We start from the raw sequence: 57,671 nt of genomic DNA on the forward strand, positions 1-57,671 counted from the left end.
GGTCAATTAGAAAAAGGACAAGTATTAGAAGGTGTTGTTAAAAACATTACTTCTTACGGTGTGTTCATTGACTTAGGAGGTGTAGACGGATTAATCCACATCACTGACTTATCTTGGTCAAGAATCAACCACCCATCTGAAGTTCTTGAATTAGACCAGAAATTAAACGTTGTAATCCTTGATTTCGATGATGAGAAAACAAGAATTCAATTAGGTTTAAAACAATTAAACGCTCACCCTTGGGATGCTTTAGATTCTAAATTAAACGTTGGTGACAAAGTGAAAGGTAAAGTAGTAGTTCTTGCTGACTACGGTGCTTTCATCGAAGTTGCTGAAGGTGTTGAAGGTTTAATCCACGTTTCTGAAATGTCTTGGTCTACGCACTTGCGTTCTGCTCAGGATTTCGTAAAAGTTGGAGATGTTGTTGAGGCAGTTATCTTAACTTTAGACAGAGACGAAAGAAAAATGTCTTTAGGTATCAAACAATTAACGCAAGATCCTTGGACTGATATTACAGCTAAATACCCAGTAGGTTCTAAACACACTGGAATCGTTAGAAACTTTACTAACTTCGGAATTTTCGTTGAGTTAGAAGAAGGAATTGACGGTTTAGTTTACATCTCTGACTTGTCTTGGACTAAGAAAATCAAACACCCATCTGAATTCGTTAACGTTGGCGACAAATTAGATGTTGTGGTATTAGAATTAGACGTAGACGGACGTAAATTGTCTTTAGGTCACAAACAAACTACTGCTAACCCTTGGGATAAATACGAAGATGCTTTCGCTGTTGGAACTGTTCACAACGGAACTATCGCTGAAATCGTTGACAAAGGTGCTACTGTAGAATTTGGTGATGATATCGTTGCTTTCATTCCTACACGTCACTTAGAAAAAGAAGACGGTAAGAAATTGAAAAAAGGTGATACTGCTGATTTCAAAGTGATTGAGTTCAACAAAGAATTCAAAAGAGTAGTTGCTTCTCACACTGCTATCTTCCGTGAAGAAGAAGAGAAAAACGTGAAAGCTGCTGAGTCTAACACTGTTGCTTCATCTAGCAATGTAGAAAAATCTACTTTAGGTGATATCGACGCTTTAGCAGAATTAAAAGCTAAAATGGAAAAAGGAGGAGAGTAATCTTTTTCTTGACTAAATAAGCAAAGCCTCACAGAAATGTGGGGCTTTTTTTTATCTTTGTCGTGCTAATTTTTTGAAAATGAAGAAATTTTACTTTTTAGTTTTATTAATGTTTGGTTTTATATTGAATGCACAAATTGTCAATATTCCCGATGCAAACCTAAAAGAAACTTTATTGTTGGCAAATACATCTAATAATTTATGGGCATCTGTTGAATCACCTGTCCCAAATGTTGGTGATAATACTTGGTGGACTGTATCTTCTCATAATGTAATTGATACTAATGGAGATGGAGAAATTCAGGTTTCTGAAGCTCAGGCAATAAAATGGTTAGATATACCATTCGGGTTTAATGATTTAACAGGATTAGAGGCGTTTACCAATTTAGAATTTTTGAACTGCTCATCTGGTTTTTTATACAATCTAGATTTGTCTGGAGGTTATACAAACTTGAAAGTTTTGTTATGTGAAGGTAATTCTATGTCTAGTCTAAATGTTTCAGGATTGACTAATTTATTAGAATTATATTGTGATTGGAATGAGATTCAGAGTTTAAACCTTTTAGGTTGTACCAATTTAAAAAAGTTAAGACTTCATCAAAATCAACTTACTAATTTAAATTTATCAGGATTTGAAAACTTAGAACTTTTGGATTGTTCACAGAATTCATTGCAGAGTTTAAATATTTCCGGTTGTACCAATTTACAAAGCTTAAATTGTGAATATAATCAATTAAGTAGTTTGGATGTTTCAGATTGTGTAAACTTGAACACATTAAGTTGTTCCGATAACGATTCAATAGAGTTTTTGAATATTAAAAATGGATCGATTTTAACATTTTTTAGTGTCTTTGCGCCTGATATACAGTATATATGTGCTGATGATGAAGAAGTTGTGCAAATTCAAAATCTCATTAACTCTCAAGGAGCGACAAATTGTAATGTAAATAGCTATTGTAATTTTATTCCGGGAGGAAATTTTCACACTATTCACGGTATCACTAAATATGATGTTGATAATGATGGTTGCGATGTTTCAGATTTAGCTTATTCAAATCTAAGGTTTGATATTACTAATGGGATTGAGTCAGGGCACCAAATTTCAAATTCATTAGGGAATTGTTTTTTTCACGTTGAACAAGGAGTTTATACAGTAACACCAGTTGTTGAAAGCACGGCTTATTTTACTGTTTCACCTTCAAGTATTGTTGTAGATTTCCCAACTCAATCATCTCCATTCACTCAGAATTTCTGCGTTACAACCAACGGTACCCATCCTGACTTAGAAGTTGTATTAGTATCTACCGAACCAGCAAGACCAGGCTTCGATACCGATTATAAATTGATATTCAAAAACAAAGGAACTCATACACAATCCGGAACCTTAAATTTAAATTTTGATGATACAGTTTTGGATTTAGTTTCAACGCTACCGATTGCAACCAACCAAACTACAAATAACCTGTCTTGGGATTTTGTCAACTTGCAACCTTTCGAAACCAGAGAAATCGCTTTAACGCTAAACGTGAATTCCCCAATGGAAACTCCGGCGGTAAATGGTGGCGATATTTTAAACTTTACGGCAACTATTACTTCTGCTGCAGTGGAAGAAACTCCAGAGGACAACACATTTATCTTAGATCAAACCGTTGTTAACTCCTACGACCCCAACGACAAAACCTGTTTAGAAGGCGATATTATCGCACCAAGCGAAGTAGGGAAGTACGTTCATTATGTAATCCGTTTTGAAAACACCGGAACATATCCTGCAGAAAACATCGTTGTAAAAGACATGATTGATACGGCAAAGTTTGATGTGAATTCAATCGTTCCAATCAAAGGAAGCCATGATTTTTACACCAGAATCAACGGGAACAAAGTAGAATTCATCTTTGAAAATATCAATTTACCTTTTGATGATGCGAACAACGATGGTTATGTAGCTTTTAAAATCAAAACGAAACCAACTTTGGTTGTTGGAAACACGTTCAGTAATTCGGCAAGTATCTATTTCGATTACAATTTCCCGATTATAACCAACACAGCTACAACGACGGTACAAACTTTGGGAACGCAGGATTTTGATTTCAACACTTATTTTGCACTATATCCAAACCCGGTAAGTAATGCGTTGCATATTGAAACCAAACAATCAATTGAAGTTTCATCCATCAGTATTTACAATCAATTAGGACAATTAGTAGTTGTAGTTCCAACTGCACAAAACGTAAAAACGGTTGATGTTTCGAATCTGTCTTCTGGTAGTTATTTCGTGAAGATTAATTCGGATAAAGGAACTTCTAATTCGAAGTTTATAAAGCAATAATTTTACGAATTGAATAATAAGAATCCCAATCAGTAACGGTTGGGATTTTTTGTTTACCAGTTGTGGCAAATTTTTTGTAGCAAAAAATCCGCCACAGTTTTTTTGCCACAATTGTGTGGCATTTTTCAATTTTAAAATAATTGCAACAAGCCCTGTTTTTTTATAGTTAAAAAATTTTCATCATTATGTATAACTTTTAAAACCAAAGATGGAGTTCTTTCGTAAATGACATTATGAACACTAAAAAAACAGTTATGAAAACTTTAAAAATTTTATCGATTGCTCTAGTTGTATTTTCAATGCTAACGGGAACTGTAAGTTTTGCCCAAAAAGAAAAAACATTGATGGTTGGTGGAGCAGCAATGTATCCTTCCAAAAACATTGTAGAAAATGCTGTTAATTCTAAAGATCACACCACTTTAGTTGCTGCGGTAAAAGCTGCTGGCCTGGTTGAAACATTACAATCTGCAGGTCCTTTCACCGTTTTTGCTCCAACAAATGATGCTTTTGCCAAATTGCCTTCCGGTACTGTGGAAACTTTGTTAAAACCTGAAAATTTGAAAATGTTGCAAACTATTTTGACGTATCATGTGATTGCAGGGAAAATGAATGCTAAAGACATTGACAAAGCAATAAAAATGGGAGGAGGAAAAGCTACATTAAAGACGGTTAGTGGTGGAACTTTGACGGCTTGGATGAAAGGAAAAGAGTTGTACATCACAGACGAAAACGGAACCAATTCAAAAGTAACTATTGCAGATGTAAACCAGTCGAACGGAGTTATTCATGTTGTGGATACAGTGGTTTTGCCAAAATCGTAATAGTAATGAATCTTAAGTTTTAAAGTATTGTTTAGTACTTTTTTTAATTACATTTTTGCAAAAAAAGTCCCGTATAATTGACGGGACTTTTTAATTGCTATTTTGAGAACTGGTTTATCTTAAAGTAGCTCCAACTTCTTTTTCAAAATTCTGCTGCAGTTTGCTCATGATTTTGTCAATCTGCGCATCGGTTAGGGTTTTAGAGCTGTCCTGTAGCGTGAAACTCACCGCATACGACTTCTTGCCTTCCGGAAGATTTTTTCCTTCGTAAACGTCAAATAAATTCACGTCTTTCAATAAGGATTTCTCGGTTTGTTTGGCAATGGTATAGATTTGCTCAAATTCTACTGTAGAATCCAATAACAACGCTAAATCTCTGCGTACTTCAGGATATTTCGGAATGTCTGTAAATTTAATTTTTGTCGAGATAGATTTCAAAACCACATCCCAGTTAAAATCGGCAAACAAAACTTCCTGTTTGATATCGAAATGTTTTAAGATGTTCTTTTTGACAGTTCCGAATTCCACTAAAGTTTCGGTTCCTACATTCAGACGCATTCCTTCAGCAAATACATCACTTTCAACCGGTTTGGTAATGGTTTTGGCAATACCTAATCGGGAAAGAATGGTATCGATATACCCTTTAAATAAGAAGAAATCGGATGCTTTTTCAGGAGTTGTCCAAGATTCCATCAAACGGTTTCCGGTAACGGTTAACGTTAAATGTTTATGTTCTTCGTGACCCGCTAAGAATTTATGATACGTTTTTCCGAATTCAAACAATTTTAAATCAGAATTTCGTCGGTTTACATTATATGAAACTGCTTCCATCGCACTGAATAACAACGACTGACGCATCGCCGACAAATCATTACTCAACGGATTTAACATCACTACATTATGTTCTTCTTTAAGCTTTTCAGAAAGCACAACATAGTCTGGCGTGGTTAATGAATTCGCCATCATTTCGTTGAAACCAAGCGAAGTCAACTGATTGGCAACAATATTCTGAACTTTGTAATCTTCTGTTCTCGAAGAATTAGAAATTGACGCATTCAGTTTTGTGGTGAATCCGATGTTGTTATACCCGTAAACACGCAATATTTCTTCAATAACATCAATTTCACGCTGAACATCAACGCGATAGGCAGGAATTACCAATCCTAATCCGGCATCAGAAACACTATTTACTTTAATATCTAAGGAAACCAAAATCTTCTTAATCGTTTCTTTTGGAATTTCCTGACCGATGATTTTATTTACATTGTTGAAGTTTAGCAATACGGAGAAATCTTCAATCTTCTTCGGATACAAATCAATCAAATCAGACGTGATTTCACCACCGGCTACTTCCTGAATCAATAAAGCAGCACGTTTTAAAGCGTATTCTGTAATCGTTGGATCAATTCCTCTCTCAAAACGGAAAGAAGCATCCGTACTCAACGTATGGCGTTTCGCTGTTTTACGAACCGAAACCGGATTGAAATAAGCACTTTCTAAGAAAATATCAGTAGTGTTTTCAGTAACTCCAGAGTTTTTTCCACCGAAAACACCAGCAATACACATTGGCCCACTTTCGTCACAAATCATCAAATCTTCTTCGTGCAAAGTACGTTCTACTTCATCAAGGGTAACGAATTTTGTTCCGGCCGGAAGTGTTTTTACAATTACTTTGTGCCCTTTTATTTTTGCGGCATCAAACGCGTGTAACGGTTGTCCTAATTCATGTAAAACGTAATTGGTTACGTCTACAATGTTGTTTTTTGGAGTTAATCCGATAGCTTTTAAACGGTTTTGCAACCAACTAGGAGATGGTTTAACCGTGATGCCAGAAATAGTTACGCCGCAATATCTTGGCGCCAATTTATTATCTTCAACTTTTACGTCGATTTTTAAGGTACGTTTTTCAACTTTGAATTTGCTTACGGATGGAGTAACCAATTCCGAATGGTTAATTCCTTTCTGAATCAATCCGGCACGTAAATCTCTCGCAACACCCCAATGACTCATGGCATCAGCACGGTTTGGCGTTAATCCGATTTCGAAAACTTCGTCCGTTTCAATATTGAATACTTTGGAAGCAGGCGTTCCAGAGACTAACTTCTCATCTAAAATCATGATACCGTCGTGACCTTCGCCTAAACCTAATTCGTCTTCGGCACAAATCATTCCGTGACTTTCTTCACCGCGAATTTTCCCCTTCTTGATTTCGAATGCGTTTCCTTCTTTGTCATACAATTTTGTACCGATAGTCGCTACAGGAACTTTTTGTCCAACAGCCACATTCGGTGCACCACAAACAATCTGAACAGGTGAACCGGTACCGATGTCTACAGTTGTGACTCTTAATTTATCAGCGTTAGAATGTTGCACGCAAGTAAGCACGTGTCCAACGACAACACCTTCTAAACCACCTTTTAGACTTTCGTACTTGTCTACACCTTCTACTTCAAGACCTAAATCTGTCAGTAAAGAAGAAGTTTCTTCCGAATTCCAATCTATTTTTATGAATTGTTTTAACCAATTGTAGGATATGCGCATTTGTCAATCTTTTTATAAGTGTGCAAAGATAGTTATTTTGGTTCTTTTTGTCTTTTAAATTTGGTAAAAAATCAGTTGATTTTTAAAGAATTTCGGCAACGTGTTTTTTGATGTTTTCCGATATTTTTTTCGTTGGTAAATCGTTTTCATCATTGCCAAACGGATCTTCGATTTCTTCCGCAATCAGCTCCAAACTGGCCAATACATAAAAGATGAAAACCACAACAGGAACCACATAATACCCTAAGGTAAAAGCGTATCCGAAAGGTAATGTTATCACATAGAAGAAAATAAACTTCTTGATAAAAGCACTGTATGAGTAGGGAATAGGTGTGTTTTTGATGCGCTCACAAGCACCGCAAATATCGGTAAATGATTGTAATTCAGCATTTAAAACGATTAGCTGATCTCCTGTAATTTTACCCGACGCATACAAATCGTTGATTTTTTCATACATCATTTTCGCCACCTGATTTGGACGGTGTTTTTCATGGTCGATTTTTAAATCCAAACCATCGAAAAGCATTAAGCCCGTTTCTTCGTTCTTCAGGTGTTTGTTCAGGATAGAAGCATAGCTCGCAATCATTTTACGGAAATAAGCTCTGTCGTGTTCATCTTTCAGCATCGCCGATAGTTTAATGGCTAAATTTCTACTGTTGTTAACCAAACTTCCCCATAATTTTCGACCTTCCCACCAGCGGTCGTAAGCCGTATTGGTTCGGAATACTAGCAATAAGGAAATCACAAAACCTAACATACCGTGCATAGTTCCGATGTTGCGTACATAACTGTTTTCCGGAAGTTCTAAGATTTCAACTTCCATATAACCAACTATTCCTGAGTAAAGCCCAATAAAAAACATTAAAGGTAATAATTGTCGAAACGTATCGGATTTATGAAATCGGAAAATGAAGGTAATCCAGTCTTTGGTGTTGTATTGTACCATTTTTAAGTTATGAATTATGAATGTTTAATGATTAAATTATGCTAACTAATATAATTCCAAATATTTTGTTTCTTACCGAGTTCGATGAAAACACGGCGTAAAGTCTGATGCTCCGGTTTTTCCATGGAACCGTCATCTTTTAAAAGTTTTATCGCTTGATGTCTGGCATATTGCAGAATTTCTCTGTCTTTTACTAAATCAGCGATTTGTAAATTCAAAACACCACTTTGCTGCGTTCCCATAATGTCACCAGGACCACGAAGTTTTAAATCGACTTCGGCTATTTCAAAACCGTCGTTAGTAGAACACATCGTTTCAATTCGGGTTTTGGTGTCGTTACTGAGTTTGTGACTGGTCATTAAAATACAATAGCTTTGTTCGGCACCACGACCAACTCGTCCGCGTAATTGGTGTAATTGCGATAAACCAAAACGTTCGGCACTTTCGATTATCATCACACTGGCATTGGGAACGTTTACACCGACTTCAATAACCGTTGTGGCGACCATAATATTGGTTTTGCCTTCAGAAAAGCGTCGCATTTCTTCCTCTTTTTCCGCAGCTTTCATTTGTCCGTGAACGATGGAAACCGAATATTGTGGCAACGGAAAATCTCTGGTAATACCGTGATAGCCATCCATTAAATCTTTATAATCCATTTTTTCAGATTCCTGAATTAGCGGATAGACAATATAAATCTGTCGTCCTTTTGCAATTTCGTCCCGAATGAATTTCCACACTTTCAAACGATTGTTGTCGTATCGATGAACGGTCGTAATCGGTTTTCTTCCCGGTGGCAATTCATCAATCACCGAAACATCCAAATCGCCATACAAACTCATCGCCAAAGTACGTGGAATAGGAGTAGCTGTCATCACCAAAACATGAGGCGGAACTTCGTTTTTCTTCCACAATTTGCTGCGTTGTTCAACACCAAAACGATGTTGTTCGTCAATAATTGCTAACCCTAAATTTTGGAATTGTACTTTATCTTCCAATAAAGCATGTGTGCCGATTAAGATGTGTAAACTGCCATTTTCGAGTTCTTCATGAATGATTTTTCGATCTGCAGTTTTAGTTGAACCAGTTAGTAGTTTTATATTGAGGTTTAGCGGTTTAGCTAATTCAGTAATTCCGTTGAAATGTTGTGTTGCCAGAATTTCGGTTGGTGCCATTAGACAGGATTGGAAACCGTTGTCTAAAGCCAAAAGCATACTCATTAATCCGACGATGGTTTTTCCTGAGCCTACATCACCTTGCAGTAATCGGTTCATTTGGGCGTTGCTTCCTAAATCGTTTCGGATTTCTTTCAGTACTTTTTTCTGCGCATTGGTCAAATCAAAAGGCAAATGATTGTTATAAAAACTTGAAAAATAATCGCCCACTTTATCGAAGGAATGCCCTTTGATTTTATGCTTTCTAATGAGGTTTTTGGTAATGAGTTGCAACTGAATAAAGAACAATTCTTCAAACTTCAATCGGAACTGTGCTTTCGCCAAAAACTCCTGACTTTTAGGAAAATGAATGTTGAATAACGCCGCATTTTTCGGAATCATTTTCGCTTCTTCCAATAAATAAGCGGGTAAGGTTTCTGTGAACAGCGATTGCGTTTCAATAAACAATTGCTGCATCATTTTATTGATGACTTTATTGGAAATTCCCTTATTAGCCAATTTTTCGGTACTCGGATAAACAGGTTGCATTGCTGAACGCAGACTGGCTTTGTGTTCTTCTAACAATTCCAATTCCGGATGCGCCATATTGAAAACGCCGTTAAACGCCGTTGTTTTTCCGAAAATCACATAAGGAACATTGATTTTGATGCTTTCGCGAATCCATTTAATCCCTTGAAACCAAACGAGTTCCATTTGACCGGTGTCGTCTACAAAAGTGGCAACTAAACGTTTTCCTTTTTTCTGTTCAACGGTTTTAATATGGATGATTTTCCCAACAATCTGAACTTCTGAATTACTGTTCTGTAATTCATTGATTTTGTAGTAACGGGTGCGGTCAATATATCGGTTCGGATATAAATTGAGCAAATCGCCGTACCGATGAATGTTGAGTTCCTTGCGCAACAATTCTCCACGTTGTGGTCCAACGCCTTTTAGGTATTCAATAGGAGTATCGAGAAGGTTATTCATTTCGGCTTATAAAACTGTAACGAATATAAAACAAATTTTAAAAAGTAGCTTATTTAGGAAGCAAATCGCAATACCAGAAACCAAAATCGAATGCGGTTGTATCATCAGTATCGCAAGCTGTGTTTGAAGAATTTGTTTTTGGTTTTTCATATTTTCGATAGACGATTTCGCCAATTTCAAAATCTATGGGTTTGGAGAAAATCGGTCCGTCAAACGTAAAAGTGTGAAATTCACCGTTTTCACCACAAACGTCTACATCTTCGGGTAAATCTTTAATGAATTGTTCGTCTATTACCCTGCCTACAAAGCTTTTATCGAGATTGCGTTCGTTCACGCAGGTTACAATGGTTTTAAAACCTAAATTGATGAATTCCTGAATTAAATCCTTCGTATCAATCTTCCAAAGTGGAAAGATGCCTTTTAGTTGCATTTCGGCTAGTTTATCTTCACGGTATTTTCGCAAATCTTCCAGAAAAATATCTCCGAAGATGGAATGCGTAACGCCTTTGTCCGTGAATTGTTTTAAGGTTTTCTTCATCACATCTTCATAAACTTCCATCGTTGGCATTTCCGGAATTTCCATTTTATGAAGTGGTAAACCGATGCTTGCAGCTTGTTGTTCCAATAATTCCGCTCGAACACCGTGCATGGAAATACGATTGAATTGCTTGTTCACACTGGTTAAAAGCGAAACGATTTCAATTTCAGGATTCTGAAGGGTTTTGTATAAAGCCAGCGCTGAATCTTTGCCGCTGCTCCAGTTAAAAATAGCTTTGGTTTTCACGAACGTTAATTTGAGCGTAAACTTACTAAAAAGTCTGAAAAACCTTTGTATTTTTGGGTTTCTGATTTTTGAAATATGAAATATTTAGTACTGTTTATATCCTCATTTCTTTTTGCGCAACAAACCAAGAAGGTTGATTTTATTTCAATGCAAGCTAATTTAACACCGAATGCTGTAGAAAAATCCATCAGCGGAAAAGTGGTTTATGATTTTGTGGTAAAGTCAAAGATTGATACCATTAAAATTGACGCAGTTAGAATGGCTTTTTCTGATGTGAAAATAAACGGTAAAGAAGTGAATTTTAGTAATTCCGGAAAGACATTGAATTTGTTTCAGGGTTTTAAAAAAGGGAAGAATAAAGTGGAGTTTTCCTATTCCGCAAATCCGAAGCAAACGATGTATTTTGTTGACCCTTCGACAGGCTCAGGGCAAGTATGGACACAAGGACAAGGGAAATATACATCACATTGGTTGCCGAGTTTTGATGATGTGAATGAGAAAGTGGTTTTTAATTTGAGTATAAGTTATGATGATAAATACGAAGTGCTTTCAAACGGAACTTTAGATTACGTAGATATTTATCAACCATTATCAACAAATTCAAGAGTTTGGTCTTATCAAATGCAAAAACCAATGTCGTCTTATTTAGTTATGCTCGCCATAGGAAAATTTGCCAAACAAACCCAAACCACCAATTCAGGGACGCCGTTAGAGTTATATCTTAAAGAAGAAGACAAAGCCAAATTCGCGACAACATATAAATATTCTAAAGAAATCTTCGACTTTTTTGAACGCGAAATCGGGGTGAATTATCCTTGGGAAGTATACCGCCAAGTTCCGGTGATGGATTTCTTATACGCTGGAATGGAAAATACGACGGCCACCATTTTTGCGCAGGATTTTGTGGTGGATGAAATCGGTTTTAATGACAGAACCTACACCAATGTAAACGCGCACGAGTTGGCGCATCAGTGGTTTGGCGATATGGTTACGGCGCAATCGGGGAAACATCATTGGCTGCAGGAAGGTTTTGCGACTTATTATGCGTTGTTGGCAGAAAGAGAATTGTTTGGAGAAGATCATTTCAATTACGAATTGTACCAAACGGCCGAAACTTTACAACGAGCTTCCAAAAGTGATACAATTCCACTCATGAATGAAAAAGCGAGTTCCTTGACGTTTTATCAGAAAGGCGCTTGGGCTTTGCATTATCTGCGTGAAAATATTGGAGCCGAGAACTTCCGAAAAGCGGTTAAATCCTATTTAAAGAAATATGGTTTCCAAAATGTGAACACTGATAATTTCCTTGATGAGGTTAAGAAAGTTTCCAAATTCGACACCGAAAAGTTTAAGAAAACGTGGTTGGAAAAATCCGGGTTTGAAATTCAAGAGGCTTTAACTATTCTGAAAAAGAACAAATTCGTTTCGGATTATCTGGCTTTAACCGCACAATTTGAAAAACCATTGGTTGAGAAGAAATTACTGCTTGAAACAATTTTGAAATCGGGTGCTTATTTTCCGTTGAAGGAAGAAGTGATTTATCAGTTGCAGGAAATTCCATTTGAAGAAAAGAAAGAGTTACTTCAATTAGCAATGAATACGAAACAATTGAAAGTAAGACAAGCAGTTGCTGCAACCTTAAAAGAAATTCCGACAGCATTCAAAAGCAAATACGAAACGCTATTAAATGACGATTCTTATATCACCAAAGAAATTGTATTGAAAAGCTTATGGCAACAGTTTCCGGAAGAACGCTTCGAATTATTAGATAAAACGAATACATGGATTGGCTTTAACGACAAAAATTTAAGAATCACTTGGTTGTCATTGGCTTTAGCAACAAAAGACTATAATACCGAAGATAAACCGAAATTTTATGATGAACTTTTAGCGTATTCCACTTCTGAATTTGAAGCGAATACAAGGCAATACGCAATCGTTAATCTTTTATATCTGAATAAAATGGATAGAAATGTGTATCCAAATCTGATTAATGGCTTGGTGCATCACAAATGGCAGTTCGTAAAATTCGCCAAAGACAAGATTCGGGAACTGATGAAACAGGAAATTTTCAAACTTTATTTTCAAGAAATGTTATCCAAAGTTCCTGAAGATGAGAAAGTTCAGCTGGAACGCTTATTTTAACTGGAAATTTTACGCAACCAAAATAGTTTTCTTACATCTTTATAATGTAAGGGAAGAATAAAAAAGCCCTGAATTAACAGGGCTTTTAATTTATCCGATAATTTCAGTGATTTCGTTCTTTATAAAACTTAAAGCTAAAACGGTTGGTGATTGTTTTTCCACCATTTCGTTTAGAATTTGTTCGCGCATTTTATCTGCATTTTCGGCAGAAACAGCGTTTTTACGAATGGTTTGAATGATCGTGTTTTTCGCAGTAAGAATTACGTTCCAACATTCATTGGTTACGTAAACCTGTTGGGTTAAATTGTGTTCAAATTCCTGCTCGATATGTTGAATCAGTAAAGCTTCATAATCTTTGGATTCCGAAGTAACCGGAGCGATACGAACCAATAGTTTTGAGAGATTGATACGTTCTAAAAATAAAGCCATACGCTCATAAGCGTGTAAGCGAAGTGGTAAAGCATTTTTTTGAGCGTCTTTGTGTAACAGGAAACGTCTTCTGCTTTTTTCGTTTTTAATAAATCCTTCGAAAAAGTAGTAAGCAACACCGCCAGTTACTAATGAAGGAATGGTATAAGCCGCAATATCAATAAGTTTAGAATAATCCATTTTGAATAAAGTTTATGCAAAAATAAAATTTTATTAGAATTATGGTAATAAAGGACTTGATGATTTTTTGTAAATTTGTTATAACAGTAAAACTATCACTATGAGTAGATTTTTACTTTTCTTTTTCGTCTTTTTTCAGCTATCAGTTTTAGCTCAAAATAAAGAAATTACCGTTGTTTTGAAGGATTATGAAACGAACCTTCCGGTAAGTGATGCGACCATTACAGTATTGTCCACTGGGCAAGGATTGGTCAGTAATGAAGAGGGTGTTTTTAAACTTTCTTTAGAAAAACCTTCTAAAATTGAAATTATTCATGCTTCGTATAAAAAAGTTACGGTAAACTCTTCAGCTTTAAAGCTTCAGGAGAATATTATCTACTTGGATTCCAATACCAAAACTTTAGAGGAAATCATTGTAACGAAAAATCATCCGCAGGAGATCTTAAAGAAATTGATAGAGAATTCATCCAAACGATTGACAACGCCTATAAATTTAAAAATTTACATGCGCGAGTTTTTCAAAAGCAACGATAAATATTCTTCTTTTAATGATGGATTGCTCAATTTCTACATTCACGGAAAACCAGGAAGTATCAAAGCCGATATTCTTGTTGAGCAGAATCGTTTTTACGGATTAATCAATGATGTCGTTCATGAGAGTACTTTGGGCTATAACTTAAATGATATCATTTCTAATTACTACGATTTCAAATATCTGAACAAAGTACAAGAAGCCTACAGCAAGAAAAAATACGAATACGAAATCAAAACCTATCCGGGTAATGAAGATTACTACCTGATGAACATTCGTCCAATACCAACAATTGAAGAATATTTGCCAGATTACTTCGTAGTTTACGATTATAAAAAGAACCTGATTATTGAAATCAATTCGTCTGTATTGACCGAACGTTACGAATTTAAAGGTGTAACCGATTTTGTTGTGGTTAAAGGAAAAGTATTCAATTCTGAATTCAATGCAACCTATAAAGACGATGGAAAAGATTATTTCCTGACCAAGTCTAAAGAAGAAATTGGTTTTATAATCACCAATAAAAAGAAAGCGGAAGAAAGAATCGAGGTGAAAAATTATTTAGTTACCACAAACCACAGCAGCAAGCCAGTTCCTTACGATAAGGAAGATGTGTATCGCGATAAATCATTGTTCAACAAGCGCAATAGTATTTTGACCAACTACTGGGAATTCGACTCCGGATTAACTCCAACCGAAGAAGAAAAGAAAATCATTGAAGCTTTAGCAGGAAGATTGTAATAAGTATTGTAAATTATAATTATTTCCTTTTATTTGTAAGAAAAATTACAAATGAGAAACTATTTTCTGCTATTGCTGATTTCCCTGTATTCCGCATTGCTTTGCGCTCAGGAAAAAAACATCACAGTAACACTACAAAATGCCAAAACAAAAGAAGTTATTGCCGGTGCTTCTGTAAGTACTGATGGTTCGAATGTTGGTGCGGTAAGTAATGACGATGGCGTTTTCAAGATTACAGTTCCGAAATCGTCCAATCTGAAAATTACACATTTGTCTTTTAAACCTATTGCTGTTTCTGTTTCGGATTTGAAGGAAGAAAATCCGGTGCTTTTTATGGAAGAAAATGATTTTACTTTAGAAGAAGTGATCATTTCTAAAACGCCTATTTACCAACTGTTAGCGGGATTGATTGAAAATTCCAGAGCGAAGTTGTCTAATCCGATTCACCTGAATACCTATTGTAGAGAATTCATTAAAAACCACGGGAAATATACCCGTTTTACTGATGGTTTAGTCGATTTACACATCAAAGGAAAACCTAAAAATATTGATGTGGATGCCATTGCTTTACAAAATCGTTCCTACGGATTAAACGAAGAAGATGAAGCTTCTGATATGTTGATCGGTTTTAGTCTGGAAGATATCATTGAAAAAACGTATGAATTCGGGATTATAAAAAAGTTAGGTACAAAAAGCGGTTCTGAAAATTACGACTACGAAATCAAAAGTAATCCATCCGATGAAAATATGTACATCATTCATCTTACGCCTAAAAGCGACGTCGAAGAATTGCTGTATAATGTGAAAATAGCTTATAATATCAATGCAAAAGTTATCCTTTCCATCGAATATAAAATCGCCGATTCACATCTGAAATATTCCAAAGAGCGAAACTTTCTAATCGCTAGAGCTTTGATTAAGAAGAACAATTTTAAAGCCAATTTTAAATTTGATAAGGGTAAATATTTGTTGTCAAGTACGTTGGTAGATATGGCTTTTAAAATCTGGAACAAACGAAAAATAAACTTCGATATGGAAGCTAAAAACGCTTTGATTGTGACTGATTTTAAAGAGGAAACATTCAGTTACGATAAAAAAGCAGTCATTAAGAAAGGGAAGTTGGTTAAAAACGGAAACAATGTTAAAACCAATTATTGGGAATTCAATTCCGGACTGACACCAACTGCCGAAGAGCAAGCGGTTATCGAAAGCCTTAAGAACAAACAATAGTTTTCAACAAAAGACATTCCTGATTTGAATGTCTTTTTTTTATGGTTATTTTTGTAGCTTACTATTCAAAAACATAGCCACTCAGTTACTTAGTAACTCAGTCACTTAGATATAATGCAGCAGATAATCAACCAGCTTAACGAGGCACAACGCGCTCCGGTTTTACAGAAAGACGGACCAATGATTGTAATCGCGGGAGCCGGCTCCGGGAAAACCCGAGTACTTACCGTTCGTATTGCCAATTTAATTCATCAGAATGTAGATGCCTTCAACATTTTGGCGTTAACCTTTACCAATAAGGCAGCGCGCGAAATGAAGAAACGTATCACCGATATTGTTGGTCCCGAAGCCAAAAACCTTTGGATGGGAACTTTTCACTCGGTATTTGCTAAGATTTTGCGAATTGAAGCCGATAAATTAGGTTATCCAAGCAATTTTACGATTTATGATGCTCAGGATTCCGTGCGGTTGATTGGACAGATTATCAAGGAAATGCAGTTGGATAAGGATATTTACAAACCGAAACAGGTTTTCAGTAGGATTTCCTCGTACAAAAACAGTCTGATTACGGTAAAAGCCTATTTCAACAATCCAGAGTTAATCGAAGCCGATGCGATGAGCAAAAAGCCACGTATGGGCGAAATTTATCAGAATTATGTAGAGCGTTGTTTCAAATCCGGTGCTATGGATTTTGACGATTTACTGTTGAAAACCAATGAATTATTAAACCGTTTTCCGGATGTTTTAGCGAAATACCAAGACCGTTTTCGTTATATTTTGGTAGATGAGTACCAGGATACGAACCATTCGCAATATTTGATTGTTCGTGCTTTATCCGACAGGTTTCAAAACATTTGTGTAGTAGGAGATGATGCGCAGAGTATTTATGCCTTCCGTGGAGCGAACATCAACAATATTCTGAATTTCCAGAAAGATTACGACAATGTTCAAACGTATCGACTGGAGCAAAATTACCGTTCTACTAAAAACATTGTAGAAGCTGCTAATACCATTATTGATAAGAATAAAACGAAGTTGGATAAAGTAGTTTGGACAGCTAATGACTTCGGTCCGAAAATTAAAATCCACCGTAGTTTAACTGATGGGGAAGAAGGCCGATTTGTAGCCTCAACCATTTTCGAAGAAAAGATGCAACACCAAATGCACAACGGTCAGTTTGCGATTTTGTACCGAACTAATGCGCAATCTCGTGCGATGGAAGATGCTTTGCGTAAACGTGATATTCCATATCGAATTTATGGTGGATTGTCATTCTATCAGCGTAAGGAAATCAAAGACGTTTTGTGTTATTTGCGTTTGGTTGTCAATCCAAAGGATGAAGAAGCTTTGGTTCGCGTTATTAATTATCCAGCGCGTGGAATTGGCGATACTACGGTAGAAAAACTAACCGTTGCCGCGAATCATTACAAACGTTCCATTTTTGAAGTGATGGAACATATTGATAAAATCGACTTGAAACTGAATTCCGGAACGAAAAACAAATTGCAGGATTTCGTAACGATGGTTAAGAGTTTTCAGATTATCAACGAAAATCAGGATGCTTTTGTTTTAACCGATCATGTTACCAAGAAAACCGGTTTAATTCAAGAGTTAAAGAAAGACGGAACTCCGGAAGGAATCGCCAGACTTGAAAATATAGAAGAGCTATTAAACGGTATTAAAGATTTCACCGAAGGGCAGAAGGAAGTCGATGGTGCAAGAGGCGCATTAGCTGAATATTTGGAAGATGTCGCTTTAGCCACAGATTTAGATAACGACACAGGAGACGACGATAGAGTAGCACTAATGACAATTCACTTAGCTAAAGGGCTTGAGTTTCCAACTGTATTTATTGTTGGGATGGAAGAAGATTTGTTTCCAAGCGCGATGAGTTTAAACACCCGAAGCGAATTAGAAGAAGAGCGTCGTTTGTTCTACGTAGCCTTAACTCGTGCCGAACATCAAGCGTATCTCACGTATGCACAATCGCGTTACCGTTGGGGAAAACTGGTCGATAGTGAACCGTCGCGTTTTATCGAAGAAATCGATGATCAATACTTGGAATATTTAACACCGGTTGAAACTAATTATCGTTACAAACCGATGATTAATGCAGATATTTTCGGAGATGTGGATAAGTCAAAGTTGAGGTTAATTAAGCCGATTGCGGGAACACCACCGAAATATATTACGGATAATGAGCCAAAACCTAACTTAAATATTCGTAAATTGAAGCCAGTATCAGGTTCAGCTTCAGGAAATAAAACGAATTTGTTCGACGGAAATCTAGCGGTAGGCAATATTGTGATGCACGAACGCTTCGGAAAAGGACAAATTTTAAATTTAGAAGGAGCCGGAGCCGATAAAAAAGCCGAAATCAAATTTGACGTAGGCGGCATTAAAAAATTGTTATTGCGTTTTGCGAAATTAGAAGTGATTGGATAAGAAATACGTAAAGACTTATTATGGCTCAATTCATTAAATTATATCCTGAAAATCCGAACGAGAAGGAAATTGCGAAAGTAATTCGAGTGCTTCGTGACGGTGGTTTAATCATTTATCCAACCGATACCGTTTATGGATTAGGTTGTGATATTACCAACACGAAAGCTTTAGAGCGTATTGCAAAAATCAAAGGTATTAAGCTGGAAAAAGCTAACTTTTCTTTTGTTTGCCACGATTTAAGCAATATTTCCGATTATGTGAAGCAGATTGACACTTCAACGTTTAAAATCCTTAAAAGAGCTTTGCCTGGACCTTATACGTTTATTCTTCCGGGAAACAATAATCTTCCGAAGGAATTTAAGAAGAAAACGACCGTCGGTATTCGTGTACCCGATAATAATATTGCTTTGGAAATCGTCCGTCAGTTAGGAAACCCGATTGTTTCGACTTCCATTCACGATGAGGATGAGGTTTTAGAATATTCCACCGATCCGGAATTAATCTTTGAAAAATGGCAAAATCTAGTCGATTTGGTTATTGATGGTGGTTATGGAGACAACGAAGCGTCAACTATCATTGATTTATCCAACGGCGAACCGGAAGTAATTCGTGAAGGAAAAGGTAGTTTGGATGTTTTGTAGTATTCAGTATTCAGTATTCAGTGTTCAGGAAGTATTATTATATAAAAAAAGGATTCAACATTTGAATCCTTTTTATTTTCTAGATAAAGTTTGTCACTGCTAACTGAACACTGCTAACTGTGACTGCAAACTATTATTTGCTCAAATTCTTCATTTCTTTCTCTAACATATCATAGAACTGATCAATCTTAGGCATGATGATGATTCTTGTTCTTCTGTTTTTAGCTCTGTTAGCAGGCGTGTCGTTATCAACTAACGGAATGTAGAAGCTTCTTCCAGCTGGAATTAACTGTTTCGGATTCACTCCTAAATCTTTCTGTAAAACACGTACAATCGAAGTCGAACGCTTTACCGATAAATCCCAGTTATCTAATAATACTGCGTTTTTAATCGGCACATTATCCGTGTGACCTTCCACCATACATTCGAAATCCGGCTTACTGTTGATTACTTTGGCAACTTTTCCTAAAACACCTTTAGCTTTGTCGCTTACTTCGTAACTTCCCGATTTGAACAACAAATTATCCGCAATCGAAATCATTACCACACCTTTTTCAACGTTGATGTTAATGTCCGGATCGTCGATTCCCACTTCACGTTTTAAACTGGTCACTAATGCTAAAGTAACGCTGTCTTTCTTCGTTAAAGCATCCTGTAAACGCGAGATTTTCAAATCTTTCTCTTTTAAACTTTCCAAAGATTTTTCAAGATTTTCAGCGCCTTTTGTGGTTAAAACAGTCATTTCTTTAGAACTGTTAATCAAATCGGAGTTGTTCTTTTTCAGATACTCATTCTGACTTGACAAGGCTTCTTTTTCCGTTAAACAGGTATTCAGTTTTACGGTACAAGTGTTCAGTAAATCCTGAATTTCTTTGTTTTTGGCTTCTAATTCGGCTATTTTCTTCTTACTTCCGCACGAAGTTAAAGTTAATGCCACGACAGATAAGGCGATAAATAATCTTCTCATAATTAATTTTTTTAATAATGAATTACAAAGTTAGTAAGTTCTATAAGGCTTACACAAGTTTAAAACGATAAACTAATGTTAAAAATTAACATCAAAAATCTTACCGCTTTTTACGAAGTAACGATAAACAATCGATTTTATTTTGAAGTAGTTTTGCTTCTGAATCGCGTCTCTTTTAGCTAAAAACCTGAAAATGTGGCGATAAAAAGAAAAATGAGATTCTAAAACTGCCCACAAATGTTTGAATTTTCCTTGTGTTAAAAAACGAATTCCGGCAATTCCGTCTAAAGATAAGCGGATGAAAATGGTGGTAAAAAGTTGTCCTTTCGGAAGATTTTTAAGCAACATCCAAAGCGAATTTCTGAAATTCAGATACGTTTTCTTCGGATTTCCGGTATCTAAAGTAGCACCGCCAACGTGATAAACGGTTGAGGTTCCACAGTATTTGGCAATGTAGCCTTTGTTGAAAGCACGCCAACACAAATCAATTTCTTCCTGATGTGCAAAAAAGTCGGAGTCGAAGCCTTTCAGTTCATGAAAAACTTCTTTTCGGATGAAAAAACAAGCTCCGGAAGCCCAGAAAATAGGAGTGATGTCGTTGTATTGACCGTTGTCTTTTTCTAAGGTTTCAAAAATGCGACCGCGACAAAATGGAAAACCATATTTATCGATAAAACCTCCGGCAGCACCAGCATATTCAAAATAAGCCTTGTTCTTGAAATCGAGTATTTTGGGTTGGATAATTGCCGTTTCAGCTTCCGTTTCAAATAAATCTAAAATAGGTTTCAGCCAGTTTTCGGTTACTTCAATATCGGAGTTCACTAAAGCGTAAATAGGTTCTTCCACATACTGCAATGCTTCGTTGTAACCTTTAGCATAACCGTAATTTCCAGTGTTTTGAATGATTTTTACAGCAGGAAAATGCTCTTTTACATAAGCAACTGATTCATCCGTTGAGGCATTATCGGCTACATAAATTTCCGCTTCTTCAGAATGTTGAATCACGGAAGGCAGAAATTGCTCCAACAGCTTTACGCCGTTCCAGTTTAAGATGACTACTGCTATTTTTTTCAATTGACTTTGGTTATTCGGTTGTGAAATCTGGAAGATCGCGCAGAAACTGATATTGTTCTTTCTGAAAATCCATTTGGCAAAAATAATGATTTAAGCCATTGCTTACCATTAAATGTTTGGCTTCCAAAACCATATTGTAACGGGCAATCTGATCGAAAGTGTTTTGACTGATTGGAACTTCGGGCGCTTTGCATTCTACCAAAAGAAATATTTTTCCATTTGGTTCAAAAACAACTAAATCGTAGCGTTTACTTAAACAATTGATTTTAATAGTTTTTTCTACATTGATATAGGATTTTGGATAGTTTTTCTCTTGTAAAAGTAACTGAATTACGTGCTGACGCACCCATTCTTCCGGAGTGAGTACCACAAATTTTTTCCGGATTTCATCAAAAATCAAGACTTTATTTTCGCTATTTTTGAACCGAAACGAATAAGCAGGGAAATTCAGTTTTTGCATAAACAAAAATAAGTATTTCGAATAAACTGCCAACTGTTACCGAACACTGAATACTGAAAATGGACGAAGTACTAAGAATCATAAAAGACATACAAGCCGGAAACATCAAACCGATTTACTTTCTGATGGGCGAAGAGCCGTATTACATCGACAAATTATCGGAATACATTGAAGACAATATTCTTCAGGAACACGAACGCGACTTTAACCAAACGGTTCTGTACGGACGCGACGTTTCGATTGAAGATGTTATCGGAAATGCCAAACGTTATCCGATGATGGCGGACCGTCAAGTAGTGATTGTGAAAGAAGCGCAGGAATTGTCCAGAAACATTGAAAAACTGGAATTCTATGCTGAAAATCCGCAGCCAACGACGGTTTTGGTTTTCTGTTACAAATACAAAACCCTTGATAAACGTAAAAAAGTTACTAAGGTTTTAGAAAAGAACGGTTTGGTTTTCGAAAGTAAGAAGATGTACGAAAATCAGGTTGGAACTTGGCTTACAAGAGTTTTACAAGGTAAAAAGTTGAGTATTGAGCCAAAAGCTGCAGCCATGTTTGTTGATTTCCTCGGAACCGATTTAAGCCGAATCGCCAATGAAGTAGATAAATTAGCCATCATTTTAAAACCCGGCGACACTATTACACCGGCAATTATTGAAGAAAACATCGGTTTCAGTAAAGATTTCAATCCGTTTGAGTTGCGAAAAGCGATAGGAGAGAAGAACCAATTAAAAGCGTATCAAATCGCCGATCATTTTGCTAAGAATCCGAAGGATAATCCAATTGTAGTTACGATTGGTTTGGTTTTCAGCTTCTTTTCACAATTGTTACAGTACCATGGTTTGAAAGATAAAAGTCAGTCCAATGTAGCGAAGCAACTGAAAGTGAATCCATTTTTTGTAAAGGATTATGAGTTGGCCGCACGAAACTTCCCTATGAAGAAAGTCAGTGGTATAGTAGGCTCGTTAAGAACTATCGATGTAAAAAGCAAAGGAGTTGGTGCTAACAATTTAGACGAATCGGATTTATTGAAAGAGATGTTAGTTAAAATTTTTAATTAAATTAGTAGCACTAACCAAAAACAAATTCTATGAATCCAGTTCTTAAAAACATTCTGGCTTTTATTGTGGGAGCCATTGTTGGAAGTATTGTAAACGGCGCTTTAATTTCAATCAGCGGAAGTGTTATTCCGCCACCAGAAGGAGTCGATGTAAACAACCCTGAAAGTATTAAAGCTTCCATCCATCTTTATGAGAGCAAACATTTTATTTTTCCGTTTTTAGCACATGCACTAGGAACGTTTGTTGGTGCTGTTACGGCTTATTTGCTAGCTGCAACCGCTAAAATGAAAATTGCTATTGGAATTGGTGTTCTGTTTTTATTAGGGGGAATTGCAGCATGTTTCATGATTCCTGCACCAACTTGGTTTATTGCCCTTGATTTGATTGTAGCTTACATTCCAATGGGGTATTTAGGCGGAAAAGTAGGCGGAATGCTAAAAAAGTAGCCTTTTTTTAATACCGATTAATTTCCCGATATTTGCAACGAAAACTAAAGATGACTATAAAATGATGAATAAGAATACCGTATTGGGCTGGGCAACACTAATTATGATTCTAATGGGAATTTTAATCGTAGGATTAGCCATTTACCGTTATGACGATGTTGCCGGTTGGGGATTTGGTGCTGTCGGTATCGGGTTCTTCGCTATTGCCTGGGTTTTTAATGCGTTGAAAGGAAGGGTTTAAAAATAAACTTCTTATAATAAAAGAACCGAATCTGATGATTCGGTTTTTTTATAGACAACATTTTGATAAATGATTTAGAAATCATTTGATGTTCGATACTGTTTCATTGCGTGTGAAGGTTCAATTGAAATATGATTTTTCCAAATTTCCGGATCGTATTGGTTTAGTTTGATGAAATCAAAATCAGTTTCTTTAAAATTGGTAAAATCGGTATCTGAAATTTCTTCTTTTGTAATGGTAAGCAGTTCTGTTTTTGTGACTGTATTTCCTTCAACTTTAATATCTAATGCAACTACGTCCTTTTCCTCTTTTGTCAATTCGATAAATTTTAGAGGACGATTTACATAAAAATATTGGCCGCTTTCTTCATAGGCATATTGCAGATTGTAATTTTTGTTCAATCGGTCTTTCTTGAATAGAAGTGTTCCCTTGCTGATATTTTCGGAAGCTTTTACACCTAAGAGAAATTTTAAATTGAAACCGCTAACTTTTTTTCCTTCTGCTAATTCATAATTACACTTAATTACAGCATAATCTGATTCGTTTATATAAAGGGTTCCTTGGTAAATAGCCTTGCTTTTTCGTGGTGAAAATGAAATGACGTAAATAATATCATTCTCAGTATCATCGTATATGGTTTCCTGAAGTATATAGGAATACAAATTTGTTTCTGTAATAAAATTTAATTTGTGTTTATTAAAATATTGTTTCGCTAAAAATGTCTGAATTTTAAATTTGTTGCTAACTACTTTAGAAACAGCTTTCTTTTTGTCTTTTGAGTTGTATTCTTTATTTAAAGTCACAGTATCTCTAGAGCCAAATAATCCGCTTTTTACACGATAAAATTTTGTTGTATCCAAATGCTTTAGTAATAAATTTGTTCCGTTTTCTTCAATATCATCGAACGAAGCTGCACTCATGTTTCCTTTAATATTTGTGGCTTTTATGACATCAAGCTTCGACAGGAAAAAGGTTTTATCATCTTTAGTTTTTACTTTACCGGAATAATAATTACCGAGAATGTCTTTGTATTCCTGAGCTGGATTAGAAATGAATTTATTGGTAAAGTTTTTCAAATCAGCATTAACTTCTTTTAACTGACTCTTGCTAAATCCAGTTGATTTAGTAATATCTAAATTGAGTTTAGAAGGTTTGAAAATATCAGATTCTCTAAAAAATAATTTCCGCTTAGTACTTGATTCTAAAGATGTGTAATTTTTAGGAAGTCTGTTTTTGGCTTCAGTAATAATTTGTAGTGGATCAGGTTTTTTATTGCTAATCGTAATGTTCTCGAGTTCAAAACTGGCAGGCAATAAGGTGATAATTAAATGTTGGCTTTTTAATTCCGCTAATGTAAGTTGTTGAGAAACATATCCGATAAAGGAAACTTTTATCGAACTGGAAGATGAAATTTGATTTTCATTAAAGCTAAAATAACCTTCGTTGTTGGAGATTAATTCTGCTTGATTTTCAATTTTTACAGTTGCAAAAGGTAAAGGTTCGTTATTTCCGTTAAGGATTCGTGCTGTCAGATTCTGAGAATTACTCGTGATAGTAACAAGCAGCATTAAAACAGAAGATAAAAAGAACTGTTTCATACGATTAAAAAGATATGTTGCTGAAAAATAGAATTAGTCTTACATTTCTGCAAACATATCAATAATTTCGTACTTATTATATTGTCGTCGTCTTTTTAACTGAATTTAACTTTTCGGCTAAAATTATAATCAGCCCGCCAGCAGTATAAGCTACTAAATCCAACCATTCAAACGAACTTCCCAAAACAATTTTAGCAATTTTTGATTCTTCCAAACCTAATAAATGCACAAAGTTGAAATATTGTAACAACTCAATGAGGTAAGAGAAGAGCAAAACACAAACCACAAACCACTGCAGTAACAGTTTTTACTTTTACAAATGATTTTAAAAAGCAATAGAGTAAAATTACTACCAATACATCGCCCAAATAAGGTCTAATGAAGTTGTCACGAATGCAGACTGCAATTAAAACTTCTGTAATGAATAATAATAGTGTCCAAATTGCATATTTAACGTTGAATTCAAATTTCATAGAACACTTTTCTTAAGAACCGCTCCAAGGCATTCCAAAAATTCCAACTGCTAAATCAATCCAAAGAATAACCAAAGCTAATGCAATTGCAATGCAAATTAGAATTCTGTTTTTGCGGTTTGGTATTTTTCTTATCGCTAGATCAATCAGGAAGCCAGTTCCAAAAAGCAATGCTCCGGCAATTACAAAATCGCCAACAGACCAATTTACTTCCGGTGTGAATTGCATTGCAACAAACGGAATTACTAACAGAATACTTGTTATTAACGCAACAACAGTCAAATTTTTAGTTTTCATATTTTGCTGATTTTTAGATTATTAGACAAATGTAAAAATAAACTTTGAAATACAAAGTACTTTTAAATAAAATTTATTTTTTACTTTTGTGAAGATAAAATTCACATCATGAATTACTTTGTAAAAGAAACGTCAATTGTAAGAAAGATATGGGGAAAGAGCGATACCATTCTTTTTATCTTCGCCGGAGCTTCCGCAGAATTTGCTTTAAATAAGGCGGTGGATTGGTTGTATTATACCGGAAAATTACCTTCAGATCCATTGGGAAGATTATTCTCTACTGTTGAATACGCCCGAAAAATTGTTTTTGCATCAGAAGAAAATGCTTTGAAAGCAATTGACATGATGCGTCAGATTCATTCCGCAGTGGAAAAATCTCGAGGAGCTTCCATTCCGGATTGGGCGTATCGCGATGTGTTATTCATGCTGATTCATTATTCGATTTCCGCTTATGAAGTACTCGAAAGCAAACTGTCTGAAGAGGAAAAAGAAGAAGTGTACAACGTATTTTATCGAGTAGGAATAAGAATGGGCTTGAAAGAACTTCCGTCAAATTATATGGATTGGTTGCCGGTTCGGGAACAACATCTGAAAGAGAATCTTCAAAAAAGTAATTTCACAGAAGATTTATTCAAACAATACCGAAAATATTTAGGATTGTTCCGTTACAGATTGTTGTTGGAAGCTCAGAAATTAGTTGTTCCATCGGTTGTAAGTCGACTGTTGAATTTTTCCGGCATTAAACTGTTGCCACCAGTTCTAATTCTTTATAAAATTTGCAAAAAGATTAAAATTGACTCTTTTCTGAAGAATCTTCTTTTACCTAAAAATTATAAAAAACAAATCGCCGAACTTGATATTGTTCATTAAGTTAATGTTATGATTTTATTGTAATTGAATTTTTTTAACAGTAATTAACGCAAACCACTTGTTTGTGTGCAGTAACTTTATGTAGCTTTGCACTATAATGAAGAAATTTTTGTACAGCTACTTTTTGCTTTTGGCTCTATTCCTGTTCGGCGGGAATACCAATGTATTGGCAAATGCGGTACATCAGAAAGAAACAACTAAAGTTTCAGTTCAGCATCAGGATTTATCAAAACTTTTTCTGCATCTTGAAGATGTTGAAACAACTAATTTAGTTTCCGTTTTATTTGATGACGACGATGATTTAGACTTCTTCACCCTAGAAAAAGAAGGCGAAGAAGAAAGTCTTGATTCTTATAAAAAATACTTCATTGGTGGGAATTGCTTTTTTTCCCTTTATTACCAGTCTTTACCCGAAGTTCCATATACCAAATTAAAGGAAACCCTTCTTTTCAGTAAAGAATTATTCAGTCTTTCAGCAACCAAAAGGTATGTTGTCTTTCGAGTATTTCGAATATGATTTCACGCCTGTTGGATAGTACTTTTTCCAACACTTTACTTAAGCTTTTGTCCCGTTTTAATTGATTGGGACGCACTAATTTATTTCAAATTTAAGTTCAGTATTATTTATGAAAAAAGCATTTATGCTATTAGGATTGTGTGGCTTATTGTCAATGGTAAGCTGCAAACATGAAGGAGAAGAAGAGAAAGAATCAAACGAATTCTTAACGACTTCACCACTGCAAAAAGATACTTTAATTACTAAGGATTATGTTTCTCAGATTCAATCCATTAGACATATCGAATTGCGTGCTCAGGAGCGCGGTTATTTAGAAAAAATTTATGTAGACGAAGGACAATTTGTTCACAAAGGACAAGTTTTATTTCAGGTTATGCCGAAGCTGTACGAAGCTGAAATGCAACGTGCCAAAGCCGAAGCCAATTTTGCTCAAATCGAATACCAAAACACCAAACGTTTAGCAGATGGAAACGTTGTAGCTCCAAACGAATTAGCCATGGCAAAAGCTAAGTTAGATAAAGCAAAAGCCGAATTACAGTTAGCACAAACACATTTAGATTTAACCCAAATCAGAGCGCCATTTGACGGTATCGTTGACCGATTTGTGGTTCGTTTAGGAAGTTTGGTTGAAGAAGGCGATTTGCTTACCAATCTTTCAGACAATAGTAAAATGTGGGTTTATTACAATGTTCCGGAAGCGGAATATTTAGATTTCAAAGCCAATTCAAACGGTTCAGTGAAAGAGAAAGTGAATCTTGTAATGGCAAACAATAAGTTTTTCGACTATCCGGGAATGGTTGAAACAGTTGAAGCAGACTTCAATAACGAAACCGGAAACATTCCTTTCAGAGCGACTTTCCCAAATCCGAAAGGGTTGTTGCGTCATGGCGAAACCGGAAACATTCAGGTTACTTTACCATTGAAAAACGCTTTATTGATTCCACAGAAAGCCACATTTGAAGTTTTGGACAAAAAGTATGTTTTTGTAATCGACAAGAACAGCGAAGTAAAATCCAGAGAAATTAAAATTGTTGCAGAACTACCTCATTTGTATGCTGTTAGCGGTATATCGGTAAACGACAAAATACTACTTGAAGGATTACGTCAGGTAAAAGAGAACGAGAAGATTCACGCCAAATTCCACCAGCCGGAACAAGTGATTTCGAATCTTGAACTATACGCTGAGTAACCGATTGTTAATCCTAAAAGTTTAGTAAAATGTTTAGTAGATTTATACATCGACCTGTATTTGCTATTGTCATTTCGGTCGTAATTCTATTTGTCGGTTCCTTGGCTATCAAGCAATTACCGATTTCGCAGTTTCCACAAATTGCGCCTACAACTGTTAATATTTTCATCGCGTATCCAGGTTCGAGTGCCGATGTTTTGGTGAAATCCACATTAATTACCTTAGAAAACTCTTTGAATGGCGTACAGGATATGCGTTATATCGCTACCGATGCCACCAGTGCCGGTGAAGCAACCTTGCGTATTATTTTTGAACCGGGAACTGATCCGAGTGAAGCCGTAATTCGGGTGAAAACCAGGGTCGATCAGGTGATGCCGCTTCTGCCGGAATTAGTTCAGCGTGAAGGAGTTATTATTACACCGATTCAGCCGAGTATGTTGATGTACGTAAACCTCTATGCTAAAGACAAAAGCATGGACGAGAAGTTTTTGTACAACTACGCCAGTGTGAAAATGATTCCTGAAATCAACCGTATTAAAGGAGTTGCCCGTTCTCAGATTTTAGGAAGCAGAACGTATGCGATGCGTGTTTGGTTGAAACTGGACAGAATGCGTGCGTACAACATTTCCGTAGAAGAAGTAATGGATGCTTTGAAAGAACAGAGTATCATCGGAAGACCGGGTAGGATAGGACAAAGTTCGGGTATTTCCGCGCAATCGTTAGAATATGTTTTAACGTACAAAGGACAATACAACAAGCCAGAACAATACGATAAAATCGTTGTACGAGCCAATTCCAAAGGGGAAAGCATCCACTTAAAAGATATCGCCACGACAGAGTTAGGAAGTGAATTCTTCGATATTTATTCCAATTTGGACGGACATCCATCAGCAGCAATCGTGTTGAAGCAAAACTACGGAAGTAACGCCAGTGATGTAATTGCAGAAGTAAAAGCCCGTCTTGAGGAAATGAAAGCTACGTTTCCACCAGGCATGGATTATAAAATCAGTTATGACGTTTCGCAATTCCTTGACGCTTCGATTGAGCAAGTGATTCATACGCTTCGAGATGCGTTTATTTTGGTTGCCCTTGTGGTGTTTGTATTTTTAGGAGATTGGCGTTCGACCTTGATTCCTATTTTGGCGGTGCCGGTTTCCTTAATCGGAGCCTTCTTTGTGATTCAGTTCTTCGGATTGTCGATTAACCTCGTAACCCTTTTTGCCCTTGTACTGGCCATCGGAATTGTAGTCGATGATGCGATTGTCGTCGTCGAAGCCGTTCACGCCAAGTTTGATGAAGAACCGAATATCACGCCGTATAAAGCAGTTAAGAAAGTATTGGGAGAAATCAGTGGAGCAATTATCGCGATTACTGCGGTAATGGTTTCCGTTTTCTTACCGATTTCCTTCATGTCCGGACCGGTAGGAACTTTCTACCGACAGTTTTCCATCACCATGGCGAGTTCGATTGTAATTTCGGCTATTATCGCATTAACCTTAACTCCGGTTTTGTGTGCGATGTTATTAAAGAATCATCACGGACATCCGAAGAAAAGCAATATTGTAACAAAAGCTTTAGACGCCTTCAACAGAGGCTTTGATAAACTTACCGGAAAATATGTAACGATTTTAAAATCCATTGTAAACCGAAGATGGCTAACTTTTGGAATTCTCTTAGTTTTCTGTGGAGCCATCTTTGTCGAAAACCAAATTTTACCTTCTGGATTTATTCCGAGTGAAGATCAAGGAACGATTTATGCCATAGTTCAAACACCACCGGGTTCCACTTTAGAGCGTACCAATCAGGTTTCTCAGAAATTGCAGAAAATCTGTGAATCTGTAGATGGAATTGAATCGGTTTCATCTTTGGCGGGCTATGAAATCATGACTGAAGGACGTGGTTCGAATGCCGGAACGTGTCTTATCAACTTAAAAGAATGGTCTGACCGTGATAAAAACGTAAAAGAAATCATGGAAGAACTGGAAGAAAAAACCAGAGGCTTAGGAGCGGTTATTGAGTTCTTTGAGCCACCGGCCATTCCGGGATTTGGTTCTTCAGGAGGTTTCTCGATGCGTTTGTTGGATAAAAATACCGATACTGATTACCATGAGTTCGACCGTGTGAACAAAGAATTCATGAACAATTTGAGTAAGCGAAAAGAGCTAACAGGTTTGTTTACATTCTTCGCAGCTAATTATCCGCAGTTTGAATTGGAAGTGGACAATGATTTGGCGATGCAGAAAGGTGTTTCCATCGGGAAAGCTATGGAAAATCTGAACATTTTGATTGGTAGTACGTACGAGCAAGGATTTATCAAATTCGGACGTTTCTTCAAAGTGTATGTACAATCCGATCCGAAATACAGAAGATTACCGTCAGACATCCTGGATTTGTATGTGAAAAATGATCAGGGCGAAATGGTACCGTATTCGGCTTTCATGAAATTGGTTAAATCACAAGGACCGAATGAGATTACACGTTACAATATGTATAATTCATCAGCTATTCAAGGTTTACCGGCTAAAGGATATACAACGGCAGATGCAATTGATGCAATCAAAATAGTAGCTAAAGAAACATTACCAAACGGATACGACATCGCTTGGGAAGGACTTTCGTATGATGAAGCACTTCGCGGAAACGAATCGTTGTATGTTTTCTTAGTGGTTTTGGTATTCGTGTATTTAGTTTTAGCCGCTCAATATGAAAGTTTTATAATTCCGTTGGCGGTAATTTTCTCGTTACCGGTTGGAGTTTTTGGTTCGTTCTTATTACTGCAATTAATGGGCTTACAGAACGATATTTATGCCCAAATCGGATTGATTATGCTCGTCGGTTTACTCGGTAAAAACGCAGTATTGATAGTCGAATTTGCTATTCAGAAACATCAGGAAGGTTTAACGGTTTTAGAAGCCGCTATTGAAGGTTCAAAAGTACGTTTCAGACCTATCTTGATGACATCGTTCGCTTTCATCGCAGGGTTGATTCCGTTGATTATCGCAAGTGGAGCAGGAGCCATCGGTAATAAAACCATTGGTGCCTCGGCATTGGGCGGAATGTTATTCGGAACGCTTTTCGGAGTAATTATTGTTCCGGGCTTGTATTACATCTTCGGAACCTTGGCCGATGGCAGAAAACTTATTAAAAACGAAGACGAAAGTACATTGTCCGCAGACTTTGTACAGCTTATTGATAATTTCAAAGAAGAAGAAGATGACGATCAGCTTGAAGAAAATCAGAAAAATGAAAAAAAATAGTATGATGAAATACTTAGCAATTGCAGCAATTGTTTTAAGTGTAGTAAGTTGTAAAACTCCAAGTACAGCTGAAAGGCAATCGAATCTTAAACTACCAGAACAATATTCGACGTCTAGCGATACTGTAAATACGGCAAAAGAAAAATGGAGTGCGTATTTTTCGGATACCAATTTGAAAACCCTAATTGAAACTGCATTGGCAAACAATCAGGAGTTAAATATTGCCATGCAGGAAATCGAAATTGCCCGTAACGAAGTGAAAACCCGAAAAGGAGAATATTTACCATTCGTAGGATTGCGCGGCGGAGCAGGAGTGGATAAAGTTGGTCGTTATACCAGTAAAGGGGCCAATGATGCTACGACCGAAATCAAACCCGGAGTGGAAACACCAGAACCGCTTCAGGATTACATGGTTGGTGCTTATGCGACATGGGAAGTAGATGTTTGGGGAAAATTGCGCAATGCTAAAAAATCGGCTATAAGTCGTTATTTGGCTTCTGTAGAAGGCAGAAATTTTATGGTAACGAATCTTATTTCGGAGATTGCAGATTCGTATTATGAATTAATTGCGCTAGACAATCAGTTGGAAATTGTAAATCAGAATATTGCCATTCAGAATAATGCTTTTGAAGTAGTAAAATTACAGAAAGAAGCCGCACGAGTTAATGAATTGGCAGTTCGCAGGTTTCAGGCTCAAGTGTTGGATACGAAAAGTCTGCAATTCAATATCCTTCAGAAGATAACCGAAACCGAAAACCGAATTAACTTTTTGGTAGGCCGATTTCCTCAGCATGTTGATAGAGATGCATCAACGTTCTTTGCTTTTAATCCGAAAGAAGTTCACATAGGTATTCCGGCTCAACTGTTGGAAAACCGACCAGATATCAAACAGGCTGAATTGGAACTTCAGGCAACAAAATTTGATGTAAAATCTGCAAAGGCACGTTTTTATCCATCATTGGGAATTTCGGCAGGAGTTGGTTTTCAGGCGTTCAAACCTTCGTATTTGTTTACAACTCCGGAATCGTTGCTTTACAATGTTGTAGGTGATTTAGCAGCTCCGTTATTGAACCGAAATGCAATTAAAGCAAGTTTCAACACAGCCAATGCCAAACAGATTCAGGCGGTTTACGAATACGAAAAAGTACTTTTAAATGCGTATGTTGAAGTAAGCAATCTGCAGAATAAAATTGAAAATTCCAGAAAAGCTTTTGAGTTGAAAGCACAACAGGTTGAAGCGATGAATCAATCGGTTACTATTGCAAACGATTTGTTCAAATCAACCCGAGCTGATTATATGGAAGTTTTGTTAACACAACGCGATGCTTTGGAATCCAAATTCGATCTTGTAGAAACTAAAATGCAGCAAATCAACGCGATGATTGCTGTGTATCGCGCTTTAGGAGGCGGCTGGAAGTAATTTTTCGAAGTCTCAATTATTTAAAAAGCCATCTTGCAGATTGTAAGATGGCTTTTGTTTTATAGCTGATTTTGAGAATGATTTTTATTTCATGGAATGTAGTCCAATTGTATTTCCTTCGGTGTCCATAATTATGGAGCAGAAACCATAATCTCCGATTGCCATTTTAGGTTGGCAAACTTTTCCACCGGCATTTTCCACCCGATTTTCTTCCATTGAGCAATCTTCACAAGCGAAATAAACTAATGTTCCACCAGCACCGGCTGTCATGTCATCCATTTTTACCAAAGCTCCGCTAATGTTTCTTTCACCTTCAGCCCAAGGAAAGCTTAGCATTTGCATGTTATCCATTCCGTCAGGCATCGGGAGTGATGTCATTTGAATATCCAGAACAGTTTCATAAAATTTTTGAGCTCTGTTCATATCATTTACATAGATCTCAACCCATGTAAACGGATTTTTTGATTGATTTGCCATGATTTTCAAGTTTTTTTGTTGAGTATTATAAAGATACCAAGATTTTTTTGAGAAAATAACAAGTAATTCGTCTTATTATGGACAGAGCTAGTTATGGTTTTAAACCGCTTTTAGCAAATGTTATTTGTTTTTTTCTTTGCGTAATTCGTATTCTTGAATTTCTGCTGAAATTTTTTCAATATCTTGTTTTAATTGTCTTCCTTCAATTGTTGAAATTTTTTCCAAAACAACCCTTGTCCCTATATTTGTGTGAGTTGTTAAGGATACAAAATATTCGCGTCCATTTTTGAAATCTATTTCGACATCACCATTTCTGGTAAATGAAGTTGCATTAATCTTGAGTAAACCTTCTTTTTTTATTTTTTTAGTGATAACACTGTATTCTGATATTTTAAAGTTTTCATCATTATAGGATAAAGTATATTTTCCACCAACTAATCCTGCTTTCATATAAGTCCAACCGCTAGGATTTTCACCTTTGCAAATAAAATGAATTAAAGCATAATCCGCATTTTCATCAAAAGTGTTATTGCTTTTACCCCATAATTCATCCATGCTTGAAGAATTGTTATAGAAAATACGTGCTTTTAATCTATAACAAGAACTTCCAAAGCTCGGCTCTTTTAATTCGTCTATCAGAATAATATTTGAATTGTTAGCTTTTGCAGCATTTTTTGCATCATTTAGAACCTCTTCTTTTGAGCATTTTGTTGAAAAACCAGAATCACCGATTTTTATATCACCGATTTTCTTAGATTCTTTTGGAAGTTTACTTTCATTATAAACAATAAAAACCTCCTCGTTGTTAAGTTTTTCCCTTTGAAAGTTATTAGTTAAGTTGGTCTTCAATGAAGTTCCACAAGATGTAAAAAGTACACCTGTAAATAAAATTGCTAAAATTTTAATTCTCATTTTTTATCTAATATTTGCTAACGTTTCTGCGGCTTGAAACCGTTGCGGCAATTTACGATTTAATTTCTTATGAAATGCGGTTTTGGAAAATCCGATGGATTTTCAACTGAAAGCTAAAACCAGCAATGGTTTTAAACCGCTGTTAACTGTTGTTCTTTTTTTCTTTTCTTTAATTTGGTTGTTCCGATTTTTCTTTTAAATTTGTAACCATTGTGTAAGGTTAAACAATTTGGTTATGAGTGAGTATTTAACACTTTCGGAAACTGCTGAGTATATTGGTAAAAGTAAAGAAACTTTAAGGCGTTGGGATAAAGAAGGAAAATTGACTGCAGTTCGTGAACCTATGAGTAATTATAGGGTTTACAGAAAATCTGAAGTTGATACTTTATTTGCTGATTTTTTAGAAGATAATGTTAAAGAAACTGTTTCAAACTATGTTGAACCAAAGAATGAATATACTGTTTTGGAACTTTTTGCTGGAGCTGGTGGTTTAGCTGTTGGTATGGAAAAAGTTGGTTTGAAATGTGTAGCTTTAAATGAAATTGATAAATGGGCTTGCCAAACATTAAGAAAAAATCGTCCAAATTGGAATGTCTTAGAAGGAGATATTAAATCTTTTAGTTTTACTGAATATGAAAACAAAGTTGATATTGTAACTGGTGGATTTCCTTGTCAGGCATTTAGTTATGCTGGAAAAAAATTAGGTTTAGCCGACGCAAGAGGAACTTTGTTTTATGAATTTGCTAGAGTTGTTAAGGAAGTAAATCCTCCGATTTGTATTGGTGAAAATGTTCGTGGCTTGCTGAGTCACGAAAATGGTAAAACGCTTCAAGGAATGATTTCTATTTTGGATGAAATTGGATATAATGTTGTTCCTGTTCAAGTTTTAAAAGCAATAAATTTTAATGTTCCGCAAAAACGTGAACGATTAATTTTAGTTGGAATTAGAAAAGATATTGATTTAAAATATGAATATCCAAAACCTTATAAGAGAGTTTATAATTTAAAAGATGCTTTGAAAAAAGGTGAATTATTCGATTGTGATGTTCCAAAATCAGAAGGTTCAAAATACCCAAAAAGCAAAATTGATGTTTTGAAATTAGTACCACAAAAAGGTTATTGGAGAGATTTACCTTTAGATATTCAAAAAGAATTTATGGGAGGAAGTTTCCATCTTGGTGGTGGAAAAACTGGGATTGCAAGAAGAATAGGTTGGGATGAACCTTGTTTAACATTGACTTGTAGTCCTGCACAAAAGCAAACAGAAAGATGTCATCCCGAAGAAACTCGACCGTTTACGGTTCGAGAATATGCGAGAATTCAAACTTTTCCAGACGATTGGAAATTTGAAGGCTCTATAGCTCAACAATATAAACAAATAGGAAATGCTGTTCCTGTAAATTTGGGTAAAGAAGTTGGGTATTCGATTGTCAAATTTTTAAATCAATATTATGCTAAATTAAAAATGGAATAAAGGTGAGTTTTTAATTTCTTCAGCTAGTTCATCACATCCTATTTTTATAAAATCTTTTGTGTCAAGATTATTTATCGTTTCATGTAATGCAGAAACAAGTCCATCATAGAAATTTGGATATCCTGTTATTCTGTGCCAAAATTCTTTTCCAACTATAACTGGATGAAATTTGTCAATTTCTTTATAATGCATACTTAGTTCAGAAGTTTCTCCATAAAGCACACCCACAATGAAATCTGTATTGTTTACATCTTTTAACGCTCTGTTAGTTCTCGCTAACTGAATTGTGTTTGTGAACTTTTTGATTAATGGTTTTACATCCTCTGAATTTATAGTGTTTGGACCAGATTTTAATTGGCACCATTTTTTTCTATTATCGATTTTGTCATGAAATTCAATATCCATTCCAGGTATTAATGAACCATCAGCAATTTGGAGTTCAACAAACATATTTTGAATTCTTGTTCCAAATGAAGTATTTATTGAAGTTCCTAAAACTCGTGGATAATAAAGAGCTTTTGCTACACCTTCCGGACTATAATTACCTTCTAAAACTTTTGACAAATATTTTACTACAATAGGATTAATATTATAAGATTTGAGTTTTGAATGAACTTTTAGTGCAGCGTTGATATGATTTTCAAAAATATAAGTATCGAAATACGCAACTATTTCAATTAAAAGTTCTTTTTCTGTTCTACTATTTGCCATTTGATAATAATAATTTATTTCTAATGGCTAAAAATAACACTTTTTGTTTAAGTTCTATAGTTTAGAGCTAATTTCTATCTAGTGAGGTAGAATAACAGTTAACGTTTACCGGCTTTGAGCAGGTGGGGATTTTTGTTACTGTTGCTTACAAATATACCGAAAAGATTGAAAGAGTAAACCTTACTTCGGAGAAGAAAGTGCAAACACTGGCTCTTCCTATTATAGACCGAACCCCACTTGCACAAAACCGCTGTTATAAGCCGTTTTTATTTATACTGATAAAATGCAATTCTTCCCTTGTTTTCTGGCTTGTCAACTCGGATTAATTTTTCTGTTTGGTAAACATTTAAAATTTTTAGAGTGTCTTGACCATCTATAATTTGATTTAGTTTTTCATCTAGTTTGATCATAAATCCTATTCCAATTTTTTCTCTATCAATAGTGTCCAACTCTATTTGGTATTTAGGGTATAAATTGTATTCACCATATTTATATTCATGTATTTTCTCTAGAGTTCCTTCAGGATATATTATAAACGAGTATTCTAAATCATGAAATTCTTTATCCACAACGAAAGGATGAGTAATTTCATTACCGTTAGTTATTTCTTTTACATTGTTAAAATCTTCAATAGTTCTCTTACTAATGTCATGATTAAAAACAATGTATTTTGCAGTAATCTTTGAGTTTTTAGGAAGTTTTGATTGATTGCAACTTACTATTGATATCAATAGTAGTAATAACGTAAATGTTTTAAATGAAGGTTTCGTTTTCATAAAATGGCTTATAACGTCCCGCCGGCTTTGAGCTGGCGAGGAGTTTTATTGCTGATGCTTACAAATATACCGAAAAGATTGGAAGAAAAATTTTCAAACGAAAGAGAAAGTGCAAAGACTGTCTTTTCCTATTATAAACCAAAGCCTCGCTCGCTCAAAACCGCTGTTAGCCGTTCGTACTTCTTTCTATTTAGATTTGTTTTTCGATTTCACTCGAATTTATTTTCATTACTTTTTCAATTTGCTCTTTCCAAGTTTCTCTTTTATTCACAACAAATTCTTCCGTAACGTTGTCTTTTGTCTTAATATATATTCCATTATTTATTAAGCCCATAGTTTTTCTAAAATCAGTTTTGTCAATTTCGTTCAGTTCAATTATTTTCTGGTGTCTTTTCGCAAAATTAATTGCATTTGTTTGAAAAATAATTTTATTCTCGAGTAAATACAAAGTACCACCAACTGAAATATTGTCTTTAAAGTGATTTGCTAATCCTGAATAAACTATTGATTTTTTGTCTATTTTTTCAAACTCTTCACTAAAATCAATTTTTGAAAACAGTTTGAAATATGAAACAATACTAAAAGTTAAGAAGCAAAAAACTGATGCCACAATTGCAATTTCTTTTTTGCCGGTAGCATAACAATATATTCCAACTATAATTCCAAAAACTAATCCCGATAAAAGTGAATATTTTAGTTTTTTCATTAATTTTTATTTGTTTACAGTGTTTTACGTTCTGTTTTTTTAGTATGACGGCTAACGTTTTGAGGCTTAAAACCTGTTGCGGCAATTTACGAATTATTTGTTATGAAATGCGGCGCTTGAAAATCCGCAGGATTTTCATTTGAAGTTAAAACCGAGCAATGGTTTTAAACCGCTGTTAGCGGCAGTTCTACCAATTATATCCATATTGTTTGCAGCTATTATGTATTTCTTTAATCGCATTTAATACTTCGTCCAAATCCAGTAATTCACCGCGAAATATTAAAGTGTTATTAAATGAATTATATCCACGATCAATTCTTTCGTGACTTTTTCCGAGAAGATCTGGATTCATCGCCAAGTCAATATAAGAACCTTGACCATCATACCATTCCTCAATTCGACTATCATAATGTTCGAAATGATTTCGAAATCTACGTTCGGAAATAGGGTTGTCGTCTTTGATTTGAAGTATTTGTCTTAATTTTTCACCACGCTTTGCATGTCTGTTGTATGTTGGCCAAAGAATCTTTGAAACGTTTCCAGCAGCTACAAGAATGGATTGAATTGAGCCCCACACTTCAATGTTATCTAAATTGTCATTTGCAGTTTGTAAGCGTTCACCTGCTCTTTGTGCAATTTTTGATTGTAACACAATTTCACTAACAAAACTCATCTCTTGAAGTCTGTTCATTTTATAGGCTAATTATTCACTATTGTTGTTTAAGAATTGCCGCTAACGTGTTGCAGCTTGGTAAAGTTGCGGAATTTTATTACTGTTGCTCACAAATATACCGAAAAGGTTTGAAAGAAAATACGTCTTTCGGAGAAAGAATGCAAAACAGAAGTTTCTTGGTAAAGACTGAACCAGCAATTTTGCCAAACTGTTGTTAGCGACTGTTTTTCTAATCAATTTTTCCAGAACACATCCGTTAAATAAAAAACAGTGTCAATAAAGTAAAGAATTTCATTTTGAGTTAACACATTTTCATCATGTAGATCTTCCAAAATTATCCCTAGTTCTCGATTGATATAATCATTATTTCGATTGTTTTCGAAACCATTTAAAGTTAAAAAAGTTTTTACCTTTGAAAGGTCAGTATTTGAAGTAATTGAAACGTAATTTTGTTTTACAACTGCATAAAGCGTTTCATTATCTTTAGTAAAACCAAGTAATTCGTATGCTGTGTCGGAGAAAAAGTAGTTGTGTAATAGCAAATTATAAAAGTAATCTTTCCAAGAACTGTAATAAATCGCGTCATTAAGCTTTAAAACATGTTCACTATCATTTAGATATACTTTTTGTTCGGCTCCTTCACTTACATATTGTGTAAAATCAATATTGTGAATCCAAAGGTTTTCTTTAGAAATATAATTTTCTAACCTCGTTGTTTCTTGACTTTTGAAATGCTTGTCGATTTCAATAATTGAGCTTGTTTTCTCGCCATCATTAAGGTAACAGGCGATTGCTTGGATAATTGCTCCAAACCTAACTTCGCTCTTTCCTGAAAGGATATTGTGTAATTCATTTTTTAACTCATTTTGCATTTACAAATATAATTAAAATTTTCAAGATTTCGCGTGGCCCAAAATAGTCGCTAACGTCCCGCCGGCTTTATAAAGTTGGGGATTTTTTTCCCGAACCATTCCATTAAGACTGAAGTCAAATGTACGAAAAGATCATTCCATTAAACACTCAAGCCCCAATTTTATAAAACCGCTGTTAGCGGTAGTTATCTTTTTTGTATATATATTCAACCGTAACATTAGAATTTTTATCAGACGATAAAATTTTGAATTCTCTTTCATTGTTTTCAACAACATCGTTGTAAATAGTATCTACATTTTGTTCATTCAAGTGTTCAATTTTTATATCGCTTTTGATTCCATTAAATTTTGGTCTTCTATTAAATAAAATGTATTTACATTCAGAAATCCATTTTATTTTATGCTTAACAGTTCCGTATTTACTACTAACTATTTCTTTTTTCTCTGTTCGCTTTACAATAAACTCAACTTCTTTAATTTTTATTGTAAACACTCCAGTTTTCAAATTTTTACAACTTTGAGCGTTCAAAATATTGCAAAAAAAGAATGTTAATATAATTAGATATCTCATTTTAAAACTGTCGCTTAAATAATTACCGCTAACGTGTTGCGGCTTGAAACCGTTGTGGCAATTTACGAATTATTTGTTATGAAATGCGGTTTTGGAAAATCCGAAGGATTTTCAACAAATATCTAAAACCAACAATGGTTTTAAACCGCTGTTAGCAGCTGTTATTTTTTATTTAACTCCTTACAATTATTAATCATTTCTAAATCTTTCGCGGAAATTTGCCTTATAGATTTGTCAAAGCAATCAATTATTGAATAAAAAGTAGCAACTTGAAAATCTGTTCGCTTTGATTCTGTTATATGAAAACTTCCATCAATAATTTCGAATTTAAAATTAATTCTTTCACCTTTTATTCCAGATATATATGAGATTAGGAAATTTAAACAATTAATTACTTCATTTAAGTAAATCGTTGGTAGTTGATTTTCATTCAAATTGTTAATTAATTGATGAGAATGTAAGTCTTTACTTTTTGATATTTTTATTTCAATATGACCATAATGTCCAGTATATTTTTGGTAAAAACCAACACCGTTGATTTCGGAATAATCCCAATCTTTTATTCTCGAATTAATATTGTATAACTCGGTTGAATTTGGAAAATCATTTCTTAAGTATGTTTTTTCTCCCATAGTTTGGCATAATAGCTGCTAACGTGTTGCGGCTTAAAACCGTTGCGGCAATTTACGACAAAATATGTTATGAAAATCGGTTTTGGAAAATCCGAAGGATTTTCAACAGAAAGCTAAAACCAGTAATGGTTTTAAACCGCTGTTAGCAGTAGTGCATTAATCTTATTTTGCTTTGCCTTTCTCACGAATTGATTTAGCTAACGCAAATGAAATCATAGCAATTATACCACTGTAAATTACTGCAGAAAAATCAATCCCGCTTCCTGGTGTTTTGGTTGAAAAAAAATAAATGTTAAAAGCGATTACTGGTCCAAAAGCAACAATATTGGCTATGATTGAGTTGTATTTATTCATTTCTAAATTTTTTTAAAAGTTCATAGAACTTATTGAACGAAATCAGTTCATTAAAGTTATTTTTTTCAAGTATCATGTTTTTGTAACCAGAAGTTGACTCATTATAATTCAATTCGCTAGCTACAAAATCATTAAATTCTTCCCATTTAGGTAGCGTATTTTCTTTTATATCATTATTTAAGCAGTATAAATTATAACCGTTGATATTATTGCATAAAGTTGATAATTTTTTATCCCCAATATATAACTGAGGCTTTTCTTGAATTAAATCTAAAAGCTTATATATATTATTTTGATTTTTCATTATGATTTTACAATTTTGGTCGCATTACTGCTAACGTTTCTGCGGCTTGAAACCGTTGCGGCAATTTACGATTTTTTTGTTATGAAATGCAGTTTTGGAAAATCCGAAGGATTTTCAACTGAAGACTAAAACCAGCAATGGTTTTAAACCGCTGTTAGCTGTAGGTTTTATTTATCATAAGAAATAATGAATTCATTCTCTATTTCCAATATGCTTCGCTTTTTACTGCTTAAAAATGATAAAGATTGATATTTAGTTGAACCCTTGTAATAATAGTCTAGATAGAAAATTGATATTTCACCAATTGCATGGTTATTAGTTTCGTTGTTTTCAGCAATTTCGGTTACATTTTTCGGCTGTTGAACGTCATTTGTGTTTAAAACTAAATTAATTCTCTTCTTTAAATTCTCGGATTCTACAATCTTTTCTATTTCAGTTTTGTATGCGTTTGTTTTGCTTATAAATTCTTTTCCTTTTGATGAATATTCATCTCCTTGAAAAAAGATCTCGGAAGATTTATTTGTGATTTCAGTTTCTACTTCAGACAAATAATTTAGATAGTTTTTAGTTAGACTATCATATTTTACAATTTCACTATTCTTTGAGCTTTCACGAACCTTACGATTTAAGTTTTCAATTAAATAAGAGTTGTACTTGTTGTTGTCATTAATTAACACTCTGGAGGTTACGTCAGATTCACTTTTAGATTTGTCATTAGAATTACAAGAAACTAAAATTAAAGTGATTAAAATTAAGATGTTTTTCATTTTTACGTTTTTACAAACTTACAGCTAACGTCCAGCCGGCTTTGTGTTGTTGCGTAAATTTAACTAAAAGTTTGCAAGTACAAAACCAAATTGGAAAAAACGGAGTTTTTTCCAAAGAAGCCCAAAACTAGCAATAACACAAAACTGCTGTTATAGGCAGTAGCTATTACTTCTTAAATTCTGTATTCCATTTATCTTTAGAATCAGCATATTTTGCAGTTAAACTATCTGGAATGAAGAATAATTTATGAATGAATCTAAGTGACATTGCTATACCATATGCAAATATTAGATTTATTAATACTGGCATAACTTGAGGCTCGTCCTTGCCTAAAAAATTGTACATATTATAAAATAACAAGATAATTAGAGGGACAATGATAATACCATTAATTAGTATCCAATTTTTAGTTTCTGTGTGTAATAATTTGCCTGTTTCTTCAATTCTACCGTCAAGTATTACATATCCATTATGGATTACTTCTAAAACAATAAAATCAGATGAATCTAAATATTCAATTTGAATTTTAGCAATTTTATCATTGATTGAAACAGAAAGATTATCAATTTTTTTGGTCAATAATACTTCTTTAATTTTATGACTTGACACAATTTCGAGCTTTTCTATTTGCTGTTTAGAAATTGTCTTGCGGCCATTATTAAAAATTATTATTCTGGTATTAAATTCTTTTCCTTCGCTTTTCCAATCATCAAAACTTTCACAGGTTTTACAAATGGTTTGCGTTGTATAAACCAATCTGTAGAATGTTTTAAAATATAAATAGTATGAAAGAATTACACAGATAATAAAAGTAATTATTGTGATACAGTTTCCTGTTCCAATATAATTAATTAGTTTTTGGATTATTTCAAGCATATTTTTGAACTGAAGTTAGATTTTTTGTGCTATTGCCTATAACGTGTTGCGGCTTAAAACCGTTGCGGCAATTTACGAATTATTTGTTATGAAATGTGGCTTTGGAAAATCCGAAGGATTTTCATTTAAAAGGTAAAACCAGCAATGGTTTTAAACCGCTGTTAGCAGTAGTTTTTATCTTTACATTCCAACAGTTTCATAAATGTAACATATTCCGTTTTTAGGATTTAGAAAATATCTGGAGCGTTCAAAATCATCATGCTGATCTTTTGCATAAATGATATAATCATCATTAGTTTTAAACCAATTAGGTAATTCAGTGAATCTAGACCAATTATTTCCCGTGGTATCAATTTCAAGATTATTTTGTCTAACAAATTCTTTAAACCATTTTTTGTTAGTTTTGAATTTTAAAAACAATTCATATTCAAGAGTAAAATGTCCGGATTGATAGTATTCTCCTTTTATTAATTTAATTTCTTTAGGAGATTTGCTTCCTGACCAATATCTAAATGCTTCTTCAGCATCGTTTGTTTTGGTTGACATACAACTTACAAAAAGTGTTAATATACCCAAAGATATTATTCTTTTCATTGCTCTAAATCAGAATAGTTTTTTAAAATTACTGCTAACGTCCCGCCGGCTTTGAGCTGGTGGGGATTTTTGTTACTGATGTTTACAAATATACCGAAAAGTCTGAAAGAAAAAACCTCACTTCAGAGAAGAAAGTGCAAACACTAATCTTTACCGATACGCACCCAAAACCCAATAGCTCAAAACCGCTGTTGTATACCGTTAATTTTTAAATTCAGTTACTAAATGTTCAATTGCTTTTTTTATTCTTTCTACATTTTCTTTAGGAATTTCTAAGATAATAACATTTGCTTTTTCTGTGTCAGAATAGAAACTATTTCCCCGAGATTCAGTAAATTCTTTAGATATGGATTTCGTGTTGTATTCCATAGTTATAAAAAGTTGCCTAAATTTTCTATCTGAATTATCCACAAAGTTGGTTGTAGGAAAATCTTCAATTTCTAGATAACCGATTTTTTCAATAGGAATTGTATTTTTCTGAATTAATTTATTTACATTTCCTTGTTTTTCTTCACATGGATTCGAAAAGTATTCAACTATAATTAATTCTTTATTTTTTTCTGTAATATGAAAATAAAAATCTAAAGTGTATTCCCTATCAATATTATATTTACATAGAGAAATAATTTCAATTGAACTATTTGCTAAATATTCTAAAGTTTGATTAGTTTGGTTATTGACTTTTATTGTGACCTGATTTTCTTCTTGAATTTCAAATGAAGGTTCTTTTTTTTGCCCATTACATGAACTAAGTGTTAAATAAACAATTAATAAAATGATTTTAATATTCATGATCTGATTTAGTTTTGTTAATGGTATACAACGTGTTGCGGCTTGAAACCGTTGCGGTAATTTACAATTAAATTTGTTATGAAATACGGTTTTGGAAAATCCGAAGGATTTTCAACAGAAAGCTAAAACCAGTAATGGTTTTAAACCGCTGTTAGCGGCAGTAGTTTTTATTTACAATACTCATCTCCATATCTCCAAGCTTGAATCCAGTCTTCTGTTTTCAAGTTATATTTTTCCAAAACAGTGCCTATTTCCCTGTCGACTATTCTCTCAATATACTTATCATGTTGCGCCAAAGAATTCGGATATTTTTTGTCTGCTAAAACCTTAGCACTTTCTTGTATTTTTTTTCTCATTTCTTTGATTTCGCACAGACTGATATTTTTACCTTTCAAATATTCCACAAACTCATTGTATTCTGTATCACCATTATTAGTTTTTTCATTAACTTTTGGTTCGTTGCAATAAGAAAATATCAAGAATAGTGAAAAGAATATTATTCGAAAAAGTGTTTTCATATTTCTTTTTTTGACGGTTGGTAAAACTATTGCCGCTAACGTTTTTGGGCTTGGCGCCGTTGCGGTAAATTTAAGAAAAATAAGTTATGAAATAGCGTTACCAAAATCCGCAGGATTTTTTATTTAGCGAGTTGCTTTAGCAATTGCGCTAAACCCGTGTTGTAAATTGTAGCGACACGAATTGTTGGCACACAAAGTAACCACAAACTTAACACACACAGTTTCAAAAAGTATTTAAACCTTCCGTCAATGAGAAGAAAGAACAATTAGGTAAACGTCAAGTTGAGCCACAAAGTAGCCACAAAGAAATTCTATAAAGAAACTCGCCAAAGAATTTCTACAAAGTAGGAGCGGAGTGAAGTTGTAAATTCGATAGTTCTTTCAAAGTGATGAAACCTTCCGTTAGGTTCGCGCAAAGTTTTTGCATTTTCCCAAAATAATCTATTTAACACAAGAATATTACCATATAAAAATAAATGGGATTTTGCTTAAAAAGAGAAATTGAATCGTAAGCCGGAGCTATGATTTACAACGTTTTGAGGCTTTAAGAAGTGGCGTAAATTCGACACTAGCCATTACAAATATACCGAAAAGACTGAAAGAAAAAACTTTACTTCGAAGAAGAAATGCAAACACTGCCTCTTCCTATTATAAACCGGCGTAGCCATTTCTTAAAACCGCTGTTGTGCGTTGTTTTTATATTTTTACTTTAGTTTTTAAAAATTCACCGTTTTCGTCTTCGTTCCATTGGTCTTCTCCAACTAAATAATAATTACCGTTTTCTTTTATTATTCTATTTTCAAAATCTTGATTTTCCGAAACAAATGCTTTTGTTTTTGCGATTTCATTCCAGGTTCCGTTTTTGAATGAAAAAACAGAAATATAATTCCACCAACCTTCATTTGATTGAGAAAAAATGATTATTTCGTTAGCATTGTCATTATTCAAATCTTCAGTTTTCGAAATAAAAACACCCAAACTTTGGTCAAAACTTATTTCAGGAATATTTTTAGAAAATTTGATGTTTATATAGCAGTTTTTTTCTCCGCATTCAATTTCGTTAGTTTCGATATTCCGTTTTAAATTTATAAATGCAGTATCGTTTATTTTATCATTGTTAATATCTCCGACAAAGAATTTTTTGTTTTCAATTATGTTTTTTTTCTCAATAGAATTTTGAGTTTCTACTTTTTTAGAAACTTTTTTTTCGGTTTTAGCCTCGCAGCCAAAAATTAGCAAAAGCAAAATTAAAAATCTCATTCTTTCGTTTTTCGTTTCGTTTGGCCAAAATAACGCACAACGTTTCTGCAGCTTGGCGCTGTCGCGGCAATTTACGATTAATTATGTTATGAAAATCAGTTTTGGAAAATCCGCAGGATTTTTCAATAGAATAAAGTAGGAGCGATAGTGCTAAACTGCTGTTAGCAGTTGTTTTTACTTTTTACCAAAATTCCCACCATTTTTTTCCACCTACAATATTGTTTTTTTCTTCGGTGATTATTGAATACTGCAAATCAAATTTTGAAGCAATTTCCAAATATTCTTCAGCCCATCCATTAGATAATGATAATTCTTGATAAGTGCATGTTGGAAGAAAATCAACTTTAACTTTTTCTAATGTCTCATAATCGCAAAATTCGATTTTTTCAATATCAAGATTTATTTTCGTGATCAATATTTCTGGTTTGTCAAATCCTGTCCAAACTACGTCTGTTTCTGAACTTATTTTACCTTTTACTGTTTTCAACAGTTTGGATATCTCTTTAAAACTTTGATATTTTTTGATTTTAGACATGAAAATTTCATAAACTTCCGTATCACAATTTCCTTTTAAGTCTTTCAATGTATTTATTGAGTATTCTTTAGAACAAAGTCTTTCATTGATAAGTTTTATATCTTGTAGTTTATTTGCGATAAAGCTCCAAATAGTATCAATTTGATTTTCAAAAACTTCAATATCTGATAGATTGTTTATCCTTAATAAACCGTCAGCATCTCCATCGTATTTATCGTAAACCACTAATTGTTTTTTATTTATAACGTTTTTCATAAAATAACTGCTAACGTTTCTGCAGCTTGGTGCTGTCGCGGCAATTTAAGAATAATTTTGTTATGAAATGCGTGGCTAGAAAATCCGCAGGATTTTCTGTTAGAATAGAGTTAGAGCGATAGCGCTAAACTGCTGTTAGCTACAGTTTTAATCTGTCATTGTATATCCAGCTCTCGTTTTCAATTTATTTGGTTTAAACATAAAAGATATGCTATTTATGTTTACATCGTTCAATTCATCAAGAGTTTTATAGTTAGTAAAAATTTCACAAGCGACTGCTGTAAAATCAAATTGATTATCTACGGGATTAAAAAATAATTGAATTCCTCCATCATAGGTGTTTTCTACTAATTCAACATTTGGAAACAATTCAGTCAGATAATTCAATTTCAAATTCAGTTTTTCACCACTAAATGCTAAAAAAGTAACAGGTTTATCTGTTTCAGTATTCTCCAAATCAGGATTTATCGCAACGTAATTCAAATTCGTGTTTTTTGGAATTAAGAATTTCGAGCCTCGTTCATTTCTTTTATATTTCTTGTTTTCAGAGCCTAATAATTCCGAAATAGTCTTTGTCGATTTCGAATTACGATTAGATAAGAATTCAGTTATTAAAATTAACCATTCTTTTGACGTTGTATTATTTATGTTTTTCGTTTCAGTCACGGTTTTTCTCAAATTGTAGCTAACGTTTCTGCGGCTTGAAACCGTTGCGAATTTTTGTCACAAGCCTTCACAAATATACCGAAAAGGTTTAGAGAAATTACTACTTTCGGAGAAAGAATGCAAACACTGGCTCTTCCTATTAAACACCGAACCAGCAATGGTTTTAAACCGCTGTTAGCAGTAGCTTTTTATATAAAATCAGTGTCCGAAATAATTTTCCAATTTCCACCAGCTCCAAAAACATCTATATGGTTTCCATCAAAACTGTGAAAACCTTCTTTTGTCTCTTCGTCGCATGGAGAATATACTATCTCGACATTGTTTAGATTGTTGATGTTCCAATTTTCCCAGACAGTATAGTATATTCTATATTTTTCAGCACAATTTCCAGTAGTTTCAATTCTAAAACTTTTAAAGCCTAAACGTTCCATTTTAGCTCGCAATTCAACTGAAACATCATCTAAATTCATCGAATTATTTGCTAAATCAATTTTTGATATTTCTTGCAGAGTAATTTTAGATATTTCATCAAGTTCAGTTTTTCTATCCTGTATTTCAGTTATGTTTTGTTCAAAACATTTTTTATAATTAGGATTGAAAAAATTATATGCTTTCCACAAAAACATTGAAAGTATAATAAATAAAACTGCGTATATAATTTTTACGTTTCTCATTTTAAAGTTACTGCTAACGTTTCTGCGGCTTGACGCAGTAGCGGCAATTTACGACAAAATATGTTATGAAAATCGGTTTTGGAAAATCCGCAGGATTTTTCAATAGAATAGGTTAGGAGCTATTGCGTTAAACCGCTGTTATAAGCCGTTTCTTGATCTTTATAAATAAAATAGAATAGAAGTGAAGCATTTATTAAGCAAGCATACATTCCATATCTAATCTGTCCTAAAATAGGAAATGATATGACTATGACCGCAAAGGAAATTAATATTAAGACAAGATTAAGAAAAGCCAAGAAGATTAATTTCTTATGTCCTCTAAAAACACAAACCCATATTGTAATATTAAGCATCAAAATTACTGTAAAACAGTAGAAAATAGGTTCAAAAGCCATTGCTAAATCGAATCCACTCAATGAAAAATCCTTTTTTGCTTTTTGGAAAGCAATGTTTTTTTCTTTTTCAGTTTTAGCTGTTGAATAAGCTCTCAAAAAACTTGACTCTTCCTTTATGGTTTTATCCGAACACATTTGAAAAAATGGAAAAAAGAAAATGAGTAAACTCATAGTTGCTAGGAATCTAATAATTTTTTTTCTCATTTTTTGGTTGTTTATTCCCGTCTCGTTTTTTGAAATGGCTTATAACGTTTCAGGCTTAGCCGTCGTTGCGGCAATTTACGAAGAATTTTATTATGAAATGTAATGCATGAAAATCCGCAGGATTTTCTTTTAGAGTTTAGACCAGCAATGCGGCTAAACCGCTGTTATGCACTGTTCATTCTTTCGGATAATATTTAAGTTCAAGTATTTTTTTCCATTTCGGAACATTAAGTTCATTTGATTTATTTTCAATTGTATCCAAACCAATTGAGTTCACCCATTTTTCGACTGTGTTAAATAAATCATCAAAATCGTCAAAATCTTTTGATTCTATCGCATTGTTATTTATGACTCCTATAGCTGGTGCAGAATTCCCTAAAAAGTCTCTGTATGCTATAATGTAATATTTTGAATGTTTGTGTTTGAATAAATCATTTATGTTTAAACGAATGAACTCAAGGTATTTTACAATTTTATCCATATCCCAATTAAGATCATCGTAAAAATGAGGTTCGATTACAAAACAAGAAAAAGGTTTTTTATCCGACATGTTTTTTCTGAATAGTGCATAACTTACTTATATGTATGACAAATATATACAAAACCAACATACGTATGTTAGACATGTATGATTTTTAGGAATACTTATACAACAGGAAAAATAACATCCAAACAAATCAATTCCAAGCTGGTTACAGCTTTTAAGGGATACAAAACACCATTGAGTTCCTGAACCTCCTGAAAGTGTAAAAACACAAAATTCGGATTGTTTAAATCCGGCTGAGAAGGCAGTTCTAGGGTTATGGCGTTCAGTGTATTTGCTTTAGAAAGAGAGATAGGAGTGCTTTGATGTGTTATTGTTCTTAAATGCTCAAAATCAAAAGTAACCACCACCAGTTGTAGCTGTACCGATGTGGCCGATGCACTCAAAGTTAAATTTTTATTCAGATTACTGATCTCCAACGAAGCAAAAGTAGTGGGAGCAAGGCTGTAGTTGCCGCCAATATTATCTTTAAGTATAGCGTTGGGGGTAAATGAAAAAGAAGTAAACAATGCGCGTCCTTCCGGAGTTTTTAATCCGTTGAACACCGTTCTTTTTCCGCGTTCCGATAGCGTGTCAAGTACCTTAATCTCTTGCAGTAAACCCATCATCCGACCGTGCTGGGTAGTGTCATGTAATAGCTTTAGATAAGGTTCCAAAGCAAGCCTCATGAGCTTTTTGATTTTAGATACATTGCCAAATTCGCTACTATTTTCCCTCACCCGTTGCATGTTGGAAGATTGCTTAATCGCTTTACCATTAAAACCACCACCACTTTTTCGGGCAATAGCAACTCCTTTTCTAAAATAGAAAGTAATATCGTCCAAAGTCCCATCCAACTTAATAATACCTTTTTGTTTTGCCATAAAATAAAATCATTTAGTCAATCAATTATACTTCATGTAATAACCTATTTTCTTTCTTCAAGCCACGCGACCTAGGAATGCGCAGCCGTTAAGAAAATGGAGTAGCAGTCCGTTAAGAATTATCCGCTGTTTGAGCGCTAGCGAGTTCGGATAATTTAGTACTGCTGCTTCATTTTTAGGCGGAGTATTCCAAGTCTTGATCTTTTGTTTCTTTTGTATCAAGACAAAAGAAAAAATAAGCCATTATTCATTTACAATGGTTGGTAATCACATAACACTAAAAATCAAAACCCACATCACAATACCATATATAGCGTATATATAGCGTATTTATAGCGTGTATATAGCGTATATGTACCGTACATGCGTAAAGCAAAATCCATACCAAATTTGTAAGAAACCAAAACATAAAAGTAAGAAAACCGAAGTGCATCATTTTACTACAACAAATCTCCTTTAATATGTATATTTGTAACCTTAAACAAACAAGTACACTATGTCTGATGATAAGAAAGTGATATTTTCCATGTCACGCGTGAGTAAAACCTACTCATCTACCAACAAACAGGTATTAAAAGATATCTACCTGAGTTTCTTCTACGGAGCTAAAATCGGAATCTTGGGACTTAACGGTTCGGGTAAATCGTCTTTGCTGAAGATTATTGCCGGAGTTGATAAAAATTACCAGGGTGATGTGGTCTTTGCACCGGGTTACACGGTTGGCTATTTAGAGCAGGAGCCGTTGTTAGACGAAAATAAAACGGTTATTGAAATCGTACGCGAAGGAGTAGCCGAAACAATGGCAATTCTGGACGAATTCAACAAAATCAACGATATGTTCGGGCTTCCGGAAGTATACGAAGATGCCGATAAGATGCAGAAACTGATGGACCGTCAGGCGGATTTACAAGATAAGATTGACGCAGCTGGTGCTTGGGAGATTGATACCAAATTAGAAATCGCTATGGACGCTTTACGTTGTCCGGATGCCGATACGCCAATTAAAGTATTGTCCGGAGGAGAGCGTCGTCGTGTGGCGTTGTGCCGATTGTTATTACAACAGCCGGATGTCTTGTTATTGGATGAGCCTACCAACCACTTAGATGCTGAGTCGGTACACTGGTTAGAGCAGCACTTACAACAATATAAAGGAACCATCATTGCCGTAACGCACGACCGTTATTTCTTAGATAACGTTGCAGGTTGGATTTTGGAGTTGGATAGAGGAGAAGGTATTCCTTGGAAAGGGAACTATTCTTCTTGGTTAGACCAGAAATCGAAACGTATGGAGCAGGAAGAAAAAGTAGCTTCAAAACGTCGTAAAACCTTAGAACGTGAGTTGGATTGGGTACGTCAGGGAGCCAAAGGGCGTCAGACGAAACAGAAAGCCCGTTTACAAAACTACGATCGTTTGTTAAACGAAGATCAGAAAGAGCTTGATGAAAAACTAGAGTTGTACATCCCGAACGGACCACGTTTAGGAACTAATGTTATCGACGCTAAAAAAGTAGCTAAGGCTTACGGCGATAAAATTTTGTATGATGATTTGAACTTTACCTTACCACAAGCAGGTATTGTTGGGATTATCGGACCAAATGGTGCGGGTAAAACAACCATTTTCAAAATGATTATGGACGAGTTACAACCAGATAGCGGAGAGTTCGCCACAGGAGAAACCGTGAAAATCGCTTATGTAGATCAGACACATTCCAACATCGACCCGGAGAAATCCATTTGGGAAAACTTCTGCGATGGTCAAGAATTGATTATGATGGGCGGGCGTCAGGTTAATTCCAGAGCGTATTTGTCGCGTTTCAATTTCGGTGGAAGTGACCAGAACAAAAAGGTAAACACTTTATCCGGAGGAGAGCGTAACCGACTGCACTTAGCGATGACTTTGAAAGAAGAAGGAAACGTATTGCTTTTGGATGAGCCTACGAATGACTTAGACATCAATACGTTGCGTGCTTTAGAAGAAGGTTTGGAGAACTTTGCTGGTTGTGCGGTGGTAATTTCCCACGACCGTTGGTTTTTAGACCGTATCTGTACGCATATTTTGGCTTTTGAAGGCGATTCACAAGTGTACTTCTTCGAAGGTGGTTTCTCAGATTACGAAGAAAACCGTAAAAAACGATTAGGTGATGTAGCACCAACACGATTGAAATACAAAAAACTGATTCGATAAAAAGGATTTCTATGACAAAAAAGACTATTTTTTCAATTATTATGTTTGTTGCCTTAGCAACTTCTACATTCTATTCTTGTTCAAGCGACGGCGGTGAAGCTGAAGCATCTTGCGGAAAAGTAAAAAACATCGGTATTAGCAGTATTACCCCTACGATGATTAGTTTTTATTTCGACAACGGAAATAATGCGAACTCAACCACGGTAGAGTATGGTGTAACTGGATTTACCCAAGGAACCGGAACAACGGTTATTACTTCCAATAGTTATATCGGTATTGAGAATTTAAGTCCGGGTACAACATACGATTTTTATTTTACCGGAATATGCAGTGCCACTGAAAAGTCTGAAACCGTAAAAAAAAAGCAGTATTACAACAAATCCTGGCGAGTGTAACGGTACGGCTTCGGTAGTGTTTGAACAATCCAATACAACAAGTGTAAGTTTGAATTTGTATTATAATGATGGTTCTCCTTCGTATTATGAAATTGAATATGGACCTGTAGGCTTTACACTAGGTAACGGAACAAGAGTTAATACCAATACTCAGTTTAGTTCCAATTATCTGACAGTTAACGGTATGCAGCATAGCACTACATATGATTTCTATGTTAGAGCAGTTTGTAATTCTTCTGCGCCTACAGATACAAGTAATTTTATCAAATATACCTATACCACAGTTGGTAGTTGTCCTAAGCCTCATGGTTTGAACAGTGATGTTATTTCAGGAGCCTGTAATGTAGGAAGTGGGGCAACTAGAGTTATGTCTTGGCATTATGATTATGGAACACCAAGTAGTTACACGGTTTGTATTGTGCAACAAGGTGATCAGCCATCTGCTACAGCTAATGCCTATACAACCATGAATAATTCAATTGCCATAAGTGGTATGTATTGTTTGTGGAAAGCTTTTTACGTAAGAGCTAATTGTCAAAATGGTGATAGTAGTGATTGGGCAGGGCCATACTATTTTTAAATGAATAATGAAGTTTTGTTATAAAAAGCGCTCCATTGGGGCGCTTTTTATTTGTAACAATTTCACTTCAAAATATTATAAAAAAATTACGCGATGTAATCCAACTTTGTTAAATTAGACCTCTTTAAAAAGTATAGGTGATAAAATTTAACAAAATTACGTTTCTGCTTGTTGCATTACTGTCTTTTTCGGGCTTTTCCCAAGATGTGGGAACTACCGATAAAGAAGTGCAATTGCTTATTAAGCAGTCGGGTAAGCATTTGTTAAACCTCGAATCGGAACAATCTCTTAAAGTTGCCAAGAAAGCTTTAGACGGCGCCTTAAAAAGGGATAACAATGTCCTTATTGCTAAATCCTATAACCTTATTGCCTTAAACTTCGAAGAATTCTCCGATTATAGAAAGGCTATTGACTATTACCAAAAAGGAATTGCTTACGCGTTAAAGACCGACAACGATACGATAAAAGACTGGTTATATAACAATTTAGGAAACGTGTATGCGTTTCGGGTGAAGAATCCTAAAAAGGCAATTGAGGAATATAAGAAGTCGCAAGTCTATTCGCATATAGTTGGTGATGTGATTGCCAATGCCTATCTCAACCTGAACATCGCCAGCGCTTATTTTACTGACGAAGCTTACAGTGAAGGCTATCCATATTTGAAGAAAGCCGAAGAAACCTTTGCAAAAGAGAATGAACTGGAAGCTAATATTTCAATTAACTCGCTATTAGGAACCTATTACACCCACTTAAAGCAATACGAGAAAGCCGAAACCTATTTTAAAGAAGCACTTTATTACTGCAAGCAGGACAAACCTGAACTGATCGAAACCCACGCTATAGAGGTTTATGATGATTTTTCCGAGCATTACAAACAGCGTGGCGATTATAAAAACGCTTATGAATACCTGAATCAGTACAATACCTTAAAAGATAAGATTTACAATAAAACCCGATTCGATGCCACCAAGTACGAAGAACTTCAAATTGAACTTGATGAGTCTAAGCGGCAAATCGATAAAATAGAAGAGGAAAACTTTCAATACCAGCGGTCATTGTATCAGTCTAAAGTAATCGTTACTTTGTTTTTGGTTATTCTGACTATATTATTACTGTATGTGTATACCTTGTTTAAAAACTACAAGCGTCGTATCAAAATTAATAATGAGTTAAAAATTGCCAACGAAGCCTTGTATCTGGCTAAAAATCAAGCCGAAGAAGCTTCCCGTTTAAAAGAACAATTCATCTCCACCGTAACCCATGAATTGCGCACACCATTATATGGCGTTGTCGGCATAACCGAATTGCTTACCGAAGAGCACAAAGAACTTAAAAACAGCAAATACATCAAATCCCTGCGTTTTTCGGCCAAGTATCTGTTGTCGCTGGTTAATGACATTTTGCAGGTATATAAAATAGAGGAGAAGAAAATCACGTTAGAAGAAACTGTTTTCAACCTTTCGGACGAGTTGCATTCCATAGTGGAAAGCGTTCAGTTTTTAGCGGTAAAGAACAACAACAAACTTCTTTTAGATATTGACGATACGATACCGGAGTTTCTTATAGGAGATAAAGTTCGTTTGTCGCAAATCTTTATGAATCTGATTACCAATTCCTTGAAGTTTACTGATAACGGAAAAGTGAAAGTGTCCGCTAAACTGGTTTCAGAAGAAGCTCATAAAGCAACCATTGCCTTTGCCGTGAAAGATAACGGAATCGGTATCAAAAAAGAGAATCAGGAAAAGGTATTCGAGAAGTTCGTTCAATTAGAAAGACGTGCAGACGACTATCAGGGAACAGGATTAGGCTTACCGATTGTAAAACAATTGGTGGAAATTTTCGGTGGCAACATCACCATTGAAAGTGAAGAAAACGTAGGGACCACCATGCGATTCACCCTTTCTTTTGAAACTGACGAGCAAAAACGTATTGCGTTATTACAAGATCTAGATGTCGATTTCTATCAGGAGAATGCTTATAAAATTCTGGTAGTTGATGACAATAAAATCAATCAGATAGTTACCCAGAAGATTTTAGGTGTTCGTCATTTTGATAGCATTGTAGTCAGTGATGGGTATCAGGCGGTAGAAATCTTAGATAAAGAAACTTTCGATGTTATTTTAATGGATATCAATATGCCGGTAATAGACGGTTTTGAAACCACTAAACTCATCCGCGACAAAGGTATTACAACGCCAATAATTGCTTTAACTGCTTTCGATCGCCATGATGTATTGGATAAAGCCATGGCTTGCGGAATGAATGAAGTAGTAGTGAAGCCATTCGAACCTAACTCGTTGTACAAAAAAATAATCGCGTTAAGCGGTAAATAAAAAAGGTGGTTTTAGTACCACCTCTTTTTATTCTTTTTCGAATTGTCTGATTTTCTGCTGTTGGAATTGTTGTTGGAGTTTCCACCAGGTTTTTTCTTGCCGTCTTGTGGTTTCTTTTTGTTTCTGAAATCAGGTTTGGCATCCGGGTTTTTCACTTCATCTTTCCAAGGGAATGGATGGTCGTTTACTACTTTCACTTTTTGGCGAATCAGTTTTTCAATGTCCTGCCAATAGGTTTTTTCGTCTTTCCCACAAAAGGAAATCGCTAAACCAGAGTTTCCGGCACGCCCCGTTCTTCCTATACGGTGTACATACGTTTCCGGAATATTCGGTAAATCGAAGTTGATGACATACGGCAACAACTCAATATCGATTCCACGAGCGGCAATATCAGTAGCCACAAGAACAGAAGTTTCTTTGTTTTTAAAGCTTTCCAATACACGTTGTCTAGCAGACTGTGATTTATCACCGTGAATGGCTTCCGCACTGATATTCTGTTTTTTTAGAGCTTTCACCACATTGTCCGCACCGTGTTTGGTTCTCACAAAAACTAAAACGTTTTCCAGTTTGTCTTCCTCAATGATGTGGTACAATAATTTGCGTTTATCTTCTTTATCTACAAAATAGATTTTCTGATTTACTTTTTCCGCTGTACTCGATACCGGAGTTACAGATATGTATTTAGGACGCGTCAAAAAAGTATCAGCCAACTCCCTAATCTCCATAGGCATAGTAGCCGAAAATAATAAGGTCTGGCGATTATCAGGAGTCAGTTTAATAATTTTACGGACGTCGTTAATGAAGCCCATGTCAAGCATTAAATCGGCTTCGTCTAAAACCAAATGATGCAAATGGTTCAAGTCGATAAAACCTTGTTTGTGTAAGTCTAACAAACGCCCTGGAGTAGCAATCAAAACATCAACACCTTGCTTTAATTCGTTAACCTGCGGCACCTGATTTACACCACCAAAAATAACAAGCGGTTTCACAGCAGTATATTTTCCGTAGGTTTCAAAACTTTCACAAACCTGTATAGCTAGTTCACGAGTTGGTGTAATTACCAAAGTGCGAATATGTTTAGCTTTTTTAGGCGAACCAACAATGCGGTGCAGGTAATTCAGAATTGGAATGGCAAAAGCAGCTGTTTTTCCGGTTCCGGTTTGTGCGCAGCCAACTAAGTCAAATCCGTCTAAAACGGCTGGAATGGCTTGTTCTTGTATAGGAGTGGGAGCGGTGTAACCTTCTTCGGTTATGGCTTCCTGTATGCTTCGGTGTAATTTTAAATCCGTGAAATTCATAAAAAAACGATAGCGTTTATTGGGCTATCGTTTGCAAAAGTACTTTAAATTATTGACTTGGGTTTATTCCGCTTTCGCTTTCATGAAATCCGTAATCAAATAAGCGATGAGTTTGCCTACTAAATGATTGTTCTTCTCAAAGGCTAAATCAGGTGCGCCTTCGCAAATATGTAGGTATGAAGCATTTCTGTTTTTTCCGAAATAATGAATAAACTGACGCAGTTGTTCTGCAGAAAATCCGGAGAAAGTCATCGCACTACTCGGAATGTTCGGAATAGCATCTAAATCAATTTCAATTCCGAAAGCGTCAGTGGCAATATGTTTTTCTGCCAGTTCCATTTCTTCAATATAGTTTTTCTCACCACGAACGGCAATTTGTTCGTAAGTATTGTATTTTACTTTGTCTTCTGTTTTTTTGATGCTTTCCAGAATGCTTTTCGAGGTGTAATTCTCATGCAATCCGAAGATGAAATATTTCTTTAGAAAGCCTTCTTCAAATGCATACGAAAATCCATTACCACTATGACGACCTTCCAACGGACGAAAATCGGTATGCGCA

At 34.9% G+C, this 57,671-nt stretch carries 58 protein-coding genes (1 of these 58 running past the window's edge); 21 read left to right on the plus strand and 37 right to left on the minus strand.

Annotation, left to right across the window (positions count from 1 at the left end):
• The 3 genes from RUH60_RS03745 to RUH60_RS03755 form a co-directional block, all read left to right on the plus strand.
• A partial coding sequence (locus RUH60_RS03745; RefSeq protein WP_313805576.1) for a S1 RNA-binding domain-containing protein occupies positions 1 to 1,137 on the plus strand: 1,137 nt, incomplete at its 5' end.
• Positions 1,138 to 1,216: 79 nt separating this feature from the next.
• Complete coding sequence (locus RUH60_RS03750) at positions 1,217 to 3,463, plus strand: T9SS type A sorting domain-containing protein (protein ID WP_313805578.1); 2,247 nt, start codon at positions 1,217 to 1,219, stop codon at positions 3,461 to 3,463.
• Positions 3,464 to 3,717: 254 nt separating this feature from the next.
• Positions 3,718 to 4,284: a fasciclin domain-containing protein gene (locus RUH60_RS03755; RefSeq protein ID WP_313805580.1), complete on the plus strand. Its 567-nt coding sequence runs from the start codon at positions 3,718 to 3,720 to the stop codon at positions 4,282 to 4,284.
• Between the two features lie 114 nt (positions 4,285 to 4,398).
• Here the strand turns inward: RUH60_RS03755 and pheT are convergent, their stop codons facing one another.
• The 4 genes from pheT to RUH60_RS03775 all read right to left on the minus strand — a co-directional run bounded on the left by pheT (position 4,399) and on the right by RUH60_RS03775 (position 10,699).
• Positions 4,399 to 6,825, minus strand: coding sequence for a phenylalanine--tRNA ligase subunit beta (gene pheT / locus RUH60_RS03760; RefSeq protein ID WP_313805582.1), 2,427 nt, complete (start codon positions 6,823 to 6,825; stop codon positions 4,399 to 4,401).
• A gap of 82 nt (positions 6,826 to 6,907) precedes the next feature.
• The gene (locus RUH60_RS03765; protein ID WP_313805584.1) at positions 6,908 to 7,771 is read right to left on the minus strand and encodes a bestrophin family ion channel; all 864 of its coding nucleotides are present in this window, start codon (positions 7,769 to 7,771) and stop codon (positions 6,908 to 6,910) included.
• A gap of 41 nt (positions 7,772 to 7,812) precedes the next feature.
• On the minus strand, positions 7,813 to 9,915 hold the full coding sequence (gene recG, locus RUH60_RS03770) for an ATP-dependent DNA helicase RecG (protein WP_313805586.1): 2,103 nt from the start codon (positions 9,913 to 9,915) through the stop codon (positions 7,813 to 7,815).
• Positions 9,916 to 9,964: 49 nt separating this feature from the next.
• A complete protein-coding gene (locus RUH60_RS03775; protein ID WP_313805588.1) occupies positions 9,965 to 10,699 on the minus strand; it encodes a diphthine--ammonia ligase in 735 nt (244 codons plus the stop codon).
• Between the two features lie 75 nt (positions 10,700 to 10,774).
• Between RUH60_RS03775 and RUH60_RS03780 the strand changes: the two genes are divergently transcribed.
• Positions 10,775 to 12,844 carry a M1 family metallopeptidase gene (locus tag RUH60_RS03780; RefSeq protein WP_313805590.1) on the plus strand — a complete coding sequence of 690 codons (2,070 nt, stop codon included), beginning with the start codon at positions 10,775 to 10,777 and terminating at the stop codon, positions 12,842 to 12,844.
• 90 nt (positions 12,845 to 12,934) lie between these two features.
• Here the strand turns inward: RUH60_RS03780 and RUH60_RS03785 are convergent, their stop codons facing one another.
• The gene (locus tag RUH60_RS03785; RefSeq protein WP_313805592.1) at positions 12,935 to 13,453 is read right to left on the minus strand and encodes a hypothetical protein; all 519 of its coding nucleotides are present in this window, start codon (positions 13,451 to 13,453) and stop codon (positions 12,935 to 12,937) included.
• A gap of 100 nt (positions 13,454 to 13,553) precedes the next feature.
• On the opposite strand from RUH60_RS03785, the gene RUH60_RS03790 reads away from it, so the two are divergent.
• The 4 genes from RUH60_RS03790 to RUH60_RS03805 all read left to right on the plus strand — a co-directional run bounded on the left by RUH60_RS03790 (position 13,554) and on the right by RUH60_RS03805 (position 19,042).
• Positions 13,554 to 14,726, plus strand: coding sequence for a hypothetical protein (locus RUH60_RS03790; protein ID WP_313805594.1), 1,173 nt, complete (start codon positions 13,554 to 13,556; stop codon positions 14,724 to 14,726).
• 51 nt (positions 14,727 to 14,777) lie between these two features.
• On the plus strand, positions 14,778 to 15,956 hold the full coding sequence (locus RUH60_RS03795) for a carboxypeptidase-like regulatory domain-containing protein (protein WP_313805596.1): 1,179 nt from the start codon (positions 14,778 to 14,780) through the stop codon (positions 15,954 to 15,956).
• A 114-nt stretch (positions 15,957 to 16,070) separates the two neighbouring features.
• Positions 16,071 to 18,401, plus strand: coding sequence for an ATP-dependent helicase (locus RUH60_RS03800; RefSeq protein WP_313805598.1), 2,331 nt, complete (start codon positions 16,071 to 16,073; stop codon positions 18,399 to 18,401).
• 20 nt (positions 18,402 to 18,421) lie between these two features.
• Positions 18,422 to 19,042, plus strand: a complete 621-nt coding sequence (locus RUH60_RS03805; protein WP_313805600.1) for an L-threonylcarbamoyladenylate synthase — start codon at positions 18,422 to 18,424, stop codon at positions 19,040 to 19,042.
• 133 nt (positions 19,043 to 19,175) lie between these two features.
• Here the strand turns inward: RUH60_RS03805 and RUH60_RS03810 are convergent, their stop codons facing one another.
• The 3 genes from RUH60_RS03810 to RUH60_RS03820 all read right to left on the minus strand — a co-directional run bounded on the left by RUH60_RS03810 (position 19,176) and on the right by RUH60_RS03820 (position 21,543).
• Entirely contained in the window at positions 19,176 to 20,009 is an 834-nt protein-coding gene (locus RUH60_RS03810; protein WP_313805602.1) for a flagellar motor protein MotB, read from the minus strand.
• 78 nt (positions 20,010 to 20,087) lie between these two features.
• The gene (locus RUH60_RS03815; protein WP_313805604.1) at positions 20,088 to 21,083 is read right to left on the minus strand and encodes a glycosyltransferase family 2 protein; all 996 of its coding nucleotides are present in this window, start codon (positions 21,081 to 21,083) and stop codon (positions 20,088 to 20,090) included.
• A gap of 10 nt (positions 21,084 to 21,093) precedes the next feature.
• A complete protein-coding gene (locus RUH60_RS03820; protein WP_313805606.1) occupies positions 21,094 to 21,543 on the minus strand; it encodes a type I restriction enzyme HsdR N-terminal domain-containing protein in 450 nt (149 codons plus the stop codon).
• A 59-nt stretch (positions 21,544 to 21,602) separates the two neighbouring features.
• Between RUH60_RS03820 and holA the strand changes: the two genes are divergently transcribed.
• The 3 genes from holA to RUH60_RS03835 all read left to right on the plus strand — a co-directional run bounded on the left by holA (position 21,603) and on the right by RUH60_RS03835 (position 23,294).
• Positions 21,603 to 22,607, plus strand: coding sequence for a DNA polymerase III subunit delta (gene holA / locus RUH60_RS03825; protein ID WP_313805608.1), 1,005 nt, complete (start codon positions 21,603 to 21,605; stop codon positions 22,605 to 22,607).
• Positions 22,608 to 22,636: 29 nt separating this feature from the next.
• Positions 22,637 to 23,053, plus strand: coding sequence for a hypothetical protein (locus RUH60_RS03830; RefSeq protein ID WP_313805610.1), 417 nt, complete (start codon positions 22,637 to 22,639; stop codon positions 23,051 to 23,053).
• Positions 23,054 to 23,117: 64 nt separating this feature from the next.
• Positions 23,118 to 23,294, plus strand: coding sequence for a CAL67264 family membrane protein (locus tag RUH60_RS03835; protein WP_313805612.1), 177 nt, complete (start codon positions 23,118 to 23,120; stop codon positions 23,292 to 23,294).
• Positions 23,295 to 23,368: 74 nt separating this feature from the next.
• On the opposite strand, the gene RUH60_RS03840 is transcribed toward RUH60_RS03835, so the two are convergent.
• From RUH60_RS03840 to RUH60_RS03855, 4 genes are all read right to left on the minus strand, one after another.
• The gene (locus RUH60_RS03840; protein ID WP_313805614.1) at positions 23,369 to 24,892 is read right to left on the minus strand and encodes a carboxypeptidase-like regulatory domain-containing protein; all 1,524 of its coding nucleotides are present in this window, start codon (positions 24,890 to 24,892) and stop codon (positions 23,369 to 23,371) included.
• 76 nt (positions 24,893 to 24,968) lie between these two features.
• Positions 24,969 to 25,178: a DUF2809 domain-containing protein gene (locus RUH60_RS03845; protein ID WP_313805616.1), complete on the minus strand. Its 210-nt coding sequence runs from the start codon at positions 25,176 to 25,178 to the stop codon at positions 24,969 to 24,971.
• Positions 25,144 to 25,365: a DUF2809 domain-containing protein gene (locus tag RUH60_RS03850; protein ID WP_313805618.1), complete on the minus strand. Its 222-nt coding sequence runs from the start codon at positions 25,363 to 25,365 to the stop codon at positions 25,144 to 25,146. The genes RUH60_RS03845 and RUH60_RS03850 overlap by 35 nt, the downstream gene beginning before the upstream one ends.
• A 12-nt stretch (positions 25,366 to 25,377) precedes the next feature.
• The gene (locus RUH60_RS03855) at positions 25,378 to 25,662 is read right to left on the minus strand and encodes a hypothetical protein (RefSeq protein WP_313805620.1); all 285 of its coding nucleotides are present in this window, start codon (positions 25,660 to 25,662) and stop codon (positions 25,378 to 25,380) included.
• A gap of 108 nt (positions 25,663 to 25,770) precedes the next feature.
• Between RUH60_RS03855 and RUH60_RS03860 the strand changes: the two genes are divergently transcribed.
• From RUH60_RS03860 to RUH60_RS03880, 5 genes are all read left to right on the plus strand, one after another.
• Positions 25,771 to 26,532, plus strand: a complete 762-nt coding sequence (locus RUH60_RS03860; protein ID WP_313805622.1) for an oxygenase MpaB family protein — start codon at positions 25,771 to 25,773, stop codon at positions 26,530 to 26,532.
• Between the two features lie 97 nt (positions 26,533 to 26,629).
• Entirely contained in the window at positions 26,630 to 27,049 is a 420-nt protein-coding gene (locus RUH60_RS03865) for a hypothetical protein (RefSeq protein ID WP_313805624.1), read from the plus strand.
• A 109-nt stretch (positions 27,050 to 27,158) separates the two neighbouring features.
• Entirely contained in the window at positions 27,159 to 28,238 is a 1,080-nt protein-coding gene (locus RUH60_RS03870) for an efflux RND transporter periplasmic adaptor subunit (protein WP_313805626.1), read from the plus strand.
• Between the two features lie 29 nt (positions 28,239 to 28,267).
• The gene (locus RUH60_RS03875; protein WP_313805628.1) at positions 28,268 to 31,495 is read left to right on the plus strand and encodes an efflux RND transporter permease subunit; all 3,228 of its coding nucleotides are present in this window, start codon (positions 28,268 to 28,270) and stop codon (positions 31,493 to 31,495) included.
• 1 nt (position 31,496) lies between these two features.
• Complete coding sequence (locus RUH60_RS03880; protein WP_409559649.1) at positions 31,497 to 32,915, plus strand: TolC family protein; 1,419 nt, start codon at positions 31,497 to 31,499, stop codon at positions 32,913 to 32,915.
• An 84-nt stretch (positions 32,916 to 32,999) separates the two neighbouring features.
• On the opposite strand, the gene RUH60_RS03885 is transcribed toward RUH60_RS03880, so the two are convergent.
• Positions 33,000 to 33,392: a VOC family protein gene (locus RUH60_RS03885; RefSeq protein ID WP_313805630.1), complete on the minus strand. Its 393-nt coding sequence runs from the start codon at positions 33,390 to 33,392 to the stop codon at positions 33,000 to 33,002.
• Positions 33,393 to 33,512: 120 nt separating this feature from the next.
• A complete protein-coding gene (locus tag RUH60_RS03890) occupies positions 33,513 to 34,304 on the minus strand; it encodes a hypothetical protein (RefSeq protein WP_313805631.1) in 792 nt (263 codons plus the stop codon).
• 235 nt (positions 34,305 to 34,539) lie between these two features.
• Between RUH60_RS03890 and dcm the strand changes: the two genes are divergently transcribed.
• Entirely contained in the window at positions 34,540 to 35,778 is a 1,239-nt protein-coding gene (dcm, locus tag RUH60_RS03895; RefSeq protein WP_409559650.1) for a DNA (cytosine-5-)-methyltransferase, read from the plus strand.
• Here the strand turns inward: dcm and RUH60_RS03900 are convergent.
• The 21 genes from RUH60_RS03900 to RUH60_RS04000 all read right to left on the minus strand — a co-directional run bounded on the left by RUH60_RS03900 (position 35,764) and on the right by RUH60_RS04000 (position 50,321).
• Positions 35,764 to 36,489, minus strand: coding sequence for a PmeII family type II restriction endonuclease (locus tag RUH60_RS03900; protein WP_313805635.1), 726 nt, complete (start codon positions 36,487 to 36,489; stop codon positions 35,764 to 35,766). The two genes, dcm and RUH60_RS03900, sit on opposite strands and share 15 nt — an antisense overlap.
• A 266-nt stretch (positions 36,490 to 36,755) precedes the next feature.
• Positions 36,756 to 37,265 (minus strand): hypothetical protein, encoded by a 510-nt coding sequence (locus tag RUH60_RS03905; protein WP_313805637.1) that lies wholly within the window; start codon positions 37,263 to 37,265, stop codon positions 36,756 to 36,758.
• 190 nt (positions 37,266 to 37,455) lie between these two features.
• Complete coding sequence (locus RUH60_RS03910) at positions 37,456 to 37,971, minus strand: hypothetical protein (RefSeq protein WP_313805639.1); 516 nt, start codon at positions 37,969 to 37,971, stop codon at positions 37,456 to 37,458.
• Between the two features lie 187 nt (positions 37,972 to 38,158).
• On the minus strand, positions 38,159 to 38,662 hold the full coding sequence (locus RUH60_RS03915; RefSeq protein WP_313805641.1) for a hypothetical protein: 504 nt from the start codon (positions 38,660 to 38,662) through the stop codon (positions 38,159 to 38,161).
• A gap of 215 nt (positions 38,663 to 38,877) precedes the next feature.
• Positions 38,878 to 39,516: a hypothetical protein gene (locus RUH60_RS03920; protein WP_313805643.1), complete on the minus strand. Its 639-nt coding sequence runs from the start codon at positions 39,514 to 39,516 to the stop codon at positions 38,878 to 38,880.
• 175 nt (positions 39,517 to 39,691) lie between these two features.
• Entirely contained in the window at positions 39,692 to 40,021 is a 330-nt protein-coding gene (locus tag RUH60_RS03925; RefSeq protein WP_313805645.1) for a hypothetical protein, read from the minus strand.
• Between the two features lie 227 nt (positions 40,022 to 40,248).
• Complete coding sequence (locus tag RUH60_RS03930; protein WP_313805647.1) at positions 40,249 to 40,719, minus strand: hypothetical protein; 471 nt, start codon at positions 40,717 to 40,719, stop codon at positions 40,249 to 40,251.
• A 162-nt stretch (positions 40,720 to 40,881) separates the two neighbouring features.
• Entirely contained in the window at positions 40,882 to 41,073 is a 192-nt protein-coding gene (locus RUH60_RS03935) for a hypothetical protein (RefSeq protein ID WP_313805649.1), read from the minus strand.
• Positions 41,066 to 41,377 (minus strand): hypothetical protein, encoded by a 312-nt coding sequence (locus RUH60_RS03940; RefSeq protein WP_313805651.1) that lies wholly within the window; start codon positions 41,375 to 41,377, stop codon positions 41,066 to 41,068. The genes RUH60_RS03935 and RUH60_RS03940 overlap by 8 nt, the downstream gene beginning before the upstream one ends.
• A gap of 167 nt (positions 41,378 to 41,544) precedes the next feature.
• Positions 41,545 to 42,144, minus strand: coding sequence for a hypothetical protein (locus RUH60_RS03945; protein ID WP_313805653.1), 600 nt, complete (start codon positions 42,142 to 42,144; stop codon positions 41,545 to 41,547).
• A 166-nt stretch (positions 42,145 to 42,310) separates the two neighbouring features.
• Positions 42,311 to 43,021 carry a hypothetical protein gene (locus tag RUH60_RS03950; protein WP_313805655.1) on the minus strand — a complete coding sequence of 237 codons (711 nt, stop codon included), beginning with the start codon at positions 43,019 to 43,021 and terminating at the stop codon, positions 42,311 to 42,313.
• 180 nt (positions 43,022 to 43,201) lie between these two features.
• Entirely contained in the window at positions 43,202 to 43,615 is a 414-nt protein-coding gene (locus RUH60_RS03955; RefSeq protein ID WP_313805657.1) for a hypothetical protein, read from the minus strand.
• 201 nt (positions 43,616 to 43,816) lie between these two features.
• The gene (locus RUH60_RS03960) at positions 43,817 to 44,407 is read right to left on the minus strand and encodes a hypothetical protein (protein ID WP_313805658.1); all 591 of its coding nucleotides are present in this window, start codon (positions 44,405 to 44,407) and stop codon (positions 43,817 to 43,819) included.
• A 167-nt stretch (positions 44,408 to 44,574) separates the two neighbouring features.
• Positions 44,575 to 44,925 (minus strand): hypothetical protein, encoded by a 351-nt coding sequence (locus RUH60_RS03965; protein ID WP_313805659.1) that lies wholly within the window; start codon positions 44,923 to 44,925, stop codon positions 44,575 to 44,577.
• 696 nt (positions 44,926 to 45,621) lie between these two features.
• Positions 45,622 to 46,185, minus strand: coding sequence for a hypothetical protein (locus RUH60_RS03970; RefSeq protein ID WP_313805660.1), 564 nt, complete (start codon positions 46,183 to 46,185; stop codon positions 45,622 to 45,624).
• A gap of 181 nt (positions 46,186 to 46,366) precedes the next feature.
• Positions 46,367 to 46,975 (minus strand): hypothetical protein, encoded by a 609-nt coding sequence (locus tag RUH60_RS03975; RefSeq protein ID WP_313805662.1) that lies wholly within the window; start codon positions 46,973 to 46,975, stop codon positions 46,367 to 46,369.
• A 147-nt stretch (positions 46,976 to 47,122) separates the two neighbouring features.
• The gene (locus RUH60_RS03980) at positions 47,123 to 47,641 is read right to left on the minus strand and encodes a hypothetical protein (protein ID WP_313805664.1); all 519 of its coding nucleotides are present in this window, start codon (positions 47,639 to 47,641) and stop codon (positions 47,123 to 47,125) included.
• A gap of 188 nt (positions 47,642 to 47,829) precedes the next feature.
• Positions 47,830 to 48,315 (minus strand): hypothetical protein, encoded by a 486-nt coding sequence (locus tag RUH60_RS03985; protein WP_313805666.1) that lies wholly within the window; start codon positions 48,313 to 48,315, stop codon positions 47,830 to 47,832.
• Positions 48,316 to 48,434: 119 nt separating this feature from the next.
• Complete coding sequence (locus RUH60_RS03990; RefSeq protein ID WP_313805668.1) at positions 48,435 to 48,914, minus strand: hypothetical protein; 480 nt, start codon at positions 48,912 to 48,914, stop codon at positions 48,435 to 48,437.
• A 175-nt stretch (positions 48,915 to 49,089) separates the two neighbouring features.
• Complete coding sequence (locus RUH60_RS03995) at positions 49,090 to 49,464, minus strand: hypothetical protein (protein WP_313805670.1); 375 nt, start codon at positions 49,462 to 49,464, stop codon at positions 49,090 to 49,092.
• Between the two features lie 95 nt (positions 49,465 to 49,559).
• The gene (locus RUH60_RS04000; RefSeq protein ID WP_313805671.1) at positions 49,560 to 50,321 is read right to left on the minus strand and encodes a hypothetical protein; all 762 of its coding nucleotides are present in this window, start codon (positions 50,319 to 50,321) and stop codon (positions 49,560 to 49,562) included.
• A gap of 496 nt (positions 50,322 to 50,817) precedes the next feature.
• Between RUH60_RS04000 and ettA the strand changes: the two genes are divergently transcribed.
• The 4 genes from ettA (at position 50,818) to RUH60_RS04020 (ending at position 55,814) form a co-directional block, all read left to right on the plus strand.
• Entirely contained in the window at positions 50,818 to 52,506 is a 1,689-nt protein-coding gene (gene ettA, locus RUH60_RS04005) for an energy-dependent translational throttle protein EttA (protein ID WP_313805672.1), read from the plus strand.
• An 11-nt stretch (positions 52,507 to 52,517) separates the two neighbouring features.
• A complete protein-coding gene (locus tag RUH60_RS04010) occupies positions 52,518 to 52,901 on the plus strand; it encodes a hypothetical protein (protein WP_313805673.1) in 384 nt (127 codons plus the stop codon).
• Between the two features lie 16 nt (positions 52,902 to 52,917).
• Positions 52,918 to 53,481 (plus strand): fibronectin type III domain-containing protein, encoded by a 564-nt coding sequence (locus RUH60_RS04015; RefSeq protein WP_409559651.1) that lies wholly within the window; start codon positions 52,918 to 52,920, stop codon positions 53,479 to 53,481.
• A 137-nt stretch (positions 53,482 to 53,618) separates the two neighbouring features.
• On the plus strand, positions 53,619 to 55,814 hold the full coding sequence (locus RUH60_RS04020; protein WP_313805676.1) for an ATP-binding protein: 2,196 nt from the start codon (positions 53,619 to 53,621) through the stop codon (positions 55,812 to 55,814).
• Positions 55,815 to 55,825: 11 nt separating this feature from the next.
• Here the strand turns inward: RUH60_RS04020 and RUH60_RS04025 are convergent, their stop codons facing one another.
• On the minus strand, positions 55,826 to 57,112 hold the full coding sequence (locus RUH60_RS04025) for a DEAD/DEAH box helicase (protein WP_313805678.1): 1,287 nt from the start codon (positions 57,110 to 57,112) through the stop codon (positions 55,826 to 55,828).
• Between the two features lie 63 nt (positions 57,113 to 57,175).
• Positions 57,176 to 57,671, minus strand: the final stretch of a protein-coding gene (locus RUH60_RS04030; protein WP_313805680.1) for a formimidoylglutamase. Its footprint extends 536 nt past the window's final position; the window shows 496 of its 1,032 coding nt (coding positions 537–1,032); the start codon falls outside the window, past its right edge; its stop codon occupies positions 57,176 to 57,178.

Origin of the sequence: Flavobacterium sp. (assembly GCF_032153895.1) — a bacterium.
Classification (GTDB): Bacteria; Bacteroidota; Bacteroidia; order Flavobacteriales; family Flavobacteriaceae; genus Flavobacterium.

Bases quoted from the DNA above. Each gene is read 5' to 3' on its own strand.
- RUH60_RS03750 (WP_313805578.1), top strand. From the start codon at position 1,217: ATGAAGAAATTTTACTTTTTAGTTTTATTAATGTTTGGTTTTATATTG.
- RUH60_RS03755 (WP_313805580.1), top strand. From the start codon at position 3,718: ATGAAAACTTTAAAAATTTTATCGATTGCTCTAGTTGTATTTTCAATG.
- pheT (WP_313805582.1), bottom strand. From the start codon at position 6,825: ATGCGCATATCCTACAATTGGTTAAAACAATTCATAAAAATAGATTGG.
- RUH60_RS03765 (WP_313805584.1), bottom strand. From the start codon at position 7,771: ATGGTACAATACAACACCAAAGACTGGATTACCTTCATTTTCCGATTT.
- recG (WP_313805586.1), bottom strand. From the start codon at position 9,915: ATGAATAACCTTCTCGATACTCCTATTGAATACCTAAAAGGCGTTGGA.
- RUH60_RS03780 (WP_313805590.1), top strand. From the start codon at position 10,775: ATGAAATATTTAGTACTGTTTATATCCTCATTTCTTTTTGCGCAACAA.
- RUH60_RS03785 (WP_313805592.1), bottom strand. From the start codon at position 13,453: ATGGATTATTCTAAACTTATTGATATTGCGGCTTATACCATTCCTTCA.
- RUH60_RS03790 (WP_313805594.1), top strand. From the start codon at position 13,554: ATGAGTAGATTTTTACTTTTCTTTTTCGTCTTTTTTCAGCTATCAGTT.
- RUH60_RS03795 (WP_313805596.1), top strand. From the start codon at position 14,778: ATGAGAAACTATTTTCTGCTATTGCTGATTTCCCTGTATTCCGCATTG.
- RUH60_RS03800 (WP_313805598.1), top strand. From the start codon at position 16,071: ATGCAGCAGATAATCAACCAGCTTAACGAGGCACAACGCGCTCCGGTT.
- RUH60_RS03805 (WP_313805600.1), top strand. From the start codon at position 18,422: ATGGCTCAATTCATTAAATTATATCCTGAAAATCCGAACGAGAAGGAA.
- RUH60_RS03810 (WP_313805602.1), bottom strand. From the start codon at position 20,009: ATGAGAAGATTATTTATCGCCTTATCTGTCGTGGCATTAACTTTAACT.
- RUH60_RS03820 (WP_313805606.1), bottom strand. From the start codon at position 21,543: ATGCAAAAACTGAATTTCCCTGCTTATTCGTTTCGGTTCAAAAATAGC.
- holA (WP_313805608.1), top strand. From the start codon at position 21,603: ATGGACGAAGTACTAAGAATCATAAAAGACATACAAGCCGGAAACATC.
- RUH60_RS03830 (WP_313805610.1), top strand. From the start codon at position 22,637: ATGAATCCAGTTCTTAAAAACATTCTGGCTTTTATTGTGGGAGCCATT.
- RUH60_RS03835 (WP_313805612.1), top strand. From the start codon at position 23,118: ATGAATAAGAATACCGTATTGGGCTGGGCAACACTAATTATGATTCTA.
- RUH60_RS03840 (WP_313805614.1), bottom strand. From the start codon at position 24,892: ATGAAACAGTTCTTTTTATCTTCTGTTTTAATGCTGCTTGTTACTATC.
- RUH60_RS03850 (WP_313805618.1), bottom strand. From the start codon at position 25,365: ATGAAATTTGAATTCAACGTTAAATATGCAATTTGGACACTATTATTA.
- RUH60_RS03855 (WP_313805620.1), bottom strand. From the start codon at position 25,662: ATGAAAACTAAAAATTTGACTGTTGTTGCGTTAATAACAAGTATTCTG.
- RUH60_RS03860 (WP_313805622.1), top strand. From the start codon at position 25,771: ATGAATTACTTTGTAAAAGAAACGTCAATTGTAAGAAAGATATGGGGA.
- RUH60_RS03865 (WP_313805624.1), top strand. From the start codon at position 26,630: ATGAAGAAATTTTTGTACAGCTACTTTTTGCTTTTGGCTCTATTCCTG.
- RUH60_RS03870 (WP_313805626.1), top strand. From the start codon at position 27,159: ATGAAAAAAGCATTTATGCTATTAGGATTGTGTGGCTTATTGTCAATG.
- RUH60_RS03875 (WP_313805628.1), top strand. From the start codon at position 28,268: ATGTTTAGTAGATTTATACATCGACCTGTATTTGCTATTGTCATTTCG.
- RUH60_RS03880 (WP_409559649.1), top strand. From the start codon at position 31,497: ATGATGAAATACTTAGCAATTGCAGCAATTGTTTTAAGTGTAGTAAGT.
- RUH60_RS03885 (WP_313805630.1), bottom strand. From the start codon at position 33,392: ATGGCAAATCAATCAAAAAATCCGTTTACATGGGTTGAGATCTATGTA.
- RUH60_RS03890 (WP_313805631.1), bottom strand. From the start codon at position 34,304: ATGAGAATTAAAATTTTAGCAATTTTATTTACAGGTGTACTTTTTACA.
- dcm (WP_409559650.1), top strand. From the start codon at position 34,540: ATGAGTGAGTATTTAACACTTTCGGAAACTGCTGAGTATATTGGTAAA.
- RUH60_RS03900 (WP_313805635.1), bottom strand. From the start codon at position 36,489: ATGGCAAATAGTAGAACAGAAAAAGAACTTTTAATTGAAATAGTTGCG.
- RUH60_RS03905 (WP_313805637.1), bottom strand. From the start codon at position 37,265: ATGAAAACGAAACCTTCATTTAAAACATTTACGTTATTACTACTATTG.
- RUH60_RS03910 (WP_313805639.1), bottom strand. From the start codon at position 37,971: ATGAAAAAACTAAAATATTCACTTTTATCGGGATTAGTTTTTGGAATT.
- RUH60_RS03915 (WP_313805641.1), bottom strand. From the start codon at position 38,662: ATGAACAGACTTCAAGAGATGAGTTTTGTTAGTGAAATTGTGTTACAA.
- RUH60_RS03920 (WP_313805643.1), bottom strand. From the start codon at position 39,516: ATGCAAAATGAGTTAAAAAATGAATTACACAATATCCTTTCAGGAAAG.
- RUH60_RS03930 (WP_313805647.1), bottom strand. From the start codon at position 40,719: ATGGGAGAAAAAACATACTTAAGAAATGATTTTCCAAATTCAACCGAG.
- RUH60_RS03935 (WP_313805649.1), bottom strand. From the start codon at position 41,073: ATGAATAAATACAACTCAATCATAGCCAATATTGTTGCTTTTGGACCA.
- RUH60_RS03940 (WP_313805651.1), bottom strand. From the start codon at position 41,377: ATGAAAAATCAAAATAATATATATAAGCTTTTAGATTTAATTCAAGAA.
- RUH60_RS03945 (WP_313805653.1), bottom strand. From the start codon at position 42,144: ATGAAAAACATCTTAATTTTAATCACTTTAATTTTAGTTTCTTGTAAT.
- RUH60_RS03950 (WP_313805655.1), bottom strand. From the start codon at position 43,021: ATGCTTGAAATAATCCAAAAACTAATTAATTATATTGGAACAGGAAAC.
- RUH60_RS03955 (WP_313805657.1), bottom strand. From the start codon at position 43,615: ATGAAAAGAATAATATCTTTGGGTATATTAACACTTTTTGTAAGTTGT.
- RUH60_RS03960 (WP_313805658.1), bottom strand. From the start codon at position 44,407: ATGAATATTAAAATCATTTTATTAATTGTTTATTTAACACTTAGTTCA.
- RUH60_RS03965 (WP_313805659.1), bottom strand. From the start codon at position 44,925: ATGAAAACACTTTTTCGAATAATATTCTTTTCACTATTCTTGATATTT.
- RUH60_RS03970 (WP_313805660.1), bottom strand. From the start codon at position 46,185: ATGAGATTTTTAATTTTGCTTTTGCTAATTTTTGGCTGCGAGGCTAAA.
- RUH60_RS03975 (WP_313805662.1), bottom strand. From the start codon at position 46,975: ATGAAAAACGTTATAAATAAAAAACAATTAGTGGTTTACGATAAATAC.
- RUH60_RS03985 (WP_313805666.1), bottom strand. From the start codon at position 48,315: ATGAGAAACGTAAAAATTATATACGCAGTTTTATTTATTATACTTTCA.
- RUH60_RS03990 (WP_313805668.1), bottom strand. From the start codon at position 48,914: ATGAGAAAAAAAATTATTAGATTCCTAGCAACTATGAGTTTACTCATT.
- RUH60_RS03995 (WP_313805670.1), bottom strand. From the start codon at position 49,464: ATGTCGGATAAAAAACCTTTTTCTTGTTTTGTAATCGAACCTCATTTT.
- RUH60_RS04000 (WP_313805671.1), bottom strand. From the start codon at position 50,321: ATGGCAAAACAAAAAGGTATTATTAAGTTGGATGGGACTTTGGACGAT.
- ettA (WP_313805672.1), top strand. From the start codon at position 50,818: ATGTCTGATGATAAGAAAGTGATATTTTCCATGTCACGCGTGAGTAAA.
- RUH60_RS04010 (WP_313805673.1), top strand. From the start codon at position 52,518: ATGACAAAAAAGACTATTTTTTCAATTATTATGTTTGTTGCCTTAGCA.
- RUH60_RS04025 (WP_313805678.1), bottom strand. From the start codon at position 57,112: ATGAATTTCACGGATTTAAAATTACACCGAAGCATACAGGAAGCCATA.